Source organism: Paenibacillus sp. GYB004, assembly GCF_036577605.1.
In the GTDB taxonomy this organism is placed as follows: Bacteria; Bacillota; Bacilli; order Paenibacillales; family NBRC-103111; genus Paenibacillus_AB; species Paenibacillus_AB oceani.
Map to the genome: position 1 here is coordinate 1 of NZ_JARBDB010000052.1, position 57,671 is coordinate 57,671.

The window sequence follows — 57,671 nt, forward strand, 5'->3', positions numbered from 1 at the left end:
GTTTTAGCTTATGCTTCATGGTGAGTGCCTCTTTTCATATGGGGATCTGTTCTTTGGTCGGAACGTTTCCCAGTATACTAGAGGCGCTTTTTTCATTCAAAGCTCAAACTACTTCATTACAGGAATAGCTCCTTATTGATGGTCAACCTGCAGTTGAATATTTTGTTACTACCAATTCAGGGCAGACGATAAAAGAAACTGTCATCATGAGGGATGTTAATTGTTCAAAGCATTATTTCCTGGGTTTTGCGGCTGATATGGCAAAATGGTTATTGTTAAAGAAAATTGCCAAAAGGTAACTTAAAATGAAAAAGCTAAGCTGAGTTGAAGAGCAATTGTCCACATACAATATTAAAAAAGTTGCCCGCAAGTGTAGGCAACTTTTTACATTATGTCAGATGATATTAAGCATTTTTATTAATTGGTTCTTTTTTGCCCAGTTATAAATATATTCTTTTATTTCTTCCATACGTGTTATAGGATCGATCTTACCGTCTCTTTGCCCTACAAGGGAATTATAAGTTAGCAACATGGGAATCAAGTTTAGACGGTCCACGTAAGATGCTTGATCATTGTACCCTGGATTAAGCCAATGTAAATATATAAAGTAGTCTTTTTCTGCGAAATATTTCAAGCTGTTTATAGCATCATCCGTGTACTGTAAAGAGCAAAGGACTATCTCTGGGTCATAGCCAACTTGAATTATTTCCTCAACATTTCTTTGTCTTTCCTGTGGAGATCCATTAATCAAAAATACGTTTGTGTATTCTTGATCATTAAAATGAAGCTGTCTGAGTGATTTTTGTGCAGTTCTTACGTTACGATCATTAAACAATGTTTGCCAGGTTGTTGATTTCCCCGAATTCCTATTTCCTAAAACAGCAATTAACAATTTGTCCTTCAGAACAATTCCCCCTTAACAGTTCTTCTACATACCAAATATATTGAATACAGGAAGAGAATATTCGTAGAAAAACAAACGCCTTTGTTGTTGGAGGGGCCCGATCAAGAAGGTAAACACAGACGATATGGGCAAACCAAGTCACGGAGGCCTCACCTGAATATGTCTGCGATGTATGTTTCACGTTAAGTTAGTACAACGTAGGCATTTGAATGCTCCACTATTGACATTAGAACCGAAATTCTCATGCACTTGAGATCGCTTAAGAAAACCCGCAAGGATGTGTCGCTGCACGATCCGATCGGAACGGATAAGGAAGGCAATGAAATAACGCTCATCGATATCCTCGGCACGGAAGCCGATGATGTCGTGGACAAAGTGCAACTGAAGATCGAAAAGTCGAAAATATACAAAAACCTGGACATTCTCGACGACCGCGAGAAGGAAGTCGTCGTCGGCCGGTTCGGCCTGGAGCACGGCGGAGAAGAGCGGACGCAGCGGGAAATCGCCAAGGAGCTCGGCATCTCGCGCTCGTATGTGTCGCGGATCGAGAAGCGGGCGCTGATGAAGCTGTACCATGAGTTTTATAAGGCGAAGCGGTGAACGAGTTGGAAGTGGGATGACGCGGATAACGGCAGGACGGGCAAGCGAGCTTGATCGCACGACATCACGGGGCAGCCGGAGCATCGACCGGCTGACCAGCAGGTGTATAAGGAAATCCAGCAATCCGGCTTATTGAACCCTCTGGAAGCGGTCAAACGGGGGAACGTCCACTTTCTGGATACCGACAAATATTACGGCCTGGATATCGTAACCATTCGCGAAATGATGAAGGAAGCCGCACAAATGCTAGCGAACCTGTTCAAAAATAGAAGTTGACGAGAGCCTGTCGATTCAATGTGTAGAAGTGTTAGCAGGCCGTTCCAAGTGAAAAGTTACCTTCTTCTACTCAAACAGGTTGTCCGGAATCCCTTGATTGAATAAGGATTGTAAGGTAGGGGATTCCAGACAAAACTCGCCAGAAGGTAATCTTTTCCCTTTCCACTTGGTTGTCCATAATGAATCGACAGCCTCGACGAGTGTGTTACTAGCGGCTATCCGAGTAGGCTCGTACCCAAAAGACCGTCCGGGATATCCCCGGACGGTTAAGTGTTCCCACAAGACGGCTGGCCATCGGCCGGAATGCTTCTGCCGCTGACAATACCTGCATAGGCGCATGTTTTTGGCCCAAGGAACGCTAACCTAACACTCGGCCTGCGTCATCTCGTTCGTGAACACGACTTTGTACTGGTCGGGCGTCATCTTGACCGCCGATTCGGGAGCATAGTGGAACTGGAGCGCCCGTCTCCGCTTATTCGATAAATTCGGAGGCGTGCCGTGATGGAGCAAGCCGGAGAAGACGAGAATCCCGCCCGGCCGCAGCGGCACGGCTTCGTCCTTCTGAACGTCCACTGCGGTATCGCACAGCTGCCAGTCTCTTACGGCGTAATGCGGCACCGGGCCGTTTTTGTGGGAACGCGGAATGACATGCATGCATCCGTTGTCGAGAGCGGCTTCATCCAGGGCGATCCACACCCCGGCGACCATTTTCGTAAAAGAGAAATTGGAGTAGGCCATATCCTGATGCCAAGGCTTCTCGATCCCGGCTTCCTTGGACGGAGGCTTGAGCAGCGCCTGATCTTCGCAGAAGCGCGGCTTTTCGCCGAACACCATCTCTAGCACCTTCCTGATCTTCGGATGATAGCAAATATGATGCAGATTCGGGCAGTAGCCGATAAATTTATGAAGCTTGCGGACTGCAAACTCCTGTTCCTCCGGCGTAAGGAAATGGCCGGCTTCTTCCATCTCGCGTTTGCCTTTGAAATATTGAATTTTCGGTCCGACGATTTTGCCGTGAATCGTGTCGGAGATGTCTTGAATCGCCTTCTCCAGCTCATCTGCGCTCAGCACCTCGTCAATCGCCACATAACCCAGTTCCCGGTAATTGCGCACCGTCTCCTCCGTTATGTCGTCCACCGTCCCGACCCGATGCTCGGCCAGTTTATCGTAACGATACAATCGCTGCGCGATGTCCTGCGGATTCGCTGCCGGATTGAACATGGCCATCCTCCTTCACCCGTTTGATCGTATCGTAACAGATGATAGAAGGAACCGGAATGCGCGATGTCGCATATTGATGTCCTGAAACGTAGAGGAGCCAGGCGTAGCGTCAGCGGGAAGGCGGCTGTCGGGAGCCGGGAGCGGGCCGGGACAGTCTGGCGTTAGCCAGGTATTGGGACGGAGCTACGTTGAACACCCGCTTGAAACTTTTGCTGAATGCGTAGACGTCGCTGTAGCCCATACGTTCGGCTACCTGGGAGACGCTCATCCGGGTTTCCACCAGCAGATCGCGGGCGCTCTCCACTTTGGTCCTCGCGATGAACGCCTTCAGCGTAACTCCGCTGCAAGCTTTGAACAGCCGGCTCATATAGGAAGGGGACATGCCCACCGCATCGGCCATTTCCTCCAAGTCGACATCGACGCCCCTGGCTTCCCGGATGTAAGCCATCATCTGGCGGACCCGCTGCATTTGTTTGACCGAACCCGGGCCGTAATCGCGGGGAACCAGGTGCAGCCGGAACAGCCGGACGAAAAACTGCTTCATCAGGCTGTCGAATTCGAGCTCCTGCAGCGGCGCCGGAACATCAAGCAGCTCCATGATCGCATACAGCAGGTTCTCCGCGCGAAAAGCGCCGCCGGTTACCGTAAACCGCGGAAACGGAAAAAGCGGCACCTTGCCGCCCGTGTCCGCAACCTGAAAATGCAAATACAGCACCGTCAGCCGGTCGTGCGGATCTTGTACCGCTTTCGGAAGGTCGCCGGGGCGCATGATCAGGCAGCTCTGTTTCTGAAGCTCGAACCGCTCCCCGCCGAGCGTCATCGTGCCTTTGCCGGACAACACATAGAAGATATCGTAGTCATGGAACGGAGTCTGGTGATCCCAGTACCATCCCGGCGCGCAGTCCCGTTTGCCGTAAGATGGACTTGGCAGAAAAGTAACGGATTCCAAAGGGTGGTTCACGGTTAAGCGCCTCCATTTCCTTCCCATTCGTACCAAAGCACTCTCAGTTTACTTCAAACGTCCGGGCAGTTCCAGCCTCGTTTCGGCGCCGTTTTCCGCAATCGTCAAGAAGCTGCAGCAATCAAACTGCGCCGCCTTCGGCATCGGAAGAAAGCTGACCGCGCATCATTCCGATACGTGGAAGCAGCTGGACTGGGATACGTGAAAGTGAAGATTCGCCCGGAAGCCCGCGTGCATATTGTGCAAAAAGGAGTGCTTAGATAAACCGGAGACAGAGCCGCAGGAGGGCTCTGTCTTTTTTTTGCGCGCAGCGGCAAATTTTAGTTGCTTTGTAAAAGTTGTTTGATATAATGATAACGATTATCATTATCAACAAATTTCGGAGGGTGGAACATGATGAGTTGGAATCGATTGCGGGTTGTATCGGCGATGGTCTGCATGATCATCGTGCTGGCCGTTGCAGCTGGATGCGGACAAGCGTCCGTCAAGGAGGGCGGGGCAGGTTCGAACGGTTCAGGGGCGTCCGCTGGAGCGTCGTCGTCCAATGGAGCGTCCCCCGGCGCTGCCCAGATGGAAGATAAAGGAACGATGGCATACGAGGCGGCCAACGGCAAAATTGAGGTGCCCAAACAGCCGAAGCGCGTACTCGTGCTGGGGGACAGCTACTACGGGTATTTGCTGGCTCTCGGCATTCAGCCGATCGGTGTCACCGATCATGTGAAGAGCAACCCATACTTTGCCGGATATGTGAACGTGCCGGATTTGGGCGACGGGAAGTCGACCGAGAAAGTGCTGGAGCTGCAGCCGGATTTGATTATCGTCTTCCAAAGCGATGACGGCAGCATCGATCAATTGTCCAAAATCGCGCCAACGGTGGCGATCGCTTACGGCAAGCTTCCGCTGCGCGAGCAGCTGCTGGAATTCGGCAAGCTGACGGGCCGGGAAAAACAGGCCGCAGACTGGATCGCGAAGTGGGATCAGAAGATTAAGGATGCCGAGCCGAAAGTGAAAGCCGCCGTCGGCGACCAAACCGTATCGATTCTCCAGCCTTACGCGAAAGGGATCTACGCCTTCGGGCATAATTACGGAAGAGGCGGCGAGATTCTGTACGGCGAGTTTAAGCTGAAGGCGCCTTCGCCGATTCAGAAGGACGCGATCGACAACGGCAAGGGGTGGGCGAGCCTATCGCTGGAGGTGCTTCCCGAGTATGCCGGCGATTTTATATTTACCAGCCCGTGGACAGGAGATCAGGGCGATCCGGATGCCGTGTACGGAAGCACGATATGGAAAAATCTGCCCGCCGTTAAAAACAACCGGGTTTTCGAACTCAACAAAGACGCGGCCTATTTCAACGATCCGGTATCGATGGAGAAACATCTGGAATTTATCGTCCAGAAACTTACCGGAAGCCGTTAGTACCGGGGCAAATCATTCCTGTGGAGCGGAGAAAGGAATGATCGTATTCCGTGGCGAAATAAGAGAGTATGATACGAACATCCAAAACGTATAGTTGGAAGCATCTGATGCTTTTTTTAGTTTTTCTGATCGTTCTGCTTTGTCTTCGGGTATTCTGGTTCCAGTATTCCCTAGGTCCGGCTCCGACTGCGGTTCAAGGCGTGCTGGATCTGAGGGGATGGGACTTCAGCAGTAAGCGGACGATCCAACTGAACGGCGAATGGGAGCTGTATCCCGAAGCTCTCGTCTTCAATGAAGACGTGCGGTCGTCCGGGGAGGGGCGCCAATATATTCAGGTTCCAGGCGATTGGGAAGGAACGATCGACGAACAGACAGGTTCCCCGTCTGGTTATGGAACATATAGGCTGCGAATCCTCGCCGATCCTTTGCCGGATCAGCCGTATGCGTTCTGGATCACCGATATACAGGCGGCTTCCCGACTCGAAATTAATGGGGAATTCGCCGGTGAATTCGGCCAACTGGGAGAAAGCGCAGCTGCGTATAAACCGAAATCGGCATCTTACACCGCTTCTTACAACCACGCGGGTACGAACGAGATTGAGCTGCTGGTGACCGTAGCAAACTTCGACAACACGATACATGGAGGCATCGTAAAGCCGATACGCTTCGGAACGCAGGCGGCGGTCGACACGGAACGGTGGTACTCGATCGGGTTCCAGCTCGTTACGTTTACCGTTCTGCTGCTTCACGGGGTGTATGCCATCGTTTTATTTTTGTTTAATCCGCAGCAAAAAGCTTTTCTCGTTTTTTTCCTTTTGCTGCTTGCGGCCGGCATTACAATCGTGTCGGATCACGACAAGCTGCTGCAGCTATGGCTTCCGCTGAATTATACGTGGTCGTTTAAAATAAGGCTCCTCTCGTACATGTGGCTGACCTTCTTCATGGTGCTGCTTGCCCGGTATTTCTCGGATACTCCGTCCGGCTCTACCCGGTTCAGACTGTATGCCGCCGTATTGGGCGCGTACTCGGCATTTATTGTGGCTGCTCCAGTGACACTCGTTTATTATAGCTACGGCTTCCGTGTATTTTCCGTATTGTACATGCTTCCGTTTATCTGGTTTGTGTATCTGATCGGAAAAGTGGCTCGCAGGAAGGAGCCGGACGCCTTCTTCCTGCTTGTCGCAGCGACGAGTATTGCCTCCAGCGTTATATGGGGGATGATCAGTCCGTACGGCAAGGTCAGCGCGATCTACTACCCGATCGACATTATTGCGGCGATCGTCGGCTTCTCCGCGTACTGGTTCAAGCGGTACGTCCGCAACGCGCAGGACAATGCGAAGCTGAACGAACAACTGCGCAAATCGGACAAGCTGAAGGATCAATTTCTTGCCCAGACGTCCCATGAGCTGAGGACGCCGCTGCACGCCATTATGAATATCGCCCGGACTGTGGCGAACAGGGAGAAGCCGGTGATGGGGGGCAGAAGCTTGCGCGACATGGAGCTGCTGGTCTCGATCAGCCGTCAGATGTCCCGTCTGCTCGACGATCTGCTGGATGTGGTACGGCTGAAGGAGGAACGGATTCAGCTGCATCGCAAGCCCGTGCACGTGCAGTCTGTAGCGTCCGGCGTTATGGGCATGCTTGTCTTCATGACCGATAACAAACCGATCGCTCTCCAGATGGACATCCCCGAGTCGATGCCGCCGGTGCTCGCCGACGAGAAACGGCTGGTGCAAATTATTCAAAATCTGGTCCATAACGCGATCACCTACACGAATGAAGGCTCGGTGACGATGACCGCGGAAGCGAAGGACGGGATGCTCGTCACGTATGTGACGGATACGGGATCGGGGATGGACGAAGAGACGTTGGCCCGCATCTTTCTGCCGTACGAGCAAGGGACGCCCGGGCTGGACCGCAGCAGAGGGATCGGTCTCGGATTAAGCATCTGCAAGCAGCTCGTCGAGCTTCAGGGCGGAACGCTAACCGTGCGTTCGGAGCCGGGCAAAGGTTCGGAGTTCAGCTTCACGCTGCCGCTTGCGGCGGTGTCCGAGTCCGAGTCTTCTTCCTCCGCGCCCGCGTTCGGGCTTCCGGCCGAAGAGGAGATCGCAGCGGCAGACCGGACCGGGGCGGACCGTCCGCCGGCCGGGGACCAACTCGTCGCCGCCTCCCCGGTGCCGGACGTATCGCCGCCTCGAGCGGGCGGCAAGATCCATATTCTCGCGGTCGACGACGATCCGATCAATCTGCAGGTGCTGTCCGGCATTCTTTCGGCGGAGTCTTACCAGGTCCGGACGACGACGTCCCCCAGCCAGGCGCTGGAGCTGCTTGCCGCCGGCCAGTGGGATCTCGTTATCGCGGATGTGATGATGCCGGAGATGTCCGGCTACGAGTTGACGCGCCGGATCAGGGAGCGTTACGCCATATCCGAGCTGCCGGTCTTGCTGCTGACCGCTCGCAGCCAGCCTGAAGACAGCTATGCCGGCTTTCAAGCCGGAGCCAACGATTACGTCACGAAGCCGGTCGACGCCCTGGATCTGAAATACCGGATCTGGTCGCTCGCCGCCGTCAAGCAATCGTTGAAGGAGCGGCTGCGCATGGAGGCCGCTTACTTGCAATCGCAAATCCATCCTCATTTTTTGTTTAATACGTTAAACTCGATTATGGCTCTAAGCGAACTCGACACCGACAAGATGCGGAAATTGGGCGACGCCTTTACGTCGTATTTGCGTATCAGCTTCGATTTCCTGAACGCGGGGGAACTGGTCGGCCTATCCCATGAGCTGGAGCTGGTCGAAGCTTATCTGTATATCGAAAAGGAACGGTTCGAGGAACGGCTGACCGTCGTCTGGGAGGTGGAACCGGACATCGAGCTGCTGCTTCCGCCGCTGACGATCCAGCCGCTGGTCGAAAATGCGGTGAAGCACGGGATATGCAGCCGGGTGAAGGGAGGGACCGTTCGCATCCGGATCTTGAGGCTGCAAGGCGCCGTTCATTTCGAGGTGCAGGACGACGGCCACGGAATGGATGAGGAAACGGTGAACAGACTGCTCAGCCGGACGACAAGCCGCGGCGGAATCGGCCTGATCAATACGAATCGGCGATTGAAGCAGCTGTACGGCAAAGGATTGTCGATACGCAGCCAGCCTGGCGAAGGGACGAGCGTCTCGTTTGAGGTTCCGGAAGCGGCGCTTGCGGACGAAGTCTGACCCGAGGCCCGTGACACCGCGCAAGCTGAAGCTGTACGGACAAAATCCCCGGAGGGGCCGCCTATTGCGGCTCACCGGGGATTTTTCGACAGAAACCGGACGGCATGACTGATCAGTACCGGCAATACGGAGATGTGACCTTCTTCGGCAAACGATTTGAACGATACGTCCAGCCGGGAATGGTTCGGCGCGGACAAGCGGGCGGCCATTGCTTCGGCTTTATCGTAAGCGTTGCTCTTGTGCGTACGCTCCTGTTCGCCCATCGCGATCAGGAGGCCGATCCGGCCGCCGTCGCCGCTCAGCCTCGCGGGTAAAGTCCGCTCCTTCTCGAGCAGAGCGCTCTCATTCCAATGAATCGACGGGCTGCCTGCGATATACGTTTGGAAAGCGCCGGGATGGGTAAGGAAGGCGTGCAGGACAAACAATCCTCCGAGCGAATGGCCGAAGATCGACTGGCGGGCCGGATCGACCGGATGCATGGCGGCGATCGCCGGCTTCAGCTCGTCTTCGATAAAAGTCATAAAGCCGGACGCGCCGCCCTGCTTGGGCCATTCCCCGCCCGTCGGGTGCTTCGGCAGCTCGGACCGGGGGACGGGCATCGTAAAGTCGTAATGCCGGTTCGGGTGAAACGGTTCCTCGGTTTCGTAGCCGATCCCGACGACGATAGCGGGAAATACGCCCGTTTTCTCGGGAGTGCGCGATTGGGCGCGAATCGTTTCGGTCATCGTTGCGAACACGGAATTGGCGTCGAGCACGTAAATGACCGGATAGCCGGAGGCCGGCGGCGATTGGGAGGGCATGCTGATAAAGATGCGGTACGTTCGGCCCCGGTATTCGGCGGTCATCTGCTGGGACCGCGGGATGTGGACAGGCTGCTGCTGGAGTGAAGTCATCGGTTTGGCTCCCCGTATCGTAGTAGCATTTCTCTAATTGAGATTGATTATCATTATAATCGGGAGAGCAAACATTTGGCAACCGCGTCCGGAACCGGAGCAGGGAGAAATCGGCGGGCTGCGGCGGAGGTCGGCGTATTCCGCCTTACGATTGCGATGCGCCATCACCATACCGACTACGCGAGACGGACAGCCAGCGTGTGACGTGGAGCTGCGCCGGGAGTTGCTTATGGTGAGAAAAGGTTGGCGTGCTCAGACTGGGCTTGACCGGGGAACGGGTTCATGCTACTTTTAATACTGATAATCATTCTCAATAAATGAAGGGGCGTAACCAGGATGTTTCATCGACTTCCTGATCAGCTGCCCGGGCCGGCAGTCTTGGACCGCTTATGGATCAAGCTGCGGAGCGTGGACGGGCAGCGCGGCCGTCTGGAGCAGCAACTGATCGATTCTTATATGCTTATCGCAGCTACGGGGGGACAAGGCTGTCTGACCATCGATCTGGACGAGTACCGTCTGCGTCCGGATACGATCTATGCCGCATGGCCGGGGCAAACGATAGGGGTATCCGGCGGTACGGAAGGGCTGGAGCTGTACCGGATTTCATTCGAGGTGCGGCCCGATTCGGAAGCCGCAGAGCCGTTTCCGCTAAAGGGAGAAATAACGCTGTATCCGGAGTCGCAAACGGCTATCCAATGCGAGCTGCTGCTGGGGTACAGCCGCAGCGAAGACCCGCTCGAGAGGTTCCGGGGACAAGCCGCCTTCCACGAGCTGCTGTACGGAGTGATGAAACATAAGCGGCAACTGCCGGTGGACGACTCGCTCAGCGCGCTGGAAAGAACGCGCCAATTCATCGAAAGCCGCTACAATGAAAATTTGACGATCGAGCAGTTGGCGCGGATCGCCGAGCTCAGCCCGAAATATTTTGTGGATCTGTTCAAGAAGACGTACGGCAAAAGCGCAATCGATTACGTGACCGAGGTCAGGGTCAATCACGCCAAACAATTGATGGTGCAGACCGAAACGAAGCTGCGCGATATCGCTCATCAGGTCGGATACAGCGACGAGTTTTATTTCAGCCGAAAATTCAAACAGGCTGCGGGCGTATCCCCTTCGGCTTACATGAAGAAGCGCCGCCGCAAAATCGCCGCCTACACGTCGGCCATCCTCGGACACCTGCTGGCGCTCGGCATCGTGCCGTACGCGGCTCCGATGCATCCGAAATGGACGGCGTCCTATCATAAGAAATACCGCTCCGACATCCCCGTTCATCTGAGCGCCTACCGGTTCAATCACGATTGGGAGGCGAATGTGGAGGCGCTGGCGCATGCGCGGCCGGATCTGATCCTGTGTCATGCGGATTATCTTCGTCCCGATGAGCTGCTCAAGCTGGAGGCGATCGCTCCGGTACATAACCTGACACAGCCCGCTGCCGACTGGCGGCAGCAGCTGCGGACGATCGCAGGATGGCTCGATGCGACGGCCGAGGCGGAGCGCTGGCTCGGCGATTACGAGAGAAAGCTGGCGACGGCGCGCGAACTGCTGAAGCGTGAAATACAGGACGATACGGTGCTTGTCCTCAGCATTCATAAGAATACGTGCCTGCTCTGTCCGAGACGCGGGATGCGGGAAGTGCTGTACGGCGATCTGCGCTTGAATGCGCCGGGCGGGTTCGACGAAGCCGTATGCGGCCGGACGGTAAGCTTCTCCGAACTGGCGGACATCGATGCCGGCCGGATTCTGGTCAACGTCTGTCAGGAGACGGAATCGCTCGCGTTCTGGCAGTCGCTGCAAGCGAATCCGCTGTGGAAAGATTTGAGGGCGGTCCGCCGCAATTACGTCCATCCGATTTCCTCCGACCCTTGGCGGGAATATTCGGCTTCCGCCGCGGAGCGGATGGTGGACGACATGATTCGTCACGTATATGGAGATCATCCAGTTCATTTCCGGAAATTGTCCATGTTCGGGAGTGCCGATGTTGATTATAATTCTAAATGAGAATTATTTTCAATTAACTGATAACGGTTCTCGTATATTGTGCGGATGCCGCTATCTTGGAGGCTGACAAGTTGGAAGGAACAATCAATCGGCATACTTACAACGGCAGAGTTCTCACGGTGTATGTTCCGCCGCAATACGGAACCATTTCCGGGAAGCTGCCGGTCGTATACGTGCACGACGGGGATGAGCTGTTCTCTCCGGATGTAAGCGACAGTTTGACGGTGCTGGAGCGGATGACGGCAGACGGGTTGGTGCGGCCGCTGCTGCTGGTGGGCATCGATCCGAAGGAACGCCGAGATGAGTATACGCCTTGGCCGGCCCCCAAGCTGACGGCGCAGTTCAACGACTTTGCCGGAGAAGGGCCGGCGTATCTCGCGTATCTCGTCGAGGAGCTGATGCCGTTTATCGCGGAGCGCTACCGGACGGGGAGCGGTCCCGGTCATACCGGCATGATCGGCGCGTCCCTCGGCGGTCTGATCTCGATGTTCGCCGCCTATGAGCATCCCGGCGTATTCGGCCGAATCGGTTCCATCTCCGGTTCGTACTGGTACGAGAGGTTCGTCGAGTATATGAAGGAGAAGCCGATCGCAGACGGGGAGCGGCGGATCTACATGTATGTCGGGACCGCGGAAGGTGCAACGAAAACCAACATTCAGAAAACTATGGTCGCCCGGACGTTTGAAGCACATGAGGTGCTGCTTGCCGGCGGGTTCCCGCCGGACCGGCTGAAGCTGCACGTCGAAGAAGGAGCGTCCCACGAGCTCAACTGCTTTACGGATCGTTTTCCGGAGGCGCTGCAGTGGATGTTTTCAAACGGGTAAACAAAGAGAGGGGAACGAGAAACGTGAATAAGAGATTGATGTTGACAGGACTTGCCGCTTTGATGTTGGGACTTACCGCTTGCGGAGCGAAGGAGACGGCCGCCCCGGCCACAGGGAATGCGGGAACGACCCATGCAGGAAGCGGAAGCCAGACTCCGGCGGCTGCGGCACCGGCGGCAGCCAATCAGGCGGCCCCGAAAAAGCTGACATACCTCGGCAAGGAGTACACGGTAACCGTTCCTACGGACAAAATCGTCATCACCGGTTCGGTCGAATCGATGGAAGACGCGCTGGTGCTCGGCGTTAAGCCGATCGGGGCGCTGACCGTAGGCGGCAAATTCCCGGCGATCTTCTCCAAAATCACCGAAGGCTCTACCGGTATCGGGGAGAAAACGCAGCCGAGCCTGGAGACGATTCTCAAGCTCAAGCCGGACGTCATCCTCGCCAGCACGAAGTTTCCTGCGGAAACGCTGGAGAAGCTGGGCAAGGTCGGTACAACGGTTCCCATATCGCACATCTCGACGGACTGGGAGGCGAACCTCAATCTGCTCGCAGAACTGACGGGCAAGCAGGAACAGGCGAAGAAGGCGCTGCAGTCGTACAAGGACGAGGTCAAAGCGGTGAAGGAGAAGCTCGGACCGGTATTCAAGGACAAGAAGGTCGTTATGATCCGGGTTCGCTCGGGCAGCATCAATCTGTATCCGCAGGACGTATTCTTCAATCCGTCCATCTACGCGGAGCTCGGAGCCGCCGTGCCGGAGGAAGTCAAACAGGCCAAGGCGCAGCAGACCGTCTCGCTCGAGAAGTTCTCGGAGATGAATCCGGACTACGTATTCGTCCAGTTCGCCGAGGAGGAAAATGCGGATAATCCGAAGGCGCTGCAAGATTTGCAGAACAATCCGATCTGGAAAAGCATCAATGCGGTCAAAAACGGCAACGTCTTCGTGAACCTGGTCGATCCGGCGGGTCAAGGCGGCACGGCTTACAGCAAGATCGCGTTCCTAGATGCGGTCAAGTCCAGCAAATTGATGCAGGCGAAGTGAGCGGAGCCCTATGCGATTCCAGTTGCGCGCCTCCGCCGTCATCCTGTGGACCGCGCCGGTTGCGATCGTTCTGACGATGCTGCTGTCCGTGCTGTACGGAGCCAAGCAGATCGATATCGGGACGATCCGCGATTCGCTGTTCCGGTTTGACGAAGGGAATGTGAACCATCAGATTATTATGCATTCCAGAATTCCGCGTGTGGTGGGAGCGCTGCTGGTCGGCGCTTTCCTCGCCGTCTCTGGAGCGCTTATGCAGGGGATGACAAGAAACTATCTTGCATCCCCTTCGATTATGGGCGTGTCCGACGGGTCGGCGTTTGCGATTACGCTGTGCATGGTGTTTCTGCCGAACAGTTCGTCGATGGATATGATTCTGTATTCGTTCGCGGGCTCGGCGCTCAGCATCGTGCTCGTGTTCGGCCTCGCCTCGCTTCTGCCCGGCGGTCTGTCTCCGGTGAGGATGGCGATCCTCGGAACGATTATCGGAACGTTCCTGAGCAGCGTCTCCGCGGCGTTGTCGACTTACTTTCAAGTATCGCAAAATATAAGCTTCTGGTACAACGCCCGGCTGCACCAGTTGGACCCGGCGTTGATCAAGCTGACCATTCCGTTCGCGGTCGTCGGCATAATCATGGCGCTCCTGCTGTCCAAGTCGATATCCGTACTGGCGCTCGGCGAAGACGTCGCCGTCTCCCTCGGCCAAAAGACGGCGCTGATCAAGCTGGCGGCGACGCTGTGCGTCGTTATTCTGACCGGCATATCGGTGGCGATTGCCGGGAAGATCGGTTTCGTGGGCCTGATCGTGCCCCATATCGCGCGTTTTCTGACCGGTCTCGATTACAAATGGATCATCCCTTGCTCGGCCGTGCTGGGCGGCGTATTCCTGGCGCTTTGCGACGTGTTGAGCCGGTTTCTCAACTATCCGTTCGAGATGCCGATCGGGGTCGTGACGGCGATGCTCGGCGTACCGTTTTTCCTCTACCTGATCCGGACGAGGGGGGGAGAAAAGCGTGCATAAAGGGACAACCGGACGTTTTGCAGCCGTGATGGCCGTCGGCGTCGGCATCATTCTGGTGACCTTTTATATGAGCCTGACCAACGGCGCGTTCGATATGGCGGTCAAGGATGTGTTCACCACATTGCTTGGGATCAATCCGCAGCAGGATTTCGTCTTCGTTATTTTCGAGCTGCGGCTGCCCCGCATCGTGATCGCCATCCTGGTCGGCATGGGACTCGCCATCGCGGGGGCCGTCCTGCAGGGCGTGACGCGTAACGGGCTGGCCGATCCGGGCATACTGGGCATTAATGCCGGAGCCGGGGCGGCTATCGTTATTTTTTTGTATTTTTATCAAGGGCAGATTAAAGGGACCGGACTTGCCGCCATTATGGCGATGCCTCTGTTCGGGCTGGCGGGCGGACTTGCCGCGGCGCTGCTTATCTACGCCATCTCCTGGAAGGACGGCCGGCTGGAGCCGCAGCGTCTGCTGCTGACGGGAATCGCCGCCGCTGCCGGACTGGGCGCCGTCTCGCTTTACCTGACGTTAAAGATGAACGCCAAAGACTTCGAGATGGTCGCGGTCTGGACGTCGGGAAGCATCTACAACGCGAACTGGAAATATATCGGCGCGGTTGTGCCGTGGCTGGTGCTGCTTATCCCGGTGATTATCCGGAAGTCGTACATCCTCGACCTTCTTCAACTGGACGAGAACAGCGTCAGAAGCGTGGGCGTAGCGTCGGAGAAGGAGAAGGCGCTGCTGCTGCTGTGCAGCATCGGTCTGGTCAGCGCCTGCGTGTCGGTATCCGGCGGCATCGGCTTTATCGGCTTGATGGCCCCGCATATCGCGAGGCGGCTTGTCGGAGGGGCGCATCGGCGGATATTGCCGGTGTGCGGATTAGTCGGGGCGCTGCTCGTCCTCGCCTCCGACTTTATCGGAAGAATGGTGTTTGCTCCCGCCGAGCTCCCGGTCGGGATCGTGATCGCGATTATCGGCGTTCCGTTTTTTATTTTCCTGCTGTACCGGAACAAAAAGCGGGCGTAGTCTTCAGTCCGCTTCGCTTCCGGAACATCCGGGCAGGAGGAGCCTCCCGTTCCGGTCGAAGGACAAGGCGAGAGGACCTTCGAGCACCGTACAGTCCGGCCGGTCCCGAAGCTCTTCGCAGACGGGTTCGGATACCCAAACTTCATCGAGATGAAGCGTGTTTTTGATATACACCAGCCGGACCTTCCGAGGGTCCGGCGTTTTTAATGCAAACATCGCCTGGTCCACAAGCTCCCTGTCGTTAGCGAAGCTCATCGGGACGGCCGCCCGCATCACGAAACCGCTGGTCAGGCAATTGAGATACGTAGCCTGCTTGTCGATGCTGCGGACCACGGCATCCGTCGTAAAATCGGCCAGCCCGATTCCGGCGGCATTGCCACGGGACGCAGACGACAGCCCCAGTACCCCGACATATGTAATATCCGGGAGCTTCGGTTCCGCTACCCCGTGAATTCTCATCCGGCCGATGATATTGGCATCCATGCCGGTGCCGCTGTAGTTTTTGCCCATCTCTCCGACGAGACACAGATCGATCCGGTGAACCGGCAACGAAGGCATCATCCGCTTCGCTTCCAGCAGCAGTCTTTTCTCGGCGGCAAACAGCGACCCGGCCGGAATGCCTTCCATGATCGCGGTCTGCTCTTCGGCATTCTCCACGATGGCGATCCCGCCGATAACCGGCGCCTTCTCCAGACAGACGCGCGCGATCGAGGGAATCGCGGCGGCCAGCTGCTTGGCCCCCAAGCTGTGGACGCTGTTCGCTCCAGGCGCGCGGCCGAGTCCGACGGCGAGCATCTTCAGCAGTCCGCTCTCGTAATCGCCCTGAAACGCGGTATGCGGCTTAATCCGGTTGATGATAAGGATACCGTCGGCTTCGAACGCCTCCTTGGCCATATATACCGGAAGGCCGGCGACGCCTGCGGCTGTGTTCGAGGTTGCAGCCGAGGTCGCAGGGACCGGCTCTCCCGCCGTCGCGCCGAGCCGGACCACTTCGCCGGAGCAGCGGATCTCCGCTCCGACCGACCGCTCCGTAATGCCCAGACTGGCCAGCACCTCACGCTGTCCTTCCGCTTCGCCGCTCCCGTGACTGCCCATGGCGGAGACGAGGAAGGGGCGGTACCCTCTCTGCCGAAGCTGGTCGACGACCGTACGCAGTATAACGTCGATGCTTCGGATGCCCCGCGATCCGGCGGTGATCGCGACGGCCGCGCCGGACGGCAGGGCGGCTTCCTTTAGCGACTGCTCCACTGAGCCGCGTATCGCGGAAGGAAGATCGGCGATCCGGCTATCGGGAACGTGCTGCCTGATTTTGTACAAACGTACAGGTGATTCGGCGGTCATGTGCGGCTCCTCCAGACTTGCTTGCGTTGTAGATCAACGAAGACTCTAGTTTGTCTCCATTTTGTCGACTTTTGTTGCAAAAACGTTCTGTAACTTCCCGAAAGGAGGGACTACAGAACGTTTTTAAATTTGAATTCAAATGCATTATTCCGCAATTTACTATAATGCTGCTTCTATGAAATCGTCTGCTTCCTGCAAAATTACTCCAGCAGCCTTTTTAGCAGTTGAGTCCGGTTTGTGGCGTTCAGCTTGCCAAGCATCGATTTAATATGTTTTTTGACTGTAACCTCGCTCAAATACAAGGTCGAGGCAATCTCCGCGTTCGTGCGTCCCTGCTCCAGCAGCTTCGCCACTTCCTTCTCCCGCGCCGTTATATCGGTCCGTTCCAAGATCCGGTCTCGGGATGTGTGATCCGGCACAGCTACCTCGGCGGAAGGCTGCGGCGGAGGGAAAAGGCCGGCCTGCCCGGTAACCTGTATCATTTTATGGATGTAGCTGAGCACTTGCTCGTTATGTAAGTCGAGTATGAACGTCGCCGTTTCGGTTACGCCGTCGTAAATGCGATGGGTGCCGTACGGCGCGGTTTTGAAGCCGAGGCTTTTGTGAGTTTCCACGAAGTACGGATGAGGCGACGGCGATTCGATGATCAACTCGCCGGTGAAGATCAGGGAATGGAGCAGATGACCGATTGCAGTTTGCTGGGAAGCGTCTGCGAAGTCGGCGGTATCGATCGTCTCAATAAACCAGCCGGCTCTCGTATGGCCGGGTACGTTCAGCCGTTTCGCCAGATCGGGAGGCAGATGGTTGAAGTACGCCGCCGAGCGCGGAGCTTTCTTCAAATAAGGCAGCGTGTTCGCGTTAATCGGTATGATGACCGCGACTCCGATGATGGCGCCTCCCGCGTCTTTCATGACCCGGACGACATCGTATCCGAGCGTGAACAAGGCGCCGAAGTCGATGTCTTTGATCGTGAAGCACGTCTGCTCCGCCGTAAGGTGAAAATGAAACGAACCGTCCGTATAAGGGTCGTACAGCTCGATCCGGGTATCCTTGGCATTGGCGTACCGGTCCCGGGCGTATAACTCGAGCGCTTCCCGGTAATTGGCGCCTGCCGTCTCGAAGTGCCGGGGCGACAGCTCGAACCAGTTCATAAACGCGCGGATCAAGGCGTCGCCGATATAATACATCAATTCTATCGCTTCTCTGGCGGTAGGAGACGGCCGGCCCGATTCGGTCAACTGCTGGTAATAATAAGCCAGCGCCCGCGAACGGATCGACTCGTAACGCTTGGGAGTCCGGGCGAGAAGCTCCCGGTTGACCGCCTCTCTCATCAGGCTGTGTACGGTCCACCCGCGGTCGACTTTGCGGATGAAGGAGAAGCGGATGAGCTGATAAAACTCGGAGGCGGTAATCTCCCGGTCCATGATGAACGACAAGTTCTCCTGGTTAAATTGCCGAAGCACCGAAGCCGCTTCGATAAAAGGACGCATATGCTCGCCCGGCACTTCCCGCAGCCAGCGGCTTACGATAAACGAGAGCGTATCGTGATCGTCCGTGTACAGCTGAGCTTCGCCGGTGGGGGACTGACCCAAGAGGAGGGTAAGCAGCGACATCGTCAAAGGATGGCCTCCGGAATGACGCCATATCCGCTGAATCGTCGGCTGGTCGAATATATGGGTATATTCTGCGAAACGTACGACCGACTCGTAATCCAGATCCGAGAGAGGAAGCTTTACGAGAAGCTGCCTCCATGCCGGGGACAAATACCAGACTTCGGACAACGCATACCGTCCTGAGATGACAATCAGTACGTGTTTATCGAGTTTCTTCAGAAAAAACTCCCGCAGCCATTGATCGAGCGCCTCCAAATGCTCGTAAGCGTCGATCAGGAGAACGACACGCCGCCCGGAAGCCGTTTCGTTCAGCGCAGATACGCATTCGACGGGGAGGCGCGCCGGGTCGGAGGAATCATCGCCAGGCCATTCGAGTGAGTCCAGGATGTGGCGGCAGAACGCTTCCGGCGTTTTGACGAAACCTTCGCTGTCGATCGTAACGGTGATCCCGCCGCTTGCTTGCGCCAGCTTGTCGTACTCGTCGAGCAGCGTGCTTTTGCCGATTCCGGCCGTGCCGTATACGTTTACTATTTTTTTGGACCGGGAGCTGTCGTGAAAATGTTGCAGGAAGGCGGCGATTTCCCGCTGTCTTCCGACGAGCATTTGGCTCTCAAGCTCATCCAGCCGTTCGTCCTCTGCCATCGATTTACACCTTCTTCGATCAGGATCGGAAATTACTGGCATTCCTTATTTTACTCGGATTCGGCTCAAAGCGATATAGAAATATGGGGTTGGGGTATCCATTCGGATACCCCATTTGTATCTGACCGGATACTTATTCCCGGATCGGGTCCGTGATAAGGTTAGGGTAGAACGAAGGAGGAGGGAGCGGGTGCAGGGATGACCAATCCATTTCGACTGGGCAGCGCCGCGCTGTACGCCCGGGATGCAAAGAAACTGGCGTCGTTTTACAGGTCGGTATTCGATATGCAGCTCGCGGCGTTCTGCCGGAAGCACGAGGATCAGACGTTTCTTGCTTTCCGGCCGGAGACGGACTATTACGAGATCAGCTTTGTCGGCGATCCACGTCAGGTACAGATGACGTTTTATGCAGAATCGCTAGGCGCGCTGCAAGGTTTATGGAGGAATGTCCGGTCGCGGGGCATTCGCGTACATGGGCCGTATACCGAAGGCTGGGGAGTTTCGTTTCAATTCGGCGATCCGGAAGGGAACCGGATCGAGGTGTTATGGCCGCAGCGGTTGAAGATCAGCCGCAGGGCGATCCGGGCGATTCAGCTGGAATCGTGGACAGATGATGACATCGGAAAGTGGCAAAGCGAGAATCGGGAGGAACAACCGCAGCAATCGGATGAGGCCGGGGAATGAAGGAGGAGCAGCGAAACGATGGAAGGGGAAGGGATCGAGATCGTCCTGACGATCGACAAGAAGGAGGCTTACGTGAACGGGAAGCTGCACACGCTGGCTGCTCAGGCGGTATTCAGGGACAGCAGGATGTCCGTACCGGTTCGTTTGGTACTCGAAAATGTCAACATGAAAGTGTTGTTCGACGATGAGGAGATTTTCATTACCGATGCTGTGGAGTAGAAAAAGTCGTAGCGGGCCGTAAGGCTCTGGTTTTGAAGATACGAAATGTAACATAAAAATCGTTTGATACCCGGGAGGGACTTGTTTTGAGTTTGCGCAGAGGAAAGCGGGACTGGTGGAGACGAACCTTTCACGCCTGTTTGGTCGTTATTATTTTGATGAGCACGTTATCGCCGGTCCTTCAAGCGTCGTCGTCGGCTGTAGACGGTTTGACGGCTGCGGAGGCCAAAGAGCTGCTGGAGAAACTGGTAAGCGGAGAAAGCGCGGAAAGCACAGGGGAAATCCGTACGATTCAGGCCGCGACACTGGAGCGGCCGCCGGGGCCTGGAGTGACGGGATCGGTATACAGCCTGGCTGCTTTGCTTCCGAACGATCCGCTGCTGCCGCAGCAATGGGCGCTCGGGGCGATCGAAGCGGAAGCGGCGTGGAATACGGTTACCCGCGCGGCTTACGGTGCCATGCCGCCGGTCGTCGTCGCCGTCATCGACAACGGGTTCGACACGGCCCATCCGGATCTTGCCGGCAGGCTGCTGCCGCTGATCGACTGCTCGGGTGACGGGGAGATTCCGTGCGTGGATGCGGCTCCGGGGGTACGGGCCGTGAACAAGCTGACGGACGGGGAAGAGCGGGGAACGCACGCCGCAGGCATCATCGCCGCAACTGCCAACAACGGGATCGGGATAACCGGCGCGGCCGGGACGATGCCGGTATCGATTTTGCCGGTTCAGGCGGCCGACAGCGCTTTTAACGTAGCGGCTGCAGTCAGCAGAGCGATGGAGTGGAGAGGAGCGTCGGGTGAGCGGGTAAGCGTCATCTACATCGGCCCCGGGTTCAGGGAGTATGATCCTCCGACCTACTTGTCCGGTGTGATCGCAGAAGCTTATGCGCAGCAGATCGTCATAGTAGCGGGGGGCGGAGACGACGGAACGCCGGTGCGCAACGGGGAAACCGACGCCTACTACCCGGCGGCGCTGCCGCAGGTGATATCGGCGGGAGCATTGAGCCGGTTGTCGGTCCCGCTGGCCGGATCGAATCCGGGAACAACCGTCATGGCGCCCGGCGAGGAGATCCTAAGCGCGCTGCCGTCCGGGCAGTACGGCACGAAAACCGGTTCGGCCAGCGCCGCCGCATATGTCGCGGCAGCTGCGGCGCTCGTTCGCGCCGTACAGCCGGAGCTCACGGCGGGCGAAGTGCGCCAGGCGATAACGGCCGGTGCATCCGGTACGTCATGGAGCATGAATCGGACGCTGTTATCCGTTCTACCCGACCCCGGGGATCGGACGGCTCCGGTATGGCCGGCCGGGAGCGTTATCCACGCGCCGGCGGTCGGTCACAATGCGGTCCGGCTGGAATGGACGCCGGCGGTCGGCGAGACCGGACTCATCCGGTACGTTCTATATCAGGATGGGGCGCCGCTGCCGGGGGGTTCCGAATCTCCGGCGAACATTCGCGGACTGACGCCCGGCACCTCTTACGTATTCAAGGTCGAAGCGGCCGATTTGTCCGGCAATCGGACGACAGACGGCCCGTACGTGACGATCCAGACGAAGCCGCCCATCGTTACGGAAAAGATCAGCGTGAATGGGCTAGGCGAGCCGGGGAACGGCGACAGCCGGTATTCGTCCGTCAGCGAGGACGGCAGGTGGGTGGTGTTCGGCTCCGAAGCGGCCAATCTGGTCGCGGGCGATACGAACGGCAAGGAAGACATTTTCCTCCGCGACAGAATGAACCGGGTGACGAAACGGATCAGCATGTCGCAAAGCGGTCTGGAGGCCAACGGCAGCAGTCATGCGCCGGTTATGAGCATGGACGGCAGATTCGTCCTGTTTTCTTCCTTCGCGACGAACTTGCTCGCCGCTCCGGGGTCCGGCTCGACGGAAGATCTCTACTTGTACGACGGCGAGACGGGCGGTTTGGAAAAAGTAGCCGAAGACGTAAGCGCCGGTTACGTATACGTGTATGAGAGGCCGTATGCGATGAGCGAGAACGGCCGGTACGTCGCCTTTGCTTCTTACGGGACGAACGGTGTGGAGGATGATTTCAACAACAATTGGGACGTATTCGTCAAGGACCGGTGGAGCGGTCAGACAACCCGGATTACGGACCGGATGTACGGCAGCTTCAAGTATCCCCACACGACCCGGATCTCGATGACGCCGGACGGCCGATATATTGTGTTCACCTCCGATGAGCACGATCTGGTGCCGGGCGATACGAATGGCAGATCAGACGTGTTCGTGTACGACCGGAAGACGGGTCTTACCGAACGGGTCAGCCTATCTTCTTCGGGCGAAGAGGGGAACTCCGCCAGCGAGAGCGGATCGATCAGCGCGGACGGACGGTATGTCGTTTTTACGTCGTATGCGAACAATTTTATTCCGGGTGACGACAGCTACAACCTGGATTTATTCGTCCGCGACAGAATCGCGAAAACGACGGAGATCGTAAACGTGACCCTGTCCGCGGAACCGGGCTTCGGATCGAACGAATCGCCCTCGATCAGCGCGAACGGCAGGTGGATCGTGTTTTACTCGAACGATGAACTGCATCCGGGCGCGTACAACCGGAACGTCTACCTGCACGACCGCGAGACCCTTCAGACGGAGCTGATGAGCGCATCTCCTGCTGGCGAGCCGGGCAACGCCGACAGCATCCGCGGAGCTGTAAGCTGGAACGGCAAATATGCGGTTTTCGATTCGGTCGCTTCCAACTTGGCAGGCGAACCGGAAGGAGAATCCACTTACGGGCATATCTATTTCAGGGAACTGCCGGTTTACGCGAACAGCGACCGGACACCGCCCGTATGGGGCGAAGGCGCCGCGCTTGCTGCAGCGCAAACGGGCGGCTCCTATGCGGCGCTCCGCTGGACGCCGGCGCTGGATGAAGCAAGTCCGGCGATCTATAAGGTATACCGCGACGGCGTACTGCTGGATATCGTACCGGAACCGGCTTATCTCGTTACCGGATTGTCGCCGGGCAGAACGTACTCGTTCGCCGTAGAGCCGGGCGATACGTTCTACAACTGGAGCGCGGCGCGGATATCGGCGTCGGCTTCGACGCTTGCCCAGCCTGAGACGACGCCGCCGGAAACCGCTAGCGGCATCGCATTGCTGCCGGAACTCGGAGGTTTGGAGGTCCGCTGGACCGACCCGGCTTCTCTCGATTATGTCGGGACCATCGTGAAGTGGCGGAAGAAAGGGGCGATCGGCTACAAAGAAACGGCTCGGATCGCGCCGGGCGTACAGACGGCGGCTATGCAAGGACTTACGAACGGAACCGAATACGAGGTCGTGCTCGTCAGCCTGGATGCGGACGGCAACCGTTCCGAAAGCGCCCCGGCCACAGCCCGTGTGACCCAAGGGCGGCAAATCACCCGCGTAAACGTCTCCGGCTCCGGGGAACAAAGCAACCAAACGAGCTTGCGTCCGGATGTGAGCGATGACGGAAGATACGTCGTATTCGATTCGGATGCGGATCATTTGGCGGAACGGGACGGGAACGGAAAAACGGACGTATTCCTGTATGACCGCGTTGCCGACACGATCGAGCTGATCAGTAAAACCGGAGACGGAGCTTCCGCCGACAATATAAGCTTCGAGCCGAAAATAAGCGGCGACGGACGATATATCGTCTTTACCTCGTATGCCGGGAACCTGATAACGGACGACGCGGCCGGCCCGGCGGCGGATGTGTTTCTGTACGACCGGCATACCGGACGTATGGCCAAAATCAGCTATCCGGCCGAAGGCGGGGCAGGCAACGGCGACAGCTACAGGCCGGCTGTAAGCGGCGACGGCTCGAGAATTGTCTTCCTTTCCTATGCCAAGCTGGTGCCGGACGCACCGGATCAACTGAGTGTATACCTGTACGAGCGGGAGACGGACTCCGTGTCGCTGCTGCGGCTGGCGGACGGAACGATCGCGAACGACGACAGCGGTCCGCCCGCGATTAGCGGCAACGGTCAGTATATTGCTTTCGCTACGGAAGCGAGCAACATGGACCGGACCGATACGGACCGCTACCTGGACGTTTATTTATTTCATATTCCCGACAAAACGGTCAAGCGGATCTCGACGTTCCCGGGCGACCGGACGATTTCCTACGATCCGTCCATTAGCGAGGACGGACGTTACGTGGCGTTTAAGTACGAAGATCACAGCGATTATAATCTGTTTCCGGTTATTTACGTGTACGACCGGGACCGGGACGAGACGGTTGCGGCTAGCCGTTCAGTCACCGGAGGACTGCCGGACGGAGACAGCGAATCGCCTTCGATAAGCGGCGACGGCCGGTATGTCCTTTACGCTTCGAGAGCGGCCAATCTGGCTGCAGGCGACTCCAACGGCGTATACGACGTATATGCGTTCGATCGGCATACCGGGGAGACGGCTCCGCTAAGTCTCACGTATGCAGGCGGATGGGCTAGCGGCAGCTCCAGAATGCCCGCAGTGAGCGGCGACGGAATGTACGTGGTGTTCGAATCGGAAGCTTCCGATCTGATCACGGGCGATACGAACGGTGTATCCGATCTGTTCCTCGCACTTTTGCAGGCGCCGCCTCCCGACGATACGGTTCCTCCGGTGTTCCCGGAGGGCGGCCGCGCCCTGGTGAAGGAAGCGGGAGCCGACTTTGTGACGCTGAGCTGGCCTGCGGCAAGCGACGACCGTGCCGTTGCGGGCTACCGCGTGTCCTACGGCGGTACCTCTTACGTTTCTTTTCCCGGCACTGCAACAGAAGGGACCGTATGGGGGCTTCTGCCTGGTACTGAATATACATTTACAGTAAAAGCGGCGGATGCGGCAGGAAACGAGAGTGCGAACGGATTAACGGTCGTTGCGGCGACAAAGAGCGGATCGGAGGTGCGGTTAAACGACGTCAGGGCGACGACCGAGCGGAGCGGCTCCGGCTACGCTTCTCTGAACGGAACAGTGCGGCTCGAAGCGGAAGGAAGTCCCGGTGGGAGCGCAGAAGCCCGTATCGACTATGTGAAGGCGGACGATACGACTGACAGCTTGCTTATCCCGCTTACCGCTTCCGGTGCGGCAAGTCCGCTTTATGCGGGGGAATTCGCCATCCCGGAGGGCGCCAAGCAGATCCGCAGCGCGGAAGTAACTTTAACTGTAGCCTCCGCATCCGTCAAGCGGAGCAAGACGCTGGATATCCCCGTAGGCGGCAGCTTAAAGCTGCACATCCGCTCCGAGGACGGATCGAGGCTCCAAAATGCGGTACTGACGCTGAGCGGCGGCGCGTTGCAGGGCGAACAGAAAGTAACGCTGACCGGCAATGGCTCCTATACGTTCGGCGGTCTCCCTTCAGGCGAAGGCTATGAGCTGAAGCTTCGCTCCTCGCTTGGCCGCGAGCTGCCTTTGAGGGAATCGGATCAAGGATATACGGTCCGTCAGGGGCTAACGGCGGAAGCGACCGTCCATCTCCGCGTGTTCCTCCAGGTCGTCTATGCCGGCGGCGGGATCGCCGACATCACGTGGTCGATTCCGGCGGACGAAACGGATTTGGCGGGCTTCGTGATCTACCGGAAGACAGGCGGCGCCGACCCAGCCGAAGTCGGCCGAGTAAACGATCCGTCGGTTACGAAGTTCACCGATGCGGGACTGGCAAGCGGAGCCTCGTATTCGTATGAGGTGCACAAACGGACAACGTCGGGCACGCAGACTCCTTTCTCCGACGAAGTGACCGTTTTTACTCCGGAATTGTCGATCGCCGATCCGCTATGGAACGCGGATACGATCCGGGTGGGCGGCTCGAAATATGCCGTAACGGGCAGCGGCCTCCAGGTCCGGTTCAAAGGCGAAGCGAACCGCAGCGCCAAGATGACGGTGGAGTATAAAACGTGGTTCGACGCTGCCGGGCAACTGCTGGAAGAGCCGGCGCAGCAGACGAAAGAAATCGCGATGGAGCCGGACCCCGAAGCTCCGAACGGGTACAAAGGGACGTTTGTGCTGGAAGACGGGATCTCCGAGGTGCGGCGCGTAAAACTGTCCGTCACGGACGCTTCCGGCCGGAGTACGGAAAGAGAGGTGACCGGACTGTATTATCCGGTTGCCGGCAAACTGAAAGTGAACGTTTATCCCATACCGGAAGATTTCGGGAAATACGACGGCAATTTAACCGTCCGGGGGAAATCGTACGCGACGTGGAGCGAGATCGGGACAGGCGGCGGGGAGATTGCGATTCCGCTTCCTTCCGGAACGGATTATTCGTTTACGATTATGGGCAGCAACAGAACCGTTATTTGGAATAGGGAAAACATCGAAATTCGGAACGGATTGCAGACGGAAGCTCAGCTGGAGCCGCCGGCCAGAGTGCGCATCACGGTACTTGACGCCAAAGGCCAGCCGCTTCCGAACGTGAAATACGTCCTTCGCGGAAAGCGCGGGTCGGTCGACCAAGGGAAGACGGGACCGGACGGTATCATCGTCTCTCAAAAAGCGTTGTTCGTCGGGGAAACGGTCACGTTAACGACGGACATGAGCGATCAGCCGGCCTATAAGCCCTTTACCGCTTCTTTCGTGCTGGACCGGGAGCATTATGAGCAGTCGGTCTCACCGGTGGCGAAGCCCAGCGGTACGTTGTACGGCAGCGCCTTGGACCCGGCTGGCAAGCCGACCCCGGACGCCGCCGTTCACATCTACAATGAATCGTTCCGCAGCGTCGCAGCGGTTGACGAGAACGGCATGTACAGCATGGAAGTACCGGCAGGTTCCGTCACCGTGGAGGCGGTAAGCAAATCGAATGCGCTGGTGCGTTCGAAGCCGGCCCGTATGGACGTAACGGAAGGCGAGCGGGTTCAAAGGGACCCGAAGCTGCTGAATATGGATGCGAGGGTCAACATCAATTTGTATACCAAATTGCCCGGCGGCAATTGGCAAGGTCCGCTCGATCTCGATTGGAGAGTCGCGATCCATATGCACCTGACGTCCACGCATTCGGTGCTGGAGCACGGGAACCCGGCGCGTATCCGGGCGCAGGAGGGCGATGTCGTCCAAATATGCGCCGACGGCCGGGAGGCCGGTCTGTCCAAGAAGTGTGCGGAGACGACGATCGACGAGAACCGGAACGGCGCCGTTGATCTGTATCTCGAAAGCGCCGGTTCGTCGGTAACCGGTACGATCGTTCATCCGGAGGGCTCCGCTTCGGCAAGCTACCGGGGGGATTTGTACCGGCTGAGCGAGCAGGGACGGTTGAATTTGCAGCGGATCGTTTGGCTGAACAGCGGACCTTTTAGACTGGACATCGCCGAGGAAGGTAATTACATGCTGTATGTCAGCGACAACCCGTCTCGTCCAACGGCTGCTCAAACCGTAAGCTTCCGGCTCGGGGCGGGCGAATTGAAGCCTCTTGGCGACATTCGGCTGGGCAGCAGCGGGAAGTTCAAAGGCAGAAGCGGAACGAGTCTCCAGCTTTTGTCCGGACCGGCCACGCTTGGCAGCGCCGCTGCTATCCGCATCAGCTACGCCAATACGGGAGAACCCCGGGGACAGGCGGAGCAAGCGAAGCTAACGATCGGACTGCCGGAAGGCACCGCGATCGTACCGGGCAGCGTCACGGTGGGAGGACAGCCGGGCGAAGCGAGGATGCAGGGACAAACTGCGGAGATTTCGTTGGGAACTGTCGCGGCTGGCGCTTCGGGAGTCGTGCTGTTCCAGCTGTCGATCGACCAGGTGGACTCGAATCAGGAGAAGGCTTTATCGGCTTCGCTGCGCTATACGTACGGCGCTGAGGAGCGTGAGGAGCTTCTCGGAGTGCTCCCGGTTGATACGGTGCCGATCACGCTTGCGGCGCCGGAGACGGTTACCGGTTACTCCATGAAAGTGAACGGGAAGGCGCCTGCGGGAGAACAGGTGACCGTATATGACGGAAATGTGCCGCTTGGTCAGGCGGTAAGCTCGCCGGCCGGTTATTGGTACCTGTCCGTACAATTGCCCGAATCCCGCGAGCCCGAACACCGGCTGCGGGCGGAGACGATCGTCGGCGGACGGCACGTATCGAGCGCGACGGCTCTCGTGAACGTCGATCCGGAAGCGGCGCTGCTGGAGGAAATGTCAATGATGCAGGCCGACGGACGCAGGATGACGTTCCGCCCGTCCGAAGGGCAGGCTATATTCCCCTACGTCGTCGTGCCGGGTAAGCCGTTCCTGTTCGAGATGAGCTTCAGCCAGCCGGAACGCATTAGCGACGTAACGGTGCAGATGGGCAACAACATCGCTAATGCTCAAAAGGTGGATGGCTTGTTCAAGGCGACCATTCCGACAACAGACGATATCGGTCCGGTATGGGTGTCTTACCGGGTCAAGCCGAAGTGGGTTCCGGATACGGCGGGCGGCATGCCGACGGAGGAGCAGTTCCGCAGCCGGCTGCCGTCCCGTATGCAAAACTATACGATCGAGAAAATCACGATTCCCGATGCGGACTTGAATGCCGTACTTAACGGGACGGCGGACTCGGCCAAGTCGGCGGTGATCGACGCCAAAGTGCCCGGCGATATGAATGCGCAGGCGCAGATTACGGTTCAGAGAATGCCGAATTACGAGCCGACGCCGGACGAATACAGGCAGGCGGAGTATACCGGACTTCCCGTCTACGGCACGTCGGTCAGCTACAAGAAAAAGGGCAATTCGCTCGTCATCGATTTCAGCATCAACATTCCGGCGGAAGAAATCAGGGAAGCGGGAAGTCTGGCCGCAGGCTTGCAGCGGCTCGGCCAAAAGGCGGCCGGGACGACGGGCAAAGCTGGCCAGGGCGAAGTCCGCATCATGTCCGGCGGCAAAAAAGAAATGATCAAGCTCGCGCTTCAACTGACGCTTGACGCCCTGACCGATCACGTACCGGATGTTATGGCGCTGATCGATAAACTAAAAAGCTTAAAGGATCTCGCAGGCGCCTCGAAACTGTTCGAAAAAGCCGAGAAGCTGCTGATCCGTGCGCAAAATTTGTGCGATCCGAGAGCTAGCGAGTATTACACGAGATGGGCGGAGGAAATCGGCACAACGATCATGATCCATGAAGGGATCAAGTGGACGCTTCAGGCGGCCGGTCTCGTTCTGGGTCCCGAGACGCTCGGGCTCAGTACGGCTCTTGGGTTCTGGCTGAGCGGGCTGCTGGCGGAAAACGTGCTCGACTCGCTCGTTGAAGACGAACAAGGCAAGCTGGAGAAGGCGCTGGATCAATTTAAGTGCAAGCTGAAGCCTTATCCGGAGAAAAAACCGCAAGCCGATCCGAAATTTATATGGGACCCGAGCGGTTATGTGTACGAAGGGCTGCCGGACAATCGCGTTCCGGATGTGAAGGCCACCGTACTGGAGCAAGATCCGGTCAGCGGATTATGGAACGTCTGGGATGCGGCCTGGTACGGCCAGGCCAACCCTCAGTATACGAACGGGGAAGGGCGGTACGGCTGGGACGTGCCGAAGGGCAGATGGCAGGTCATGTATGAGAAGGATGGGTATGAGACGGCCTACAGCCATGAGATGGAGGTGCTGCCGCCGCATTTCGACGTGAACGTTCCGATCGTATCCTATCAGCCGCCGGAAGTTACTTCCGTTACGGCCCGGCCGGGAGGCGGCTCGGTGGACGTCTACTTCTCGAAGCCGGTTAACGCGGACGATCTGGCGCCGGAGCTGATCCGCTTAGACGGACGGGAAGGCACCGTCTCCGGAAGCGTGTACGGGATCGGACCGGTGACGGTCGGCGGACGGATGCTTGCGTATGGCATCCGGTTCCAGCCTGCGGCGCCGCTGACGGCCGGCGAGACGTATGTAGTAACGGTAAGCCGCTTGGTTACAAGCTATGCGGACATTCCGCTTCAGGCCGACGTCCGCCGAACGGTTGCGGTTCACGGGCAAGATGCTGCCGCTCCTTCCGAGGTAGGCGGGGTCAGTGAAGGGATGACGTCCGATTCGATTACGCTGATCTGGAACGACCCGGCAGACGCGGATTTCGATAAAGTGCGCGTATACTGGAAAAAATCGTCCGATCCGGCCTATGGTGCTCCGCTTGATGTGAGCAAAGGGACGAAATGGGTGTCGGTGAGCGGACTGGAGCAGGGCGACTATTCGTTCCGGCTGGCAACCGCCGATACGAACGGCAACGAATCGGCCGGAGTCGTACTGATGCGTACGATCGGCGAGCGGGAACGGGACGATTACTCTCCGCCGCTGCCGATCCTCGATCTGAGGGTGACCGCTGCGGAAGCGGACCGGCTCCAGGTCGCTTGGACCGATTCGGTAGCGCCGGATCTGGCGAAGCTGATCCTGAGCTGGAAGCCGGTCGGAAGTTTCGCCCTGGCGAAGACGGCCGCTGTCGATCCGGGAGTCGGGACGTATACGATCTCGGGACTGGAGCCGAATACCGAGTACGAGCTCACGATCCAGGCTGTGGACCGGAGCGGCAACCCGTCGATAGGCAGTTTGCTTTCTGCCTCGACGAAGCCTGCGAACGGCAAACCGCTGCCGGGTCCGGGCGGCGGAGGCGGCTATGCGCCGGTACCTCCGAAATCGCCGGGTGCAGGCTCGGAATGGATTATTGAGCCAAAGGGCGGAACGTACGCCGCTTATGACGGCAAGGTGAAGGTAGTCGTGCAGGAAGGGGCTGTCCCTGCGGGCAGCAAGATGACGGTTGTGCAAAGCGAGAGCCCGGCGGCGCAGCCGGGATCGGGATATACGTTAACATCCCCGGCTTACGAGCTGAATCTCGGGACGATCCGACCGAAGCAGCCGCTAACGCTGCTGATCGAATACGACCCTGCTCTGTTAAACGGATTGGATGCAGCCCGTCTCGGATTGTATAAGCGGAACACGATGGCTGCGGCCGGATGGGTATATGCCGGGGGAATTGTACAGGAGAAGGAGCATCGGGTCCGCACGGATGTGACGGAATCCGGCCAGTACGCCGTACTTCTGTATGAACGCAGCTTTAGCGATATGCCGGGGCATTGGAGCCGGCCGGACGTCGATGTTCTCGTCAGCCGACATATCGTGAACGGGGTATCGGAGAACCGGTTCGAGCCGGATCGGGCGATCACCCGCGCGGAAATGACGAAGATGCTCGTCGAGACGCTGATCGGTGCCGGTTTGCAAAAGCCGGATGCTCCGGAAGCACCGACTTTCCGGGACGTTTCGAAGGAAGCGTGGTATTACGCGTACGTCGAAACGGCATCCCGAGCCGGGATTGCGCAAGGCGCAGACGGCATGTTCCGTCCGGGCGATCCGGTGACGCGCGAAGAAATGTCGCTGTTCGTCGGCCGGGCCGTGAATCTGCTCAGCCGCGGCGCTTCGGAGCAGCCGGACGACGATACGTCGCTGGACCGGTTCGAAGACGCCGGCCGGATTTCGGAATGGGCGAAGGCCGGTATGGCGCGCGCCATCAGTCTCGGTTTCATCCAGGGGATGACGGACCGGACGATCGAGCCTCAGGCGGAAGCGTCCCGCGCGCAGGCGGCTGTTCTGCTGCTGCGTTTGCTGGCTCGTTACGGATATATAAGCGAGTAGATCAGAAGCCGCCCGGTGAGGGCGGCTTTTGCCTTGCCCCCTTATCCGGAAGATCCGATACGAACATTCCTTTATAGAGGTAGTTCAAAAAGTCCACTTTTGATCACGGAGCAGATACAGGAAGCCTACTTCACATCGAATATGGAATTCAGCCGGAACTTCCGGTGCTCACAAAAGCTCCCACTACGCTCCTCATTTCCTAGCTTCATCCCATCTTCTCGGTGCTGAAAACCGGACTTTTTGAACTCGCACTTATAGGGGGGACGACAGCAAATGATAACGAAACGTTGTTTATTTTGCGATAAAATCGTACCGGTTAAAGAAAAAGGCGAATACAGCTGGTTTGTCGGCTGCAGCTGTGCTCCCGACAGCCAATACAGTTTGCGTACGGACAGCTATGACCCGTTTGCCGCGCTTTCTTATCAAGTGAAGCACCAGACGTTCCCGATCGTCTCCGGGTATATCCGCGATATGAGTGAATGCGGGGAAACGGTTGCTCTTGCGATCGACGATCTGGAGCCGATCTGCGAGTCTCCGCGCGTACCGGCCTCGATCGAAGAGAAGGCCGACCTGCTGCTCACTTATTTCCACAGGCGTTGTTCGGGGCCGAACGAAGCGGTCGTCATCCGGCAGCTGCCCGAGCAGTACAACTTGACGTATTCGCCGAACTTGCAGGAGTTCGTCCATATTATAGAGAAGCTCCGGGAAGACCGGCTGATCGAGCGGGCCGGTTCGACCATCCGGCTGACGGACAAAGGGTGGCAGGAAGCGGCCGCCAAAGCCGGAGGCAAACAGTTGAAGCCCTGCTTCGTAATACTGGCCGATCACGAGGAGATGAGGACGGAATGGGCCGAGAAAGTATTTCCGAAGCTCGAAGGGTGCGGGTACTTTCCAAGACTGGCCGGCAAGCCGGAGGCGGGCAAGGTCGGAGACGATACGATCCGGCTCATGTCCGGCAGCAAGCTGCTGATCGCGGATTTATCGGTGCCATCGCCGGAAGTGTACTTTGCCGCAGGGCTGGCGCTCGGCCTAGACGTACCGGTCGTCTGGACGGTGAACCGGAAGGAGGCGGACCGTGTGCCGATCCAGACGGATCAGGTGCGCCCGTTCGTGTGGGACCGGGCCGAAGAGCTTGCCGATCTGCTTCAGCATCGGATTCGGGCTTTGTGATTTGGCGTGCGGCTTCCCGCTAGGCGGTTCGGGGTTGAAATTTTGTGAACGAACCGGCTGGCGGAGGCGATAATTGCCAGAGGCGGCAGTGACAGCGGAAGAAAAACTTCCTTTAGCGGGAGAAAAACTTCCTTTTGCGGAGGAAAAACTTCCTTTATTTGAACGATTGCGCTTCAGATCGGCTTATAGAGGAAGATTTGCTTCCGCTATTTAGGGGTAAAGGACGAGCGAGGCTCGTTTTTGCGGTAATAACGGAAGTGTTTCTTCCGGTTATAGTTGAAATCGGGGGGGATTCCGTGAATAGCGGAAATGATTCTTCCGGTTAATTGCTAAATCCGAGGGGTTTCTTGAATGACGGAAATGTTTCTTCCGCTGCAATCAGCCGGCAACCTGATTACTCAACTAGCCAACTAGCATCTTGAACCACCAGCTCTGCATCGTCAGCGTGGGTCATCCAGCCTAGTACCATCTGCTCAGCACCATCATCAGCAGAATACTATCAGCAGAATACTATCAGCAGAATACTATCAGCAGAATACTATCAGCAGAATACCATCAGAGCAGAATACCATCAGAGCAGAATACTATCAGCAGAATACCATCATCTTTGCATGCTCAGCACTACATCTTCAGCACTTCTCCGTCGGCTCTGCATCATCAGCCCTGTACCATCAGCCCGGAACCCCCACCCGCTCGCACCAGCCCCCAGCTCCATCACACGCCCGCCCTATCACGGCTTTTTCATCCTAAGTCCGTATGAATGCCCGTCTGCGACAAGGAAGGGCTGACGCGCGATGAAAGGTGATTGACAAGCGAAAGAAGTTGCGATAACTTGTGGATAGGCTTATGTTCATTCCATTTCGGGAGCGCTCCCAGATGGACGATCAGGAGGTAGTCACACGATGAAGAAATTGGTAGACCTGCTGCAACAGAAGATGGCTTTGATCGTCAGCGTGCCTTCCAATTCGCTTCCTTTGATTCAGGCGGCGGTGGAAGGAGGGGCGGATGCGATAAAAATCCATTTTAATATCGAGCACCGGGCCAGCGGAACGATGTTCGGGAAGCCGGAGCAATATGCCGGGCTCGCGGAAGAGATCGCCCGGATATTCCCGGGGCCGATCGGCTGCGTGCCGGGGGATTCGTCGGAGAAGGTGACGAAGGAGACGATCGACCGGCTCGTCGGTTACGGCTTCGACTTCGTCTCGCTGTACGCCCATCATGCCCCCGCCTGGATCTGCACAGAGCGCAGAATCAGTACGATGGCCGCCGTCAGCGGCGACTATACGGAACGGGAAGCGGCGTCGTTCCGGACGCTGCCGATTGACGTATTGGAGGCGTCGATCGTACCGGGGACGGAATACGGCACCCCACTGACGGTCCGGGATTTGCTCGCCTACCGAGTACTTGTCGAAGCGTCGGGCAAACCTGTTGTCGTACCGAGCCAGCGCCGCATTACGGTCGACGATCTGGAAGCGCTGCAATTGACCGGCGTGCGCGGCGTCATGATCGGAGCGATCGTAACCGGGACCGAGGCGTCGTCGATCTACGAGACGACGAAACGTTTCCGCCGGGCTATGGACGCCCTGAATGGAAACGGTTGAGTGATTTCGTTCAGGTCTCGAACGATGAGTTGTACGAAAACCAAATTAGAGTATAGTTATTTGGGAGCGCTCACGGTTTTACGGTCGGATTTATCGATCTCCGCCTTTTTGCGAACGGTAGTTGGAACGGATAAAAATAAGGATAAACGGACGGGAGAGATTAGGATGACGGCAAGCAAGCAAGGAAAAGCGGATACCCTGGGACGATACGACGTCATCGTCGCAGGAGGAGGGCCGTCCGGAACCGCGGCGGCCATCGCCGCCGCCCGCGGAGGAGCGAAGACGCTGCTGATCGAGCGGTACGGCTTCCTCGGCGGGATGATTACGAACGCTTTGGTCGGGCCGATGCAAAGCTTCCATTCCAAAGACGAACAGCTCGTCCTCGGCATAGCCGAAGAGGCGATAGCGAAACTCGTGGAGCTCGGAGGATCTCCGGGGCATGTGAGAGATATGGTCGGCTTCGCTCCGTCCGTTACGCCGGTCGATGTGGAAAAGCTGAAATACGTCCTCCAGCAAATGTGCGTGGAAAGCGGCGTAGAGCTTATGCTGCATACGGTCGTCACCGGAGCGGACGTGTCGGAAGGACGGATCGGGAAGCTTCATGTGTACAACAAATCCGGTCCGCAGACGGTGCAAGCTCCGGTAGTCGTCGATTGTACGGGCGACGGGGATGTGATCTGGCAAGCCGGCGTTCCGTTTCTGAAAGGAAGAGAAAAGGACGGCCTCGCTCAGCCGATGACGATGATGTTCCGGATGGGCGGCGTCGATCTGGAACGGGTCAGATCGTACATGGCGCTCCATCCGGACGAGTTCGTGCTGGCGGAAGACTGGGAGAACTGCTCTCATGTCGGCGTGTCGGGCTTTTTCTCGCTGGTTCGCGAGGCGAGACAATCGGGCGAGCTGACGATCGAACGGGACCGCGTGTTGTTGTTCGAACTTCCGGCGCCGGGTGAAGTGAGCGTCAACATGACGCGCGTTATCCGTTACGACGCAACCGACGGGCAGGCGCTTACGCAGGCGGAGATCGTATCCCGCGCACAGGTTATGGAAGCGGTGCGGTTTCTGAACAGGCGGATTCCGGGGTTCGAGAACGCCGCCTTGATCAACTGCGGCACCCAGATCGGCGTGAGGGAATCGCGCCGCATGCAAGGGGTATATACGCTCACCGGTGAAGACGTGCTCGCCGGACGCAAGTTCGACGATGTGATCGCACGGGGTTCGTACCCGATCGACATCCATTCTCCGGACAGCGGCGATCTGGACGCCACCGAGATGAAGTCCGCCTCGTCCTACGACATCCCGTACCGCTGTCTGCTGAACGATACAGCGCGTAATCTGATTGCGGCTGGCCGCTGCATATCCGCTACGCACGAAGCGCTTGCTTCGGCGAGAGTATCGCCCACGGCGATGGCGATCGGGGAAGCGGCGGGCACAGCGGCGGCGCTGGCCGCTATATCGGGAGTAGAGCCTCTGCAGCTGGACATCCGGCTGCTTCAGGTGAAGCTGATCGAACAGGGCTGCAATCTCGGGATGCAGCCGGAAGGGAGATAAGATGAAGCCTATCGCCTTAGTCCCGTTAGACAGCCGGCCTTGCTGCCGGTCGTTTCCCGAATCGATCGCGGCGATCGGCGGGTTCCGCCTGCTTACGCCGGCGGTCGAACGGCTCGGCCGGTTCATGACGCCGGGCGATTGTTCCGCCGTTCGGGACTGGCTTCGAGAAGCGGCTTCGCAAGCGGACGGCATCGTCGTGGCGGCGGACCAGCTCGCTTATGGCGGGCTGATCGCCTCCAGAACCTGCGAGAGAAGCTTCGAGCAGGCGATGGAGACGCTGGACGTGCTGCGGGAGATCAAGGAACGGTATCCGTCAAAGCCGATCTATGTGTCCAGCGTGCTGATGCGAATAACGGTTACCGGCAAAAATGCGCTGTTCGCCAAGTACTGGAAGCTGGTAGCCGATTACGCCCGGTTGTATGACCGGGTCCACCGCCTGCAGGAGAGCGGCCTGGAGGAAGAGCTTGCCCGCGTGCGCTCGCAAATTCCAAAGGAGGTGCTGGAGGACTTCTTCCGCGCGCGTGAGCGGAATAAACTCGTGCACCTCAAGCTGATCGAATGGGCGGGTGCAGGCGTGATCGATTACTTGGCGATTACGCAGGAGGATGCAAGCCCGGTGGGCGTCCATATTCCCGAGCAGCATGAGCTGCAGCGCGTGATGTACGAGCAGCGGGCGCAGGCGAAAACGATCTTGTACCCGGGCGCTGACGAAGCGGCTCAGACGCTGCTTGCCCGGATGATGCAGACGTTGTCGGGCCGCCGGGTGAAGGTGTATCCGCGGTTTTCGTCCGAAGCCGGCAAGCTGACTATCCCGGCCTTTGAGGACCGGCCCGTGGAGGAGACGGTCAGGGCGCATCTGTGGTCGGCGGGCGCGATCGTCGTAGGCGCTGCGCAGGAAGCGGATCTGATATTGTCCGTAAACCCTCCGATGTCGGGTAAACCGGACTGCGGTCAGGAGACTCACGGATTAAAAGCCTGTTTCGATTCGCGCCATATGCTCACCGATCTGGTCGAAAGCGCCCGTTATGACATGTTGCAAGGCCGCCGGGTCGCCGTCGCCGATGTAGCGATGCCGAACGCCTCGGACGTGGAGCTGGTCCGGTACTTGCTGGACGAACGGCTGTTTACGGGGCTTACCGCTTATGCCGGCTGGAATACGGCCGGCAATACGCTTGGCACCTGCATCGCGCATGCGGTGGCGCGGACGCTGCAGACGATGGGCGCTTCCTCTTCCAATAAAACGGAGGCGGATACCGAGCATTATTCGTTTCTGCTCTCCAGGCTGATGGACGAATGGGGCTATCAGGCCCAGGCGAGAGGCGAAGTCAATGGCTGGATATCGGAGCAGGGTTTGAGCGGAAGTCCGTGGGATCTGGAGTCGGACTACGACCGGGTTAACTCCAAGGCCGCCGAGATCGTGCGGCAGCTGTTCGACAAGACGAAGCGGCAGCTGCTCGGACCTGTGTTCCCTGCAGCCGGAGGGGCGGGCGGCGCGATCATCGGCGCGGAGCTGGACACGGTGCGGTTGCCGTGGAACCGGACGTTCGAGGCGGAGGTCCGTGTCCGGGTCTCGCTTGCGGATGACGGCGATCCAACTACAGTTTGACAAGCGGCGCCCGACACTGAAATAATGAAAGAAAAAGAAGCGCGGTGATAGCGATTGTCGTATACGCTCGAGTCCATAGCCAAACTGTCCGGCGTCTCCAGAGGGACCGTTTCGCGGGTCATTAACAATCAGCCCGGCGTGAAGCCGGCCGTCCGGGAACGCGTGCTGGGCGTAATAGCGGAAACAGGTTATGTGCCCAATCCCCAGGCGCGAAGCTTGGCCGGAGGCAGGACGGAAAATATCGGAGTTGTCGTATTCGGCAATAGCCCCCTGTTTTTGTCGCACCATCTATTTTTCGAAGTGTTGCAGGGCATCCAGAGCCATTCGACACTGAACGCTTACGATCTGGTGCTGTTCTCCAACCGGAGCGACCGGGACGCCGAATATTGGAAAAGGATCGGCGACAAGCGCAAAGTGGACGGGCTCATCATAATGGGGGAACGGATTCAGGAGTCGTACTTGCAATATTATTACGAACGGGACATTCCGTTCGTATTGGTCGGCAAACGGCTAAGCGACAATATTCCGCTGTTCTGCGTGACGTCCGATTACCGGAAGGGCGCTTATGAAGGAACGAAGCATTTGCTCGATCAGGGACAACGCAAAATCGTTTTGATCCGGGGGCTGCTGAACACGTACCACGAGAACGAACGGTATGCCGGCTATGTGCAGGCGCTGGAAGAAGCCGGTCTGGGACCGGACGAGTCGCTTATGCTGTACGGACAAGCCGAGAAGCAGACGGCTTACGCCGAGATGAGCAGGCTGCTGGAAGGCGGCGTCACGTTTGACGGCGTATTTTCCGGCAATGATCTGATGGCGTTCGGAGCGATCGAAGCGATGAAGGAGCGGGGACTGCGTATATCGCAGGACGTTGCCGTCGTTGGGTACGACGATATCGAAGCGGCCCAATATTTCGCCCCGCCGCTAACGTCGGTCCGGCAGGATAAGCGGAGGATCGGCCAGGAAGCGACGCAGCTGCTTATGAGACTGCTCCATAATGAGATCGACCGCTCCGTGCCGAGCGATATTATCATCGAAAGCAGGCTCGTGATCCGGGACAGCTCGCATAGCCGTTAATGTGCTCCTGGGCGTCAGCCGGGCACGTTCAGCGTCTTCCTTACACATCCGATCTATCCATCGATAACAACGAAGCCGTCTTCTCGTAGATTTCTCTACGAAGAAACGGCTTTTCTAGTATACTAATAAAGGTTGACAGGGTAGGCATCCTAATATATTATGGATTGACAATTAAGCATACTAATCCTATGGGAATAATATACTAATATTGGTAGTTGCCGTCGTATGGAGGGAAAACCATGGAAACATTGCTGCAAGTGGATCGGATACAGACGGTTTTTCGTACGGAGGCAGGCGAAGTGACTTCGGTCGACCAGGTCAGCTTTGATCTGTACAAGGGCGAGACCGTCGCACTGGTCGGAGAATCCGGCAGCGGCAAAAGTGTGACGGCTCTATCGATCCTCGGACTGCTCGGCAAAAACGGCCGGGTCAAGCAAGGGACGATCTCGCTTGAGGGCAGGCAACTGCTGGAGGCGACTCCCGAACAAATGCGCCAAATCCGGGGCAACGAAATCTCGATCATTTTTCAGGAGCCGATGACTTCGCTTAACCCGGTGTTCTCGATCGGCAGCCAGCTCACCGAAGGAATCCGGATTCATAAAAAGTGGGGCAAAAAGCAAGCGCGGGAATACGCGGTCGGCTTGCTGAAGAAGGTCGGCATCTCCCGGGCGGAAGCGATTATGAAGGAGTATCCGCACGCTTTGTCCGGCGGGATGAGGCAGCGGGTAATGATTGCGATGGCGCTCGCCTGCCAGCCCCGTCTCGTTATTGCCGACGAACCTACTACCGCGCTGGATGTAACGATTCAGGCGCAAATCTTAAACGTATTAAAAGCGGCCAGACAAGAATACGGCCTGTCCATGCTGCTTATCACGCACGATCTCGGTGTCGTTGCGGAGATGGCTGACCGGGTGCTGGTCATGTACGCCGGACAAGTCGTCGAAGAAGCGGACGTGATTACATTGTTCGCAGATCCGAAGCATCCGTATACGCAGGGGTTAATGGGCTCTATACCGCGTCTCGATGCGCCGCCTGGCGAACGGCTGCCCGCCATTCCCGGGACAGTCCCGAGTCCGGCCCGGATGCCGGAAGGCTGCCGGTTCCATAACCGGTGTCCTTATGCGGCTGACAAATGCCGTGCCGAACAGCCTCCCTTGCTTTCTGCAGGAGAAAATCATTCGGCCCGCTGCTGGTTTGCAAACGACTTGGCGGCTGCGAACCGGCCGGGGGAACAGGAGGCCGGAAATGGACAAGTCCGTTGAACCGATTGAACAGATAGGATCGAATGCACAGATAGAACCGATCCGGCAGCCTTTGCTGCAAGTCGAGGCGCTCAAGAAATATTATCCGATCCGAAGCGGGTTGTTTCTGAAGCAAAAAGCGTTCGTCAAAGCGCTGGACGGGTTCTCGTTGTCCATCTACCCGGGTGAAACGGTTGGCTTGGTGGGGGAATCCGGCTGCGGCAAATCGACGGCCGGCAAGCTGATCGTCAGGCTAGAGGACCCGACGGAAGGAACGATCCGGTTCGAGGATCAGGATATTACGTCGCTCACCGGCAGCAAGATGAGAAGTATTCGCCAGCGGCTGCAGATCGTGTTTCAAGATCCGTATTCGTCCTTGAATCCGAGACAACGGATCGGCAGTCTGCTTGCCGAACCGCTGATCGTGCACGGGATGGAACGTGCGGCCGCCAATGCCCGGGCGGAGGAGCTGCTGGAGCTGGTCGGCTTGTCGAAGGCGCACAAGCACCGTTTCCCGCACGAATTTTCCGGCGGCCAGAGACAGCGGATCGGGGTGGCGAGAGCGATCTCGCTGAACCCGAAACTGATTGTCTGCGATGAGCCGGTATCGGCGCTGGATGCGTCCATTCAGGCGCAAATTTTGAATTTGCTTAAAGATTTGCAAAACCAGTTCCAATTCTCCTACTTATTTATCGCGCACGGCCTGGGAGCCGTCCGGTATATAAGCGACCGGATCGCGGTTATGTATCTGGGCAAAATCGTAGAGATCGCCAAAACGGAAACGTTGTTCCGCGCTCCCCGGCACCCGTATACGAGAGCGCTGCTGGATGCGTATCCGGTGCCCGACCCGAAGCAACGGGGAAAGGAGCGGGTCTTGCTGGAGGGGGAAGTCCCCAGCTCGGTGAATCCGCCGTCCGGATGCCGGTTCCGCACGAGATGCCCTTTCGCGCAGCCTGTATGCAGCGAGCTGGAGCCTGAACTTGCGGGCAGCGGGGATCATGTGGCGTCCTGCCACTTCCCGCTTCATTAAACGAACCGCGACACGAAGGAGAGAAACGCTCATGATGGCATACGTGGTACGCAGGGTCCTTCTCGCGATCCCCGTGCTGTTCGGCATAACGGTTATAAATTTCATTATTATCAATCTGTCGCCCGGCGATCCGGTAGACATGTACATCGATCCGCATACGACGGAAACCGAGATCGCGCTCAAGAAAGAGCAGCTTGGTCTCAACGAGCCGCTTTGGGTCCAATACTTCTTATGGCTCGGCAATATGCTGAAAGGGGATTTCGGGTATTCGTTCAGCTCGTACGAGCCGGTGACGACGATATTGCTGGAGCGGATCGGACCTACGCTGCTGCTGATGGGAGCGGCGATTGCAGTCGCTTATCTCATCGCCATTCCGATCGGCATGATCAGCGCGATCCGGCCTTATTCCAAGCTCGACTATTCGATTACCGGCCTGTCGTTCCTGGGGATCTCGATCCCGAACTTCTTTCTCGGCTTAACGGTCATTTACTTATTCTCGCTTCATTGGCAGCTGCTGCCGTCGGGCGGCATGAGAACGCTGGGAGGCGACGAAGGAATCGGCGATTTGCTGCAGCATCTGGTGCTGCCGGCCCTCGTATTAAGCACGGGGATTGCGGGACAGATGATCCGTTATGTGCGGGCGAGCATGCTTGAGGTGCTTGGACAAGATTATTTGCGGACGGCGAAGGCCAAGGGCGTCAAGCCTTTTTACGTGGTCGTCAAGCACGGGTTCCGCAACGCGCTCATCCCGGTCATTACGGTGATCGGTCTCGATATCTCGGTATTGATCGGAGGCTCAGTCATTACCGAGAAAATGTTCCAATGGCCCGGGATGGGTCAGTTGACGATGCAGGCCATATTATCCCGGGACTATCCGGTCCTGATGGCGATCAACTTATGGGCGGCCGTCGTCGTCCTGACCGTTAATTTAATTACCGATATTTTATACTCGTATGCGGACCCGCGCATCCGTTACCGATAGAAGTGAGGGGGAGGTTTTATGCAACAGCAACAGCGGAAGACAGATCCGGCAGCCGCTGCCGGCTCCCTTCCCGGACAGCCGTGGACGGATGCGGACGAGGGAAGCGGGAGATCGGGATGGGCCCGGTTCCGGCAGCACCGGCTGGCGGTCGCCGGTCTGGCGTTTATGATAGTGCTGACCGCAGCTGCGCTGCTCGCCCCTTGGCTGGCGCCGCACGATCCGTATGAGGTCACGGCGGTTTTCCAGGGAGCGCCGTCGGCAGACTACCTGCTCGGCACCGACCAGATCGGCAGGGATGTGTTCAGCCGGCTGATCTACGCTTCCCGGGTATCGCTGCTGGTAGGCATCGGCGCGGTCGCCATCTATATGGTCATCGGCACGCTGCTCGGCTTGCTGGCCGGTTATTTCGGCGGCTGGGTCGATACGCTGATCATGCGGCTAGTCGATATTATGATGTCGTTTCCGGCGCTGCTCGTGATCCTCGTACTGGTCAGTATCGTCGGTCCGAGTTTGTTTAACGTCATTCTCGTGCTGGGGCTGCTGGGCTGGCCGGCGGTTACGAGAATTGTGCGCGGCAGCGTGCTTACCATCAAGCAGGCCGATTACATCAAAGCGGGTATCGCTCTGGGGCTGCCGACCCACCGGCTGTTATTCCGCCATATTTTGCTGAACGCATCGGCGCCGATTCTGGTCAAAGCGACCTTCGGCGTGGCGACGGCGATCTTGACGGAAGCTTCGCTCAGCTTCCTCGGCGTAGGCGTTCAGCCGCCGACGGCGAGCTGGGGCAATATGCTGACCGAAGCGCAAAGCCTGACGACGCTTGCCAACCAGTACTGGTTATGGGTTCCGCCCGGACTGATGATCGTGCTGACGGTTCTGTCGGTTAACTTCATCGGCGACGGCATCCGCGACACGCTCGATCCGAAGAGTATAAGCTAACGGTTTATGGTTTACCACATAGATGTCATCTTCCTGCGAAGAGGACTCCATAGACACCATTCAGGAAAAAGAAGGGGACCGTACACATGAAACATCTATTCAAATCAGCCGCCATTCTGCTTTTGTCCACATCGCTGCTCCTGGCTGCCTGCTCGTCCAAAAATTCGGGGCAAACGCCGGAAGCCGGCGGTGCAACCGGCGAATCGAAGGGCAAGCCGAAAATCGTCAACGTGGGCGTCTTTAATGCCCCGATCTCGTTTAACCCGCTGATCAGCTCCAAAGACTTGTCGTCCGCGGAAATCGGCACGATGCTGTTCGAGCCGCTGCTGAACCGGATTCAGCCGCTGGAGTTTTTGCCGCAGCTCGCGGAATCGTTCGATACGAAGGATAAACAGACGTATACGGTCAAGCTGAATGCCAAAGCGAAATGGACCGACGGCAAGCCGGTAACGACCGAGGACGTCGCGTTCACGCTGCTGCTGATCGCCAATCCGAAGGCCGAATCGAGCCTCGGCTCCAGCATCTCGTTTCTGGAAGGCGTAAACGGGGACGGCAAGCTGGAGGACGGCAAAACGGACATAGCCGGATTCAAAGTCATCGATGCCCAGACGTTCGAGCTGAAAGCGAAAACGCCGACAGACCCGAACATTATTAAGGAGCAGTTCGGCATGAAGTTCAAGCCGCTGCCGAAGCATGTGCTGAAAGACGTGAAGCCGGAGGAGCTCGCCAAGCATCCGTTCATGCAAAAGCCCGACGTCACGAACGGAGCGTTCAAGTTCGTCCAATACCAGAAAGATCAATACGTAGAGCTAGCCGCGAACAAAGAGTATTACCGCGGAACGCCGAAGCTGGACAAAATCTTTGTCAAAATTATGCCTAGCGCCAACCTCGTAGCCCAGCTGCAAAGCGGGGAAATCGATATGAACTACGGGCTGGGCATCGGCAATCTGCCGGACCAGGACTTCGAGACGGTGAAGAAAAACGCGAACCTGCGCACGAAGCTGGAGCCTCAAGTGGGGATTCAGGGGATGATGATCAATACGAAGACAATCCCGGACGTGAAGGTGCGCCAGGCGATCGCCTACGCCACGAACCGCCAGCTCATTGTCGACAACCTGATGAAGGGCGACGCGGAAATTTTCGATAGCGTGTATCCGTCCTTAAGCGCGTACCAGAACAAGTCGCTCAAGCCGACTCCGTTTGATCCGGAGAAAGCGAAAGCTCTGCTGAAAGAAGCCGGATGGGATGCGAACAAGGAGCTTGATTTCGTCGTACCGGCAGGTAACCTGATCCGTGAGCAGTCGGCGCAAATTATTGCTGAAAACTTGAAGGCGGTCGGCATCAAGACGAAAATCAGCAAGTACGATTTCGCGACGGTCAGCCAAAAATCGCTCAAGCATGAATTCGATCTGCTGCTCACCGGCATGTACATGAATATCGACCCGGATTCGTCCGCGTATTATCACAGCAAGGGCAACAGCAATTCGCCGGCGTACAGCAATCCGGAAGTCGACCAACTGCTCGAGAAGGGCAAGTCGGAGGCGGACGAGAAGGTGCGCAAGCAGATTTACGATCAAGTTCAGGTTATCGTCCAAAAAGATATGCCGCTGCTCACGCTGTATTACAACCCGACGCTAATCGCGGTTAACAAACGGGTGACGAAAGGCGAACCGCGCCTGTTCGGAACGACTTATGACGTGCATGAGTGGGACGTAGCGCAATAAGACGGCAAGACGACAAGACGAGGACGGCTCGTTCGCCTTGTTCCGCCGCACTGGCCGGGACAGGGTGAACGGCTTGCACAAGAAGAGAGGAAGGGTGAGCGGAATGGCTCAAGCGAAAAATCAAATTCAAGTGACCGCACAGTGGCTCGGCCGGCGCCGCTTCGAAGCGAAAGGCCCGAGCGGATACCCGCTCGTGATGGATTCGAATGCGGAGAACGGCGGCGACGGTTCGGGCAACAGCCCGCTGGAGCTCGTGATCATGGGCTTGATCGGCTGCATGGGCATCGGCGTAACCAAGCTGCTCGAGAAAATGCGTCAATCGCTCGAGTCGCTCGAGATTACGGCGGACGGGATTCGCGCCGGAGAGATCCCGCACGGAGTGACGGAGGTGCACCTTACCTTCGACGCCAAGGGCGAAGTGGCCGCTTCCCGGATCTGGCAGGCGATCAAGCTTGAGGCCGAGCAGTATTGCCCCGTTGCGGCTTCCTTGAAGGCGGCGATTATTCCGCACCTCGTGCTTAACGGCGTCGAGACCGCGCCCCCTGCGGAAGTCCCGGAGCCGGAATAAGCGGCGAACCGCTGCTTGGCGGCACATAATCTTCCCATACAAAGCCGATACCGTTCCAGTTTCCTGGATCAGGTGCCGGCTTTGTGTGCGTTCAGGACCGCACCGCCCAATAATAAAAAAATAATAAAAAGAGGTGCAAGCTTATCGCCGCACCCCGGTAAAAAGTTGACTTATTTATTAAGCATATGGAACACTTGCTCGACGTCTTTGTCGCCGCGTCCCGACAGATTGATGATCAGGATCTGGTCCTTGCTCATCGTAGGGGCGAGTTTTTTCGCGTAAGCGACCGGATGCGAGCTTTCCAGCGCCGGGATAATGCCTTCCGTGCGGGACAGCTCCTGGAACGCCTCCAGCACTTCCTCGTTCGTCACGGTGACGTATTCGGCACGTCCGGATACTTTCAAGTGGCTGTGTTCCGGTCCGATGCCCGGATAATCAAGCCCGGCCGCGATCGAGTAGGTCGGCTTCGGATTGCCGTCCTCGTCAAGCAGTACGAGGCAGCGGAAGCCATGGATGACACCTGGCACGCCTTGGGTCAAAGTAGGGGCTTGATCGGGCTCGACGCCGATCAGGCGGACGGACGCCTCGTCGATGTAATGCGCGAACGCGCCGATCGCGTTGCTGCCTCCGCCTACGCAGGCAAGCACGGCATCGGGCAAGCGGCCTTCCTTCTCCAAAATTTGCCGTTTCGATTCTTCGCTGACGACGGATTGGAAATGCTTGACCATCGTCGGGAACGGGTGAGGGCCGACGGCGGAGCCGAGCAAATAAAATGTCGTTTTGTAATTTTCCACGAGATCGTTCAAAGCTTCGTCGACCGCGTCTTTCAGCCGGGCTTGTCCTTTCGTCACCGGCACGACCTTTGCTCCGAGCAGCTCCATCCGGAATACGTTCAACGCCTGACGGCGGGTATCTTCCGCACCCATGTAGATGACGCATTCCATATCGAACATCGCGCACGCCGTCGCCGTAGCTACGCCGTGCTGCCCTGCGCCGGTTTCCGCGATGACCCGCTTGGCGCCCATCCGTTTGGCCAGCAGGATTTGGCCGACCACGTTGTTGATCTTGTGAGCGCCGGTATGATTCAGGTCTTCCCGCTTCAAGTATATTTTCGCTCCGCCCCACTTTTTCGTCAGCTGCGCTGCGAAGGTAAGCGGATTTTCGCGTCCCACATATTCACGCAAATAATAGTTCAGCTCTTCCTTGAACTCCGGGTCGTCCTTGTATTTGTAAAATTGAGCGGTCAAGTAATCCATAGCTTCCTGCAGCATCGGAGGGATGAAGCTGCCGCCAAACTCTCCGAAATATCCTTCACGCACGTCCTGTTGACTCATGTGCAAACGCCTCCAAATCATTACAAGTATAAGTCCCGTTCTCATCTTAATGAATGCCGGTCCGGTTTGTCAAAGCAAATTGTAGCCGCCGCGGCAAGACGGCTCCGGAAGGCCGAAAAACCTCCCGGGCTCTGGGGCTGCCCGGAAGGTTTTGTTCGGTCGGTCGGTTGTGGTTACCCGCTTATTACTTGCTGCCTGATTTGATTTTGGCGATTTCCTTCTCCGCTTCTTCCGCCGCTGTCCGCAGGGCGGTATTGACGTCAACGCCGCCTTTCGTGAGCGTATACATCATTTTCTCGAACTGCAGGGCGACTGTCCGGTTGTGCTGCGCTGCTACGAACGGGGCGGCCGGCTTGCTGATCAGAAGAGATTTGACGTTTTTGCCTTTCAAGTTCGGGTTATCTTGTCCATACACATCTTTTACCTGTTTGTTATTAATGACAGGCAAGCCCAAAGCTTGTTTCGCGATATGCGTCTGCATCTCGTCGCTCGTCATGTAGGAGATCGCATCGAAGGCCGCTTCCTTATGCTTGCTAATGCTTGTGATATAGGCTAGCGTCAGCATCGACTGCGCCCCTACGCCGCGCTTGTCGCTGAATTCGGGGAGTTGAACCACATCCCAGTTCACTTCCTGCGGTGTCGTAGGAATCGTATAGGCGTACATGGCAGCGGTTTTGCTTTTTAGGAACAAATTGGAGATCCCGGAGAACGAGCCTTCCTTCGTCACGTTGCCCGGAATTTCATAAAACCGGGATAAATTTCTCGTGAAAGCGGCCCATTTCTCATCCGTGTGAATGATCGGCTTGTCGGTTTTCGGATCGATGAAGCCTAGCGATTGCTGGTTCAGCCAGCCCATATTGTAGAACTGCGTAATAAATCCTCTGTATTCGGTGCCGTCCACCGTACGCGTCATCTGTTTGGCCAGCTCATAGGTTTCGTCCCACGTCATGCCGTCCTTCGGGTACGGTTTGCCGAATTGATCGAAGATGTCTTTGTTGTACATGAGACCGAGGGTATTCATCCGAAAGGGAAGCGCATACATTCCGCCGCCCGACAACGTTTGCACCGCTTGAAGGATGCTGGGATCAAGCTGGGACAAATCATATTTGTTTTTCTTGATCAGCTCGGTCATATCGTATTCGAATTTAAAAGGAGCGATCAGCCTGTAGTGATTCAGGTCTGCATTCAGCATAACGTCGATGGGATCGCCGGCGGCAATCATGGACGTAATATGCGCTTCCGGATTCGTATCGGGAGAGGAGACAAATTTTATCGTAATATGAGGATATTTTTTTACGATCAAGTTTCCGTATTGCTCCATAAACGTTTCCGGGAGCACGCCTGCGCTAGGATCGTAAAACGTAAGCGTTACCGGCTCTTTAGGTTTCTCGGCCTGGCTCTCGCCCTGAACTTCCGCCGGCTTGCTTCCCCCGGAGCATCCGAACAATACGGCCGCCGTCAGCGATAGGACCCCTGCTGTTTTCAAGCTCTGTCTGAACATGCTTGATCTCTCCCTTTTTGGTAAATTTAACTTGTGTAAGCGCTGTATTTAATACTACAATAGAAACCAGAATCGAGTGCGACATTGTTTAAGCGCCATCGGTCACTTTTTTACCAGTTGTATGTTCCAATGGGTCGTTCGATATCGGAATCCACTTCTGAATGGAGAGGCGAAGCGGCATGAGCACGAAGAAAGTACCGATCTATGAAGACTTTGTCGGCGGCGTTCCGAATCTGATTATTGGCAACGAGCGGTTTTATATCGATATCCGCGATTCGCGCCATTCTTATTTGCACCACCACAATTTTGCGGAGATCTCGTTTTTCTTTGAAGGCAGCGGGGTTGAGACGATCAACGGGGTGGAGTATGAGCTGAAGCAGGGCAGTGTAACGGTCATTCTTCCCCACCATATGCATATCATCAGGACTGATATGGAGCGCCAGCTGCGCAAATATTGCTGCATGTTCGATCTGCAGCTGTTGTCGGGGATGAAGGAAGACAGCTGGTTTTCGCGGATGCTGTACGGAATCGGTTCGGGCACGCCTTCGTCGGTGCGCTTCAAAGGCCAGGAGAGCGAGCGGATGGAAGGAATCTTCGGCCATCTGCTGCAGGAGTTCCATAACACGAGCAGTCCCGGACGGCCGAATATGATCAAGGCGAAGCTGAACGAAGCGATGCTGCTGTTTATCCGCAAAGGCCTGGACGTCGCCTCCTCTTCCGGTTCCGGAACCTCGTCGCCGTCGGCCGAAGAGACGCCGCTGTTATGGCCGATTTTAAAATATTTGCATACGCACTGCACCGAGAAGCTGACGTTGACCGAGCTGTCCAGCCAGTTCCATCTGAGCGTGCCGTATATGAGCCGTTTTTTCAAAGAGCATGTCGGCATGGGCTTTGTCGAGTATTTGCATCGGCTGCGCATCCAGCGCGCCACCAATATGCTGCTGTACACGGATAAGACGATTACCGATATCGCCTATGAGGTGGGGTTCGACAATTCCCGCACGTTTTCCCGCGTCTTTCGGGAGCAGAAGGGCCGCTCGGCCCGGGAGTATCGCCTCGTGCAGATGAAATAACCCAACTTTTAGGAGCCCGCGAGGGCTTCTTTTTTGTCAGAACGTATATCGTGGGAGTGGCTCTAAATCTCGGTTAACGCCAGCGCGGGAAAGGACGTCGTATAATCAGGTTCGATCGAAAACTAACGAATCGTAGCGTGCTTATGGCTGAAAAGCGACGTTAGTGCAGACTTAACGAATCCAGGTATCGTTATCGAACCGAAAGTGGAAAAAACGATCCGATTTGCGGGGAATAACATTACAAGAGTTCGTTACAAATTCAAACGTCCGCATTCAGCACGGCTAACGAACGCTGGGTTCGTTAGCCATACCACCCGCATGAAGACAACACGACTGAGGACGAGCGGCTGGAGCGAAGGTACCCATTCCCTTCCACGACCTAGCATAGGGGTTTGCACGTCAAAGGACCGTCCGGATGTTTTCCGGACGGTTTTTCTTATTTTATCAGACGCCGGCAGGCGTTTGCGCTTGTTTCTTAAAATGTCGTTATCGATGTTTAGTATTAGTTATTTATTGAGAAAATAAGTTCGAGTAAGCTGGAACCGAGGCTAAATAAAACCTATCGATGGAGGGTCAACATGAAACATATACAAGGGAAGCGCATGTTATCGGTCGGCGTTACCGCTTTGCTTACGGCCGCTTTGGCAGCCGGCTGCGCAGGGGGAACGAATAACAATACAAACCAGGGCGCTCAGCCGGGAGGAGGAGCCGCAGCGGGGGACAAGCCGTTCCAGGGCAAAAGCATTACGTTCGTCACGGCGAACCATCCGTGGGGCGAGGCGATCAAGCCGCTGCTGCCGGAATTCGAAGCGAAGACGGGCATGAAGGTGAACGTGCAGAGCTTCTTCGAGGATCAGCTCACCCAGAAGCTGACCGTGCAGTTTACGGCCAACTCCGCGACGCCGGACGTCTTCATGTACCGCCCGCTGCAGGAAGGCAAGCTGTTCTACAAAAACGGCTGGGTAAGTCCGCTGGATGAATTCCCGAACAAGGACGCCAGCTACGACTTCGCCGATTTCTCCAAATCCTCGATCGGTTCGGTAACCGTCGACGGCAAGCTGGCGGGCATTCCGATTATTACGGAGCAGGAGATTTTATACTACCGCAAAGACTTGCTGCAAAACGCAGGTATTGCCGTTCCGAAAACGATGGACGAACTCGTGGCCGCAGCGAAGAAGCTTCACGACCCGTCCAAGGAAATATACGGCTTCGTCGCCCGGGGACAGCGGTCACCGCTCGTCACGCAAGTGTCGTCGTTCGTCTTCTCCGAAGGAGGCGACTTCCATAACGGCAACAAAGCAACGATTAATACGCCGGAAGCGATCAAGGCTTTTACGACGTACGGAACGCTGCTGAAGGACTTCGGCCCTCCGGGAGTGCTGAATATGTCCTGGCCGCAGGCGTTCGGGATTTTCGCCCAAGGCAAAGTCGCCTTCATCACCGATGCGAACTCCTTGTACGGCAACGTGACCGATCCGGAGAAATCGAAGGTGTCCGATAAAGTCGGCTTCGCGATGTTCCCGGGCGGGGCAGGCGGCTCCAAGCCTTACAGCATCACGTCCTGGGGGCTGGCGATGAACTCCAAAACCGCGAACAAGGAAGCGTCGTGGGAATTTATCAAATGGGCGACCAGCAAAGAGATTGTGCTGAAAACGCAGCAAGCCGGCAATCCGGGCGCGCGTGCATCCGTATGGGATATGGCCGAAGGGGTAACCGGTTTCCCGGCCGAGCTCGTTCCGATCATCAAGGAAAGCGCCAAAGTCGGCGTCGACCACGACCGGCCGGTTGTGATCAGCGTCGGTGAAGCGCGGGATGCCGTAGGCGAGATTGTTCAGCAGGTTATGGCCGGACAAACGAACATTAAAGAAACGGCCGACAAGGCGAACGCCGCCCTTCAGGCGATCATGGATAAAGACAACGCCAAATAACAGCCGCTCAGCCGGTTATCCGTTCAAAAGGGTCAGCCAATGACCCTTTTGAACACTAAGAGTTGCTGTAACGTGTACGAGTGAAATAACAAGGAAAAAGCAATCCTAACAACAACGAAAACAGTTTCGTCGAAAGGCTTCGATCCGAAGCTTTTCTTCTTGTTCGACTTCCGAATTTGCAAGAAAGGTGGGAGTGACCCCCGTGCAATACAACTGGTTCGACCGGAATTTGAAATGGATCTACACCTTGCCCGCAGTGGTGTTTGTACTCATCATGATGCTGTTCCCGATTATCTATACGGTACGGATCAGCTTCTTCGAATGGAGCATGTCGGCGACGACGCCTCCGAAATGGGTCGGGTTAAGCAACTATATGGCGCTGCTGAACGACGGACGGTTTTGGCACGCGGTCTGGGCTACGTTTTATTTTACGATCGTGGCGCTGGTAATCCAGGTCGTTCTCGGCGTCGCGATCGCCGTGCTGCTGTCCCGTCACTTCAGGGGAAAAAACCTCGTGAAAACGGTATTTTTGCTTCCGATGGTCGCAACGCCGGTAGCGATGGGTCTCGTCTGGATGCTGATCTACGAACCGACGATCGGCGCGGCCAATATGATGCTGAAGTCGCTTGGGTTTAAGCCGCTGCTGTGGCTGGCTTCGACCAGCGAAGTCATTCCGTCGCTCATCATCGTCGACGTCTGGCAGTGGACCCCGATGATCTCGCTGATCGTTATGGCGGGCATCGCGACTCTGCCCAGCGATCCGTATGAAGCGGCCGACGTGGACGGAGCGAACGCCTGGACCAAGTTCACGAATATTACGCTTCCGCTGCTGAGACCGACGATTCTCGTCGCAGCCATGCTGAGGCTCATCGACGTTCTGAAGACGTTCGACATTATTTATGCAACGACCCAGGGCGGACCTAACTTCGCCTCCGAGACGCTGAATTTGTACGGCTACGTGCTCGGATTCCAGTACTTCAAGCTGGGGATGGCTTCCGCGCTGCTGGTACTGTTCTTCGCCCTTGTATTGGGACTGACGCTGTTTATGATCTGGATGCGCAAACGATTGGAGGCGGCGGCATGATGAGAAAGAAAAGAGGCGTCAATCTACTGCTTTCCCTGTTGACGCTGCTAGTGTTGTTCGTATTTGCTTTCCCGTTCGTCTGGATGCTGATCGCGTCCTTTAAGACGCAATCGCAGATTATGTCTACGGAAAACATCCTGATCTTCGAGCCTACGTTCAAAAACTATTTGAGCGTCTTCCGGGAATACGACTTTCTGGAGTTTATATGGAACAGCTTGATCGTGGCCGTAGGCTCCACGCTGCTGTCGCTTCTGCTCGGTCTGCCTGCGGCTTATGCGATCGCCAGACACCATCTGCACAAGCTGGGACTCGTGATTCTCGTGGCGCGGATTATCCCCGGGATAACGTTCCTGATCCCGTGGTTTATCCTGTTCTCCCAGATCAATCTGGTCGATACGTACACTTCGCTGATTTTGAGCCATATGCTGGTCGGGCTGCCGTTCATCATCTGGATCATGATCTCGTTTTTCGAGGCGCTGCCGACCGAGATCGAAGAAGCCGGGCTGATCGACGGATGTACGCACCATGAAGTGTTCCTGCGGATCATCCTGCCGATATCCGGTCCCGGGGTTATTACTTCGTCGCTGCTGTCGTTCATCTTCTCGTGGAACAACTTCATGTTCTCGATCATTCTCGCCGGGGACAAGACGAAGACGCTTCCGATCGCGGTGTTTAATTTTATGTCGTATTCGGAAATCAACTGGGGCGCCCTGATGGCGGCGGCTTGTATCATTACGCTGCCCGTTCTTATCATCGCGCTGCTCGCCCAGAAATATATCGTTAGCGGCCTGGCTGCCGGCGCCGTCAAAGGATAATGGGTTCTTCGCGGTTTTTTTTGTACCGGATCAACATTTTCGGCAAAATCGTCCTGATGGTCGTGCTGCTGCTCGCACCGGTTTTGATCCTGTACAGCTTCTCCAACCGGATCACGAATCAGGTCGTTCACGAGCAGTTGCAGTCGTCCAACCTGAATCAGCTGTCGGTGTTTATGCACCAGGTCGATTCGGCGATCGACAATTTATCGATGTTTCCGGTTATTTTAGGGCAGGACCCGCATATCCGCGATTATTTGGACCGCAGTCATGCGGGGCTAACCGATCTGTTGAAGGAACAGGGGCGGATTACCGAGAAGCTCGGCCTGCAAAGCGTGTCGAGCGGCTGGTCCAACGATTTGACGATCGTGTTCCCCGGGGAGCGGAAAGTGCTCTCGTCGAACATTTATTTAAACGGGGGAACGGACTGCCGTGGGACGAGCGGGTTCGCAGCGGCTGGACGTACGGGAAAGACCGCTCGCGCGGTTATCCTACCGATGCGTTTATCCGCGAGGTGGCCGAGCCGGCGGGCGCCAGGACAGTGGGGGAAGCGGCCGCCTTGTTTCAGATCAGCGTGCCGGTGCAAAATTTGAACGAGCTGCTCGACGTATTCAAGAAAGACAAGGACAGCGATCCGTTTCTGTTTCACCCGGATTATGCACCGCTTACAAGCAGCACCGCCTCGGATGAGAAGGTGAAGGATATCGTCCGCCTGCTCGGCGGGCAAACGCTTAAGGAGCAAGGGCAGGAACGGTTTGCGATTGCAGACGAAGACTATCTGATCAGCTACGTCCGCTCGAAGCATCTCGGCTGGTATTTGACCGATTACGCCCCCGTGGAACAGGTGCTTCTGCCGATTACGAAAACGGGCTACTTGTTTTACGGGTCCGTCGGTCTGCTTCTGCTGATGGGGCTGCTTGCTTCGTTTTTGCTGTACCGCAATGTGCAAATTCCGATTATCAATCTCGTACGCAGCATGCAAAGGCTGAAGCGGGGCGATTTATCGGCCCGGATCGGCTACCGCTCGAAAAATGAGTTCGACTACCTGATTTTGCGTTATAACGAAATGGCCGAGCAGATCCAGGTGCTGGTGGAGGACGTGTACGCAGAGAAGCTTCGCGCGCGGGAAGCGACGCTGAAGCAGCTGCAGTCGCAGATTCATCCGCATTTTTTGTATAACTCGTTATTTTTTATTATTAATTCGGCGATGATCGACGATCGGGACTCGGTTGTGGCGATGGCGCAAAATTTGGCCGAATTTTACCGGTATACGACCCGGGTGGACCGGGAGACGGTCACGCTGAAGGATGAGCTTGATTTTATCGGTCATTATTTGGAAATTCAAAATTTGCGGATGCGCCGCCTGGAATACGAAATTGCCGTGCCTGCGGGAATGATGGACGAGGTCGTGCCCCGGCTTATTATTCAGCCCTTGGTCGAAAACGCCATCATCCACGGAATCGAGCGCAAGCCGGGCAGCGGGCGGATCGTCATCCGCGGAGAGCAGGATGAGGACTTTAACCGGATCGTCGTGCAGGATAACGGAGCCGGGGCGACGGAAGAGGAGCTGCAGTCGCTTCGTCGGGAGCTCGGACAGCAGGTCCCGGACGATATCGGCTGCGGAACCTGGAACGTGCACCGGCGGCTGTTTTATCAATTCGGCGAAGGCTCGGGCCTCACGTTCCACCCGGTGCCGGAAGGCGGGCTCAAGGCCGTGCTGACCTGGCGGCGGAAAGCAATCAGGCCCGGCGGCGACCCGGACGGGAGAGGAGCTTCCTAGATGGTGCAGCTGTTAATCGTGGATGACGAGATCCATGTGGTGGAACGGCTGACCTCCACGATCGATTGGAGCGAGGTCGGCGTCGAGCAAGTGTACGGCGTCCATTCCGCTGAGGAGGCGCTCGCCCTGCTCGAGCGGATGTCCATCGACCTCGTTTTGTCAGATATCCGGATGCCCGGGTTGTCCGGCTTGCAGCTGATCGGGGAGATCCGGAGGCGGTGGCCGAAAACCAAATGTATTTTGTTGTCCGGGTTTTCGGATTTCCAGTATGCGAAGGAGGCGATCCTCCACCAGAGCGAGGATTACTTGCTCAAGCCGGTAACGGAGCGGGATCTCGTGGATACGGTCCGGCGGGTGATGGACAAGATGAAGCGGGAGTGGGAGGAGGTCGTCTCCAAGCAGCGGCTCGCGTACACGCTGAAGGAGCACTTGCCGCTGCTGCGCGGCAATCTGCTGAACGACCTGCTGCAAGGACGCAAATTGTCCGAGTCGTCGTTAAGCGAGAAGATGCAGATGCTGGAAATGACCGATTTTAACGGAAAGCGGTTCGCCCTGATGACGATTCGGCTGGAGGAGTATTTTCTCCAGTACGACGCCCACAGCTTGTCGCTGATGGAGTATGCGATCGGCAACATGGTGGAGGAGCTGTTCGGGGGGCGGTTCGACAGCTGGTATGCGAAGGATGCCCACGACTACCTCGTGTTCGTCCTGACAGGCAAGCCCGGCACGGACGGCGGGGAAGATTCCGTCTGGCTGGAGCGCACCGCGTCGCTGCTGCAAGCGGCGGTTAACCGGTACCTGAAAGGGAAAATATCGGTGCTCGTCAGCCGCTGGGGGACGTTCCCCGCCGATCTGTTCGGCTTGTACAGCCGGTCGGTGGAAGCGTTCCGCCGCACGGTCGGCAGCGAGCAGGAGCTGTTCCTGCGGCTGGACGACGAGCCGTTGTCCACGGAGATCGAATCGCTGCAGACGTTGTACGAGCCTCCGTCGTTTATTCATTTGCTGGAGGCGGCCAGATGGGACGGCATCGAAGAGAAGCTGATGAGCGTCTTCGCGGAGCTGGAGCAGCGGTATGCGGAATCGCAGGAGCATCTGCTCGAAGCTTATTTCTGCATTGCCTCCGCGTATGCGTATATCGCTCACAAGGGCGGCCGCCGTTTATCGTCCGTGATCGGAGCGGACTATGACAAGATGACGCGCGGGACCCCGTTTCGCTCGGTGAACCAGTTGAAGGAATGGTCGCTGCTGACGCTGAACCGGATTCGCGACGATATGGCCCGGGATACGCAGCATTCCAGAGCTTCGGTCATCAACAACATCCGCTCCTTCGTGGAGCAGCGCATTTCGGAGGACGTCTCGCTGCAGTCGATCGCCGATTACGTCCACCTGCATCCGGTATACGTATCCAAAATCTACAAGCTGGAGACGGGCGACAACCTGAGCGATTACGTGCATCGCGTCCGGATGGACAAGGCGGAATATATGCTGCGCAGCGGACAGGATAAAATCTATGAAATTGCCGCCAGACTCGGGTATCAGCGGCCTCATTCCTTTAATCACGCGTTTAAGAAGCAGTTTGGGATGACGCCGCAGGAATATCGCGACACCTATTCATAAGGGAGGGTTCATTGACCGATGAAAATTACGAAGTTGGAGCTGTTTAAAGTTCCGCCGAGATGGCTGTTTCTGAAAGTGGAAACCGACGAAGGGATATCCGGATGGGGCGAGCCGGTCGTCGAAGGGAAGGCCGATACGGTTCATGCCGCCGTGACGGAGATGAGCGACTATTTGATCGGCCAGGACCCGATGCGGATCGAAGATATATTCCAGGTGTTGTACCGCGGCGGCTTTTATCGCGGCGGCCCGATTTTGTCGAGCGCGATCTCGGGAATCGAGCAGGCGCTGTGGGACATTAAGGGCAAGTTTTACAACGCACCGGTCTACGACTTGCTGGGCGGGGCTTGCCGCGACCGGACGCGGGTGTATTCGTGGATCGGGGGAGACCGTCCCAGCGATGTGGGCGAGGCTGCGCGACGTCAGGTGGACGCCGGATTTACGGCGGTGAAGATGAACGCGACGGAAGAGATGCATTTCATCGATTCGATTCCGAAGGTGGAGGCGGCGATCGCCCGGATCGCGGCGGTCCGCGAAGCCGTAGGGAAAGAAATCGGCATCGGCATCGATTTTCACGGCAGGGTTCATAAGTCGATGGCCAAAATATTGGTGAAGGAGCTCGAGCCGTACCGTCCGATGTTTATCGAGGAGCCGGTGCTGCCGGAAAACAACGAAGCGCTGAAGGAAATCGCGAAGTACACGTCGTGCCCGATCGCTACAGGCGAGCGGATGTACACCCGCTGGGGCTTCAAGGAATTGCTCGCCCAAGGCATCGTCGATATTATTCAGCCGGACTTGTCGCACGCCGGTGGCATTCTCGAGACCCGGAAAATCGCGGCGATGGCCGAAGCTTACGATGTGGCCGTCGCGCCGCACTGCCCGCTCGGACCGATTGCGCTCGCTTCGTGCCTGCAGCTCGATACGTGCTCGCCGAACGCCTTTATCCAGGAGCAGAGCTTGGGGATTCATTACAACCAGGGCTCCGATCTGCTCGATTATTTGAAGGACCCTTCGGTATTCGCCTACAAGGACGGCTTCGTCGCCAACTTGAACGGTCCGGGACTCGGCATCGAAGTGAACGAGGAGAAAGTAAGAGAAATGGCCGCGGTCGGCCACAATTGGCGCAACCCGGTATGGCGCCAGGAGGACGGCACGGTGGCGGAGTGGTAAGGGATCCGATGGTGAGTGCGGGAACGGCCGATCTGGACCGCAGGCAATCACTCGGATAAGCAAGCGCCGGTTTCTGCACATTCGCTTCCATTGTTGGTGAAGGAATGTAATATGCACCAAATTCCTGCGTCAACAACGCAGGAATTTGTTTTTTTGGAGAGAGAGATACGTTTCCGGGGCAGGAAGCCGGTTAAGGGCGGTTTGTACTATTTTTGCTCAAAACCAGCCAACCTGTTTGTAACCCGGCTCACAGATGCCGATAGCCGAATAGCCGAGGCCTATCTGCTGCCAACGTCGTGAAAAGGCTTCGTACCCGGGGATCGGTCCGCCGCACGCACATTAACCAGCATCCTGCCTTCCGATAATGTTATAATTAGGAAGCTGCGACGATTACCAATTCACAGGGGAGCCTGTAACGAGGGAGGAACAAGGGATGAGGAAGCTGCGCTTTGGAGTATTGGGTACCGGACATATTATCGGAAAAGCGGGTCCTGCGCTA

The 57,671-nt window shown here is 56.9% G+C and carries 41 protein-coding genes and 1 pseudogene (1 of these 42 running past the window's edge); 34 read left to right on the forward strand and 8 right to left on the reverse strand.

Annotation, left to right across the window (positions count from 1 at the left end; genetic code table 11):
• Positions 1 to 394 precede the first annotated feature (394 nt).
• Positions 395 to 892 (reverse strand): hypothetical protein, encoded by a 498-nt coding sequence (locus PV433_RS21580; protein WP_332074123.1) that lies wholly within the window; start codon positions 890 to 892, stop codon positions 395 to 397.
• A 237-nt stretch (positions 893 to 1,129) separates the two neighbouring features.
• On the opposite strand from PV433_RS21580, the pseudogene PV433_RS21585 reads away from it, so the two are divergent.
• Positions 1,130 to 1,504 (forward strand): annotated as a pseudogene (locus tag PV433_RS21585) (sigma-70 family RNA polymerase sigma factor); the annotation flags it as partial.
• A 102-nt stretch (positions 1,505 to 1,606) separates the two neighbouring features.
• Positions 1,607 to 1,780 (forward strand): hypothetical protein, encoded by a 174-nt coding sequence (locus PV433_RS21590; RefSeq protein ID WP_332074124.1) that lies wholly within the window; start codon positions 1,607 to 1,609, stop codon positions 1,778 to 1,780.
• A 363-nt stretch (positions 1,781 to 2,143) separates the two neighbouring features.
• Here PV433_RS21590 and PV433_RS21595 read toward each other — a convergent pair whose 3' ends face one another.
• Together PV433_RS21595 and PV433_RS21600 are read right to left on the reverse strand one after the other, a co-directional pair.
• The gene (locus PV433_RS21595; RefSeq protein ID WP_332074125.1) at positions 2,144 to 3,001 is read right to left on the reverse strand and encodes a phytanoyl-CoA dioxygenase family protein; all 858 of its coding nucleotides are present in this window, start codon (positions 2,999 to 3,001) and stop codon (positions 2,144 to 2,146) included.
• Between the two features lie 109 nt (positions 3,002 to 3,110).
• Entirely contained in the window at positions 3,111 to 3,962 is an 852-nt protein-coding gene (locus tag PV433_RS21600; RefSeq protein ID WP_332074126.1) for an AraC family transcriptional regulator, read from the reverse strand.
• A gap of 393 nt (positions 3,963 to 4,355) precedes the next feature.
• On the opposite strand from PV433_RS21600, the gene PV433_RS21605 reads away from it, so the two are divergent.
• Entirely contained in the window at positions 4,356 to 5,378 is a 1,023-nt protein-coding gene (locus PV433_RS21605) for an iron-hydroxamate ABC transporter substrate-binding protein (RefSeq protein WP_332074127.1), read from the forward strand.
• Positions 5,379 to 5,485: 107 nt separating this feature from the next.
• Complete coding sequence (locus PV433_RS21610) at positions 5,486 to 8,587, forward strand: hybrid sensor histidine kinase/response regulator (RefSeq protein WP_332074128.1); 3,102 nt, start codon at positions 5,486 to 5,488, stop codon at positions 8,585 to 8,587.
• 71 nt (positions 8,588 to 8,658) lie between these two features.
• Here the strand turns inward: PV433_RS21610 and PV433_RS21615 are convergent, their stop codons facing one another.
• Positions 8,659 to 9,480: an alpha/beta hydrolase gene (locus PV433_RS21615; RefSeq protein ID WP_332074129.1), complete on the reverse strand. Its 822-nt coding sequence runs from the start codon at positions 9,478 to 9,480 to the stop codon at positions 8,659 to 8,661.
• 75 nt (positions 9,481 to 9,555) lie between these two features.
• On the opposite strand from PV433_RS21615, the gene PV433_RS21620 reads away from it, so the two are divergent.
• From PV433_RS21620 to PV433_RS21645, 6 genes are all read left to right on the forward strand, one after another.
• On the forward strand, positions 9,556 to 9,684 hold the full coding sequence (locus tag PV433_RS21620; protein ID WP_332074130.1) for a hypothetical protein: 129 nt from the start codon (positions 9,556 to 9,558) through the stop codon (positions 9,682 to 9,684).
• Positions 9,685 to 9,816: 132 nt separating this feature from the next.
• Positions 9,817 to 11,478, forward strand: coding sequence for an AraC family transcriptional regulator (locus tag PV433_RS21625; protein ID WP_332074131.1), 1,662 nt, complete (start codon positions 9,817 to 9,819; stop codon positions 11,476 to 11,478).
• Positions 11,479 to 11,549: 71 nt separating this feature from the next.
• A complete protein-coding gene (locus tag PV433_RS21630; protein ID WP_332074132.1) occupies positions 11,550 to 12,302 on the forward strand; it encodes an alpha/beta hydrolase in 753 nt (250 codons plus the stop codon).
• 38 nt (positions 12,303 to 12,340) lie between these two features.
• On the forward strand, positions 12,341 to 13,345 hold the full coding sequence (locus PV433_RS21635; RefSeq protein ID WP_332074351.1) for an iron-hydroxamate ABC transporter substrate-binding protein: 1,005 nt from the start codon (positions 12,341 to 12,343) through the stop codon (positions 13,343 to 13,345).
• 10 nt (positions 13,346 to 13,355) lie between these two features.
• Positions 13,356 to 14,363 (forward strand): FecCD family ABC transporter permease, encoded by a 1,008-nt coding sequence (locus PV433_RS21640; RefSeq protein ID WP_332074133.1) that lies wholly within the window; start codon positions 13,356 to 13,358, stop codon positions 14,361 to 14,363.
• A gap of 28 nt (positions 14,364 to 14,391) precedes the next feature.
• Positions 14,392 to 15,384: a FecCD family ABC transporter permease gene (locus PV433_RS21645; RefSeq protein WP_442951563.1), complete on the forward strand. Its 993-nt coding sequence runs from the start codon at positions 14,392 to 14,394 to the stop codon at positions 15,382 to 15,384.
• Positions 15,385 to 15,387: 3 nt separating this feature from the next.
• On the opposite strand, the gene PV433_RS21650 is transcribed toward PV433_RS21645, so the two are convergent.
• The gene (locus PV433_RS21650; RefSeq protein ID WP_332074135.1) at positions 15,388 to 16,725 is read right to left on the reverse strand and encodes a DUF2088 domain-containing protein; all 1,338 of its coding nucleotides are present in this window, start codon (positions 16,723 to 16,725) and stop codon (positions 15,388 to 15,390) included.
• 200 nt (positions 16,726 to 16,925) lie between these two features.
• The gene (locus PV433_RS21655; protein WP_332074136.1) at positions 16,926 to 18,980 is read right to left on the reverse strand and encodes a LuxR C-terminal-related transcriptional regulator; all 2,055 of its coding nucleotides are present in this window, start codon (positions 18,978 to 18,980) and stop codon (positions 16,926 to 16,928) included.
• A 198-nt stretch (positions 18,981 to 19,178) separates the two neighbouring features.
• Between PV433_RS21655 and PV433_RS21660 the strand changes: the two genes are divergently transcribed.
• The 15 genes from PV433_RS21660 (at position 19,179) to PV433_RS21730 (ending at position 44,876) form a co-directional block, all read left to right on the forward strand.
• Positions 19,179 to 19,664, forward strand: coding sequence for a VOC family protein (locus PV433_RS21660; protein WP_332074137.1), 486 nt, complete (start codon positions 19,179 to 19,181; stop codon positions 19,662 to 19,664).
• Positions 19,665 to 19,682: 18 nt separating this feature from the next.
• On the forward strand, positions 19,683 to 19,883 hold the full coding sequence (locus PV433_RS21665; RefSeq protein WP_190931721.1) for a stalk domain-containing protein: 201 nt from the start codon (positions 19,683 to 19,685) through the stop codon (positions 19,881 to 19,883).
• Positions 19,884 to 19,969: 86 nt separating this feature from the next.
• Complete coding sequence (locus PV433_RS21670) at positions 19,970 to 31,387, forward strand: fibronectin type III domain-containing protein (protein WP_332074138.1); 11,418 nt, start codon at positions 19,970 to 19,972, stop codon at positions 31,385 to 31,387.
• A 273-nt stretch (positions 31,388 to 31,660) separates the two neighbouring features.
• A complete protein-coding gene (locus tag PV433_RS21675; RefSeq protein WP_332074139.1) occupies positions 31,661 to 32,557 on the forward strand; it encodes a hypothetical protein in 897 nt (298 codons plus the stop codon).
• 73 nt (positions 32,558 to 32,630) lie between these two features.
• Positions 32,631 to 32,771 (forward strand): hypothetical protein, encoded by a 141-nt coding sequence (locus PV433_RS21680; RefSeq protein WP_332074140.1) that lies wholly within the window; start codon positions 32,631 to 32,633, stop codon positions 32,769 to 32,771.
• A 688-nt stretch (positions 32,772 to 33,459) separates the two neighbouring features.
• Positions 33,460 to 34,158: a hypothetical protein gene (locus PV433_RS21685; protein ID WP_332074141.1), complete on the forward strand. Its 699-nt coding sequence runs from the start codon at positions 33,460 to 33,462 to the stop codon at positions 34,156 to 34,158.
• Positions 34,159 to 34,323: 165 nt separating this feature from the next.
• The gene (locus PV433_RS21690) at positions 34,324 to 35,709 is read left to right on the forward strand and encodes an FAD-dependent oxidoreductase (RefSeq protein ID WP_332074142.1); all 1,386 of its coding nucleotides are present in this window, start codon (positions 34,324 to 34,326) and stop codon (positions 35,707 to 35,709) included.
• Position 35,710: 1 nt separating this feature from the next.
• Positions 35,711 to 37,315 carry a DUF4127 family protein gene (locus tag PV433_RS21695; protein ID WP_332074143.1) on the forward strand — a complete coding sequence of 535 codons (1,605 nt, stop codon included), beginning with the start codon at positions 35,711 to 35,713 and terminating at the stop codon, positions 37,313 to 37,315.
• A 54-nt stretch (positions 37,316 to 37,369) separates the two neighbouring features.
• Positions 37,370 to 38,392 (forward strand): LacI family DNA-binding transcriptional regulator, encoded by a 1,023-nt coding sequence (locus PV433_RS21700; RefSeq protein ID WP_332074144.1) that lies wholly within the window; start codon positions 37,370 to 37,372, stop codon positions 38,390 to 38,392.
• Between the two features lie 239 nt (positions 38,393 to 38,631).
• Positions 38,632 to 39,654: an ABC transporter ATP-binding protein gene (locus PV433_RS21705; protein ID WP_332074145.1), complete on the forward strand. Its 1,023-nt coding sequence runs from the start codon at positions 38,632 to 38,634 to the stop codon at positions 39,652 to 39,654.
• Complete coding sequence (locus PV433_RS21710; RefSeq protein ID WP_332074146.1) at positions 39,638 to 40,663, forward strand: ABC transporter ATP-binding protein; 1,026 nt, start codon at positions 39,638 to 39,640, stop codon at positions 40,661 to 40,663. Before PV433_RS21705 ends, PV433_RS21710 begins: the two co-directional genes overlap by 17 nt.
• A 31-nt stretch (positions 40,664 to 40,694) precedes the next feature.
• Positions 40,695 to 41,645 (forward strand): ABC transporter permease, encoded by a 951-nt coding sequence (locus PV433_RS21715; RefSeq protein WP_332074147.1) that lies wholly within the window; start codon positions 40,695 to 40,697, stop codon positions 41,643 to 41,645.
• A gap of 18 nt (positions 41,646 to 41,663) precedes the next feature.
• Entirely contained in the window at positions 41,664 to 42,584 is a 921-nt protein-coding gene (gene opp4C, locus PV433_RS21720) for an oligopeptide ABC transporter permease (RefSeq protein WP_332074148.1), read from the forward strand.
• Positions 42,585 to 42,670: 86 nt separating this feature from the next.
• Positions 42,671 to 44,308, forward strand: a complete 1,638-nt coding sequence (locus PV433_RS21725; protein WP_332074149.1) for an ABC transporter substrate-binding protein — start codon at positions 42,671 to 42,673, stop codon at positions 44,306 to 44,308.
• A 103-nt stretch (positions 44,309 to 44,411) separates the two neighbouring features.
• Complete coding sequence (locus tag PV433_RS21730; RefSeq protein WP_332074150.1) at positions 44,412 to 44,876, forward strand: OsmC family protein; 465 nt, start codon at positions 44,412 to 44,414, stop codon at positions 44,874 to 44,876.
• 170 nt (positions 44,877 to 45,046) lie between these two features.
• Here PV433_RS21730 and trpB read toward each other — a convergent pair whose 3' ends face one another.
• The gene (gene trpB, locus PV433_RS21735; protein WP_332074151.1) at positions 45,047 to 46,210 is read right to left on the reverse strand and encodes a tryptophan synthase subunit beta; all 1,164 of its coding nucleotides are present in this window, start codon (positions 46,208 to 46,210) and stop codon (positions 45,047 to 45,049) included.
• Positions 46,211 to 46,394: 184 nt separating this feature from the next.
• Entirely contained in the window at positions 46,395 to 47,711 is a 1,317-nt protein-coding gene (locus PV433_RS21740) for an ABC transporter substrate-binding protein (RefSeq protein WP_332074152.1), read from the reverse strand.
• Positions 47,712 to 47,890: 179 nt separating this feature from the next.
• Between PV433_RS21740 and PV433_RS21745 the strand changes: the two genes are divergently transcribed.
• The 9 genes from PV433_RS21745 to PV433_RS21785 all read left to right on the forward strand — a co-directional run.
• Positions 47,891 to 48,784 (forward strand): AraC family transcriptional regulator, encoded by an 894-nt coding sequence (locus PV433_RS21745; RefSeq protein ID WP_332074153.1) that lies wholly within the window; start codon positions 47,891 to 47,893, stop codon positions 48,782 to 48,784.
• 578 nt (positions 48,785 to 49,362) lie between these two features.
• Complete coding sequence (locus tag PV433_RS21750; RefSeq protein WP_332074154.1) at positions 49,363 to 50,712, forward strand: ABC transporter substrate-binding protein; 1,350 nt, start codon at positions 49,363 to 49,365, stop codon at positions 50,710 to 50,712.
• A 202-nt stretch (positions 50,713 to 50,914) separates the two neighbouring features.
• Positions 50,915 to 51,796: a carbohydrate ABC transporter permease gene (locus PV433_RS21755; protein WP_332074155.1), complete on the forward strand. Its 882-nt coding sequence runs from the start codon at positions 50,915 to 50,917 to the stop codon at positions 51,794 to 51,796.
• Positions 51,793 to 52,611 (forward strand): carbohydrate ABC transporter permease, encoded by an 819-nt coding sequence (locus PV433_RS21760; RefSeq protein ID WP_190931738.1) that lies wholly within the window; start codon positions 51,793 to 51,795, stop codon positions 52,609 to 52,611. The genes PV433_RS21755 and PV433_RS21760 overlap by 4 nt, the downstream gene beginning before the upstream one ends.
• A complete protein-coding gene (locus PV433_RS21765; protein WP_332074156.1) occupies positions 52,611 to 53,201 on the forward strand; it encodes a hypothetical protein in 591 nt (196 codons plus the stop codon). The genes PV433_RS21760 and PV433_RS21765 overlap by 1 nt, the downstream gene beginning before the upstream one ends.
• Positions 53,168 to 54,388, forward strand: coding sequence for a sensor histidine kinase (locus tag PV433_RS21770; RefSeq protein WP_332074157.1), 1,221 nt, complete (start codon positions 53,168 to 53,170; stop codon positions 54,386 to 54,388). The genes PV433_RS21765 and PV433_RS21770 overlap by 34 nt, the downstream gene beginning before the upstream one ends.
• Positions 54,389 to 56,005: a response regulator transcription factor gene (locus PV433_RS21775; RefSeq protein ID WP_332074158.1), complete on the forward strand. Its 1,617-nt coding sequence runs from the start codon at positions 54,389 to 54,391 to the stop codon at positions 56,003 to 56,005. It abuts the gene before it with no gap.
• 18 nt (positions 56,006 to 56,023) lie between these two features.
• Entirely contained in the window at positions 56,024 to 57,172 is a 1,149-nt protein-coding gene (gene dgoD / locus PV433_RS21780) for a galactonate dehydratase (protein ID WP_332074159.1), read from the forward strand.
• 433 nt (positions 57,173 to 57,605) lie between these two features.
• Positions 57,606 to 57,671, forward strand: partial view of a Gfo/Idh/MocA family protein gene (locus PV433_RS21785; protein WP_332074160.1) — the start only. Its footprint extends 912 nt past the window's final position; the window shows 66 of its 978 coding nt (coding positions 1-66); the start codon lies at positions 57,606 to 57,608; its stop codon lies off the right edge, out of view.

Excerpts from the sequence above, each read along its gene's own strand:
- PV433_RS21625 (WP_332074131.1), top strand. The coding sequence starts at position 9,817 with ATGTTTCATCGACTTCCTGATCAGCTGCCCGGGCCGGCAGTCTTGGAC.
- PV433_RS21765 (WP_332074156.1), top strand. The coding sequence starts at position 52,611 with ATGGGTTCTTCGCGGTTTTTTTTGTACCGGATCAACATTTTCGGCAAA.
- dgoD (WP_332074159.1), top strand. The coding sequence starts at position 56,024 with ATGAAAATTACGAAGTTGGAGCTGTTTAAAGTTCCGCCGAGATGGCTG.
- PV433_RS21685 (WP_332074141.1), top strand. The coding sequence starts at position 33,460 with ATGAAGAAATTGGTAGACCTGCTGCAACAGAAGATGGCTTTGATCGTC.
- PV433_RS21640 (WP_332074133.1), top strand. The coding sequence starts at position 13,356 with ATGCGATTCCAGTTGCGCGCCTCCGCCGTCATCCTGTGGACCGCGCCG.
- PV433_RS21635 (WP_332074351.1), top strand. The coding sequence starts at position 12,341 with ATGTTGACAGGACTTGCCGCTTTGATGTTGGGACTTACCGCTTGCGGA.
- PV433_RS21660 (WP_332074137.1), top strand. The coding sequence starts at position 19,179 with ATGACCAATCCATTTCGACTGGGCAGCGCCGCGCTGTACGCCCGGGAT.
- PV433_RS21745 (WP_332074153.1), top strand. The coding sequence starts at position 47,891 with ATGAGCACGAAGAAAGTACCGATCTATGAAGACTTTGTCGGCGGCGTT.
- PV433_RS21690 (WP_332074142.1), top strand. The coding sequence starts at position 34,324 with ATGACGGCAAGCAAGCAAGGAAAAGCGGATACCCTGGGACGATACGAC.
- PV433_RS21645 (WP_442951563.1), top strand. The coding sequence starts at position 14,392 with ATGGCCGTCGGCGTCGGCATCATTCTGGTGACCTTTTATATGAGCCTG.
- opp4C (WP_332074148.1), top strand. The coding sequence starts at position 41,664 with ATGCAACAGCAACAGCGGAAGACAGATCCGGCAGCCGCTGCCGGCTCC.
- PV433_RS21665 (WP_190931721.1), top strand. The coding sequence starts at position 19,683 with ATGGAAGGGGAAGGGATCGAGATCGTCCTGACGATCGACAAGAAGGAG.
- trpB (WP_332074151.1), bottom strand. The coding sequence starts at position 46,210 with ATGAGTCAACAGGACGTGCGTGAAGGATATTTCGGAGAGTTTGGCGGC.
- PV433_RS21715 (WP_332074147.1), top strand. The coding sequence starts at position 40,695 with ATGATGGCATACGTGGTACGCAGGGTCCTTCTCGCGATCCCCGTGCTG.
- PV433_RS21605 (WP_332074127.1), top strand. The coding sequence starts at position 4,356 with ATGATGAGTTGGAATCGATTGCGGGTTGTATCGGCGATGGTCTGCATG.
- PV433_RS21595 (WP_332074125.1), bottom strand. The coding sequence starts at position 3,001 with ATGTTCAATCCGGCAGCGAATCCGCAGGACATCGCGCAGCGATTGTAT.
- PV433_RS21655 (WP_332074136.1), bottom strand. The coding sequence starts at position 18,980 with ATGGCAGAGGACGAACGGCTGGATGAGCTTGAGAGCCAAATGCTCGTC.
- PV433_RS21740 (WP_332074152.1), bottom strand. The coding sequence starts at position 47,711 with ATGTTCAGACAGAGCTTGAAAACAGCAGGGGTCCTATCGCTGACGGCG.
- PV433_RS21705 (WP_332074145.1), top strand. The coding sequence starts at position 38,632 with ATGGAAACATTGCTGCAAGTGGATCGGATACAGACGGTTTTTCGTACG.
- PV433_RS21615 (WP_332074129.1), bottom strand. The coding sequence starts at position 9,480 with ATGACTTCACTCCAGCAGCAGCCTGTCCACATCCCGCGGTCCCAGCAG.
- PV433_RS21775 (WP_332074158.1), top strand. The coding sequence starts at position 54,389 with ATGGTGCAGCTGTTAATCGTGGATGACGAGATCCATGTGGTGGAACGG.
- PV433_RS21650 (WP_332074135.1), bottom strand. The coding sequence starts at position 16,725 with ATGACCGCCGAATCACCTGTACGTTTGTACAAAATCAGGCAGCACGTT.
- PV433_RS21730 (WP_332074150.1), top strand. The coding sequence starts at position 44,412 with ATGGCTCAAGCGAAAAATCAAATTCAAGTGACCGCACAGTGGCTCGGC.
- PV433_RS21695 (WP_332074143.1), top strand. The coding sequence starts at position 35,711 with ATGAAGCCTATCGCCTTAGTCCCGTTAGACAGCCGGCCTTGCTGCCGG.
- PV433_RS21750 (WP_332074154.1), top strand. The coding sequence starts at position 49,363 with ATGAAACATATACAAGGGAAGCGCATGTTATCGGTCGGCGTTACCGCT.
- PV433_RS21675 (WP_332074139.1), top strand. The coding sequence starts at position 31,661 with ATGATAACGAAACGTTGTTTATTTTGCGATAAAATCGTACCGGTTAAA.
- PV433_RS21610 (WP_332074128.1), top strand. The coding sequence starts at position 5,486 with ATGCTTTTTTTAGTTTTTCTGATCGTTCTGCTTTGTCTTCGGGTATTC.
- PV433_RS21710 (WP_332074146.1), top strand. The coding sequence starts at position 39,638 with ATGGACAAGTCCGTTGAACCGATTGAACAGATAGGATCGAATGCACAG.
- PV433_RS21725 (WP_332074149.1), top strand. The coding sequence starts at position 42,671 with ATGAAACATCTATTCAAATCAGCCGCCATTCTGCTTTTGTCCACATCG.
- PV433_RS21760 (WP_190931738.1), top strand. The coding sequence starts at position 51,793 with ATGATGAGAAAGAAAAGAGGCGTCAATCTACTGCTTTCCCTGTTGACG.